Source organism: Halomonas sp. MMH1-48, from assembly GCF_022348105.1.
GTDB lineage: Bacteria > Pseudomonadota > Gammaproteobacteria > Pseudomonadales > Halomonadaceae > Vreelandella > Vreelandella piezotolerans.
Genome location: NZ_JAKRFL010000016.1, coordinates 1 through 56718 on the forward strand (window position 1 = coordinate 1; position 56718 = coordinate 56718).

Sequence of the window (56718 nt, forward strand, 5' to 3'; positions counted from 1 at the left end):
CTGTACAATCATCATATCCCGCAGAAAGCGCTGCACCACCAATCGCCGATCACGGTGATGAAGGAGTGGCAGCTCAAGCGACCTGAATTATTTACTAAACGAGTGGTTAATCATCCGGGACCCTACATCTACTGACTAACACTCGCTATCCCTTGGGGCCAAATAAGAACCAAGCGATTAGCCCGACAAGGGGAAAGACCAGTAGTGCGATGATCCAGAGCAGTTTGGCCAACCCACCGGCCGAGCTTTTAGCGACTTTTACGATGGCCCATACGACGATGACGAGCCAGATCAAACCTAATAAACCGCCGACTTCGATACCCATTGTCACTCCTTGCGTTTAAGCGTCCATGAGCCTTCAGCTAAGCACATGAGTGCGCTTAACACAAACCAGCATTAAGGTTCTGGCAGTCTAAGCACCATCTCTCCGCCACGGATCTCGATGGCTAACTGATTCAGAAAACTCATGCCTAACAGCACCGTATCCCGTTCCATGCCTGGACTGATGGAGCCTTGCACGTTGCTCATGCGTATTCCACCGAGCGCGACTTCTTCCAACTGGGTCAGGTTCCCCTCTACGCGCCCGTTGGCCGTATTGAACCAAGCACGCCGCCCTGGCTCCAGACGCAGGCGTTCGGCTAGCTCGCTGGGCACCGCCACATAGGTGGCCCCGGTATCCAACAAAAACGTAACGGGCTCTCCGTTGATACGGCCAGGTGCCTCGAAGTGCCCCGCTCGGTTTCGTTTGAGAGTGACCGGCGCATTGTCGGGAGCGGTATTCATCAGATGTACATTTGGCTGCCACATCTGCTCCAGGCCGCCTTGGATCCACCAAGTGCCCACTGCCATGAGCAGCACCCAGAAGAGCAGCATCATGACGATGCCGCCGCGCTGTGCCCGGCCTGTCATCATCGCTCACCTCGTGGCATTAGACACTTTTCCAGGCCACCGCCGCCTGACGCCCGCGGCGCTCGTTGACGCCTAAGCAGATCAGCATGGCCGCCATGAACAGCCCCACACAAAGAAGAATAGACGCTTGTAGTCCAATTAGCGTTTGCAGTATGCCCAGCATGACGATGCCTAGCACCCCGGCGAGCTTGTTGGCCAACCCCCAGAAGCCGAAAAATTCTGCTGACTTCTCCAGCGGCGAGAAAACACCCACCAGCGCGCGGCTGGCCGACTGGCTGGAGCCCAAGCTCAAACCAGCCAGGCAGCCCACGATTAGAAATACATGCTGCGCTTGCCACTGCCAACCCAACTGCCGATTGAGCCATGCGGTCACTTCGGGGGTCGCCCAGATGGCCACGATAGCAGCCACCCACAGGGCCAGGGTCATTTGGTACGTATGCTTGGCCCCGAGTTTATCCTGCAGAAAGCCAAATCCGATCGCACCAGCAGCAGCGGTGACTTGCACGATGATGAACATGATATTGCGCACGCTCTCATCCCATCCGATGACTTGAGCACCGTAAATGAACGCGAAGGCGATGATGATGTAGACCCCCGCCATGGAAAACAGCAGAGAGACAAGAAAGATGCTCAAATCCTTGAAGGTGCGCAGCTCCTTGAAGGTGCCCACTATTCGCTGCTGAGCGATTTGGCGATAAGAGACACCGTGGGGTTTGGGCACACCGCGCTCTTTTAGCCACAAAAACGTTGGGATGGCAGCCACCAAAAAGAAGCCAGCCGCAAATGGACCCACCCAGCGGATGCGCTCGAAGTTGTCGGCCGTCGCCTCTCCCAGCACGATGAGCGTAAAACCAGCAGCGACTAACCCTCCGATATAGCCCAGTGCCCAGCCAAAGCCAGAAATCTTCCCCAGTGCATCCGGCGGACCCAACTCAGGTAAGAAGGCGGCAATGAACGACTCTCCCATGGAGTAGGCATAGTTGGAGAGCACGATCAATAACAGGCCCAGCACCACGTAGCCAGGCTCGACAAAGTAGAGCATCGCCGTCGTGGCCACCGTTGCCAAATAGCTAAACAGCAGAAAGCGTTTTTTCTCAGCGCGATAATCCATAACGGCACCGCATAGCGGGGCACTGATCACGACCATCAAATAACTGATGGCAAGCGCAAGACTCCATAAAAAGTTGGCGAGCCGATAACCATCGTTGCGTTCGCCCACGATAACCGTGGTAAAGAGTTCGCCAAATACCACGGTAATAATGAGCAGTGTGTAGGCTTGATTAGCAAAATCAAACATGGCCCAGCCGAAAATTTCGCGCCGGGTCGCATAAACAGTGGCATTGGGCATGACGGGGGCAGACGACATATCAGCGCTCTCTTAAAAAGAGCCATAAGAGTATCAGTTCGCCGTATCGCTTCGCTATCCAGTTCGTTAACAGATTAGAGGTGACAGACACACAAAGTTACTCTAACTTTGCTAGATTAAATTAATAACAGGGACGCTATTAGATGGCGCATGGCAACGTTATAAAAAAGCGTTTACTGGCCACCCTTTTTCTACTGCTAGGGTGCGCTGACGTCACCGCCTCTCTTTTTGACGACCGTGTGTTCGCGGACGACTCAACGGTATCCCTGGCATCGCTGACGTTTATCACGGAAGAGTATCCGCCTTACAACTACTTAGACGGGGACCGCTTGATGGGCAGCTCCGTCGAGCTGCTTGAAGCCATGCTGGCCCATGCGGGCTCTCCCCTGGGCAGGGATGACATCCGCTACTACCCTTGGGTACGCGGCTACGAACTCGCCCTGCATCGGCCCAACACCGTCCTGTTTTCCACGACCCGCACGCCGAGCCGAGAATCGCGGTTTCACTGGGTAGGTCCCATCGCGCGAGACCATGTCGTGCTGCTTGCACGTCAGGGAGCGAACATTCGAGTGTCCTCACTGGACGATGCCATCGAACAGGGATTGAGCGTGGCGGTCATACGCGAGGACATTGGTGCCCAAGCCCTAACCGAGGCAGGCTACCCAGAGGCACTGATACGACCAGCCATGGATAATCGCAGCGCCCTGCATATGCTGCTCCACGAGCGCGTCGACCTGTGGGCTTACAGCAGCGATGTCGCCCAGTGGATTGCCGAGCAAGCAGGCTATCCCGCCGAGATCGTGGTACCTCTCTATACCCTGAGCGAATCTTATCTCTACTTCGCGCTCAACGCTGAGACGGACTCACGCCTCGTTGCCCAACTCCAGCAGGCTTTCGAACACGTCACGACTCTCCCGGTGGCCATACAGGCAGGTAGCGATGGTTAATCGAACGCTCTTGTACGTGATGCCCTACGGGGTGATCGTTGCAATCGGCTTGCTGCTCATCGGTATCAGTCTCGCCAGCCGTGCTCAATCACCGCTGCTCACGATCAATACCGAAGAGTATCCACCGTTCAATTATCAGACGCCTCAGGGCGACATCGACGGGATTGCCACACGACAGCTACGCCATGCATTGACGCATGCCGGGATCGACGCTCGCTTTCGCCTCTTACCCTGGGCGCGGGCGTATACCGAAGCACGGCTACGCGAGCACCACTGCGTCTACTCCACCACCCGTACCTCTGAAAGAGAGCCGCTGTTTCACTGGGTTGGACCACTGGTCATCAACGAGTGGTCGGCATTCGGCCTATTGTCGAGACACTGGGAGCTTACAGAGCTTGATCAGTTGGGTAAGTGGCGGGTAGGCAGTTTTCGTGAAGATGCCGTGGGAGATTACGTGGCTAACCAAGGGGTCGAGGTGCTGCGCGCGCCCACCGAGCGTGAAAACATGGTGAGGCTAGGGGCAGGGTTGATCGATGTCATCGTCACTGGACGAGCGACCGCAGAGCGACTGGCAGCAGAAGAAGGCGTTGCCATCGAGCACCTGTTTACCTTCCATTACGCTCCGCTTTATCTCGCCTGTCACCCCAGCGTCGAACGCAGCGTGATCGAGCGACTACAGCGCCACCTAGACACGCCGCCCACCCCGAAAAGGGAGCCACTGTCGTGAGTATCACCAAGCCTTATCTCGCCAGCGGTCGCTTGACGCTCAAGCAAGCCCTGCTAACGCTGTTAATCGCCATTTTGATCAGCTTGGTATCCGGTAGCATCGAGCTACTCGGTCACGCCAGTAGCATGCGCGAAGACGTACAAAAACGCACCTTACAGCAATTGGCCATCGTCAACGGCGCAGCGGCCGAAGCCGCTTTTCAGCTCAATCCCGATTTAGCGCATCAAATCGCGTTTGGCTTGTTCAGTAACAGCGACATTGCTCACGTGGCGATTCGCGACGATTTTGGTCGTGCTCTGGCAGAGTTTTACCCCACTCGACCAGCCGCCGCTAGTTGGCTCAGTCAGCGGTTATTTGGCGACATTGTCAATCATGACATGCCGCTACGCTACTACATCGGCAGTGACATGCCCGACGCGACGGTGGGCGATATCTCGCTCACGCTGGATGCGGACTACCTGACACAAGAGTTTTTAGAGCGTAGCTACGAGGTCGTGGGACGAAGCGTGGTGGAAGCCTTTTTACTGAGCGGCTTAGTCATTGCGCTGTTCCATATTTTCATTACCCGTCCGCTCTTGAAAGTGCACGCCGCAATTACTCAAACCGACCCCGCACGGCCAGGACAGTGGCCCAAACCATCGTTGAAAGGCCATCACGACGACGAGCTGGGCCATTTGGTCGAGAGCTTGGACCACCTCCTCAATGCCTTTCAATCAGGGCTGGAGCAGCGCGATCATCTTCATCAGCTTTCTCAATACGATGGACTGACGGGCGTGGCCAACCGCCGTCACTTCGATATGTTCATCGCTCAACAGTGGCAGTGGGCGCATCGCGCCAAACGGCCCCTGTCGGTGATTTTCATCGATATCGACAATTTCAAAGAGTTCAACGACCACTATGGCCACGCCATGGGAGATGACACGCTGCGGGCGGTCGCAACGGCGCTGAATCAGTGCATCGACCCCAGCCGCGACCTGCTGGCACGTTACGGCGGAGAAGAGTTCATTTGTGTGCTACCAGGCACCGCGAGCGCTGGAGCGCTGGACGTCGCCAACTGTCTTCGCCAAGCAGTGCTCTCACTCGCCATTCCTCACGTTTACTCCAGCACACATTCACATCTGACGGCCAGTATGGGGGTAGCCAGCATGTCCGCCGAGCGGCCGCTGAGTACCGACGACCTGCTGAGCCTTGCCGACCAACAGCTCTATTTGGCCAAACGGCGTGGCCGCAACCGAGTCGAGATACACGAACGCCCGGCATAGCCGGGCGTTATCACACTCTCCTTGGACAACTGCATCATAACAGCCAGTGAGCCATCACCGCCGAGATGCCCACCACCATGGCCGTGATCACCGCCACGGTGACCAAGCGATCCAGCCAGCGGTCGAAAGCAGCGCCTTTGGGCTGTCTTCGCGTGGCTCCGTGGCGTCCTTGTCGAGCCATTAGCACGCTGTTTCCATGAGTGCTTCCTCTATTGAAGCCATTGCTTAGCTATTGATACGCCGGTTGACCACGCTGGGGGCACGACGCAACCGCTCCTCTTCACCCAGCTGCTCGGCCTCGAAGGCGTCGGCCCCTACGGGCGTTTCGCCGTGGCGACGATAGAGCTGGGTCAGCATGGCTTTACGGTCAGCACGCAGCTCACGTACCAGTACGATGACCATCATATACAGAATAAAGGTAAACGGTAGAGCTGACAGCACGGCGGCAGATTGTAATCCAGAAAGACCGCCAGCGACGATCAGCGTCAAGCAGATCGCTGCAATCAGTACACCCCATGCCACGCGCTTGTAGAGCGGCGGATTGATCGAGCCGTTGTCGGTCATCTGCGCGACGATATATGAAGCGGAGTCTGCCGACGTCACCAAGAAAATGAAAATCAGCAGCATGGCCACCACGGACAGTACCCCAGAGAACGGCATGAGATCGAACATCTCGAACAGGGCGACGGTGATGTTGGCTTCCGTTGCAGCCGCGAGGCCCACATCGCTGCCGCTCATTTCCAAATTGAGCGCGGCCCCGCCAAATACGCCGATCCACAGACACGCCAGCAGCGGCGGCACGAACAGTACGCCGAACACGTACTCCTTGATGGTACGACCACGCGAGACGCGGGCAACGAACGTGCCGACGAAGGGCGACCAAGCGATGACCCAGGCCCAGTAGAAAATGGTCCAGCTACTGGCCCACTGATTATCACTGTAGGGCGAAATTCGTAGGCTCATACCAATGAAGTTCTGCAGATAATCGCCGATACCCAGCGTAATGGTTTCGAGAATCGCGATGGTCGGGCCGGTGAACAGCACGTAGAGCATCAAACCGATACACAGCGCCATATTAAGATTCGAGAGCCGTTTAATGCCCTTGTCGAGCCCTGACCAAGTCGAGGCCATGTAAGCACAAAACATCACGAATAGAATGGCAAACTGCCAAAGCCCGTTCTCAGGCAGGCCAAACACCGCATTGAGCCCACCATTCATTTGCAGGACGCCTAGCCCTAACGACGTTGCCACGCCCATGACGGTCGCCACTACCGCAAAAACATCCAGCCAAGACGCATAGGGACGAATACGCGGATGTTTGGCTGTCACCGATGAGAGAACGGACGACACCAGCCCTGCTTGCCCTTTGCGGAATTGAAAGTAAGCGATGATCAGTCCCACCACCGAGAAAGCGGCCCACTGGTGGATCCCCCAGTTGAAGTAGCTGTATTGGATTGCATAGCGCGCGGCAGCCTCGCTTTCGGCAGGCACATCCCCGTAGGGCGGGTTGATGTAGTGCGTCATGGGCTCCGCCATGCCGTAAAACACCAAGCCGACTCCAAACCCCGCGGCCAGCAGCATGCTGATCCAGGAAAAAAAACTATAACTGGGTGTACTGTCCTGAGGCCCAAGGCGCACTTTGCCGTATTTGCTGAGCGCAAGACCGATCAGAAAAACGACAAAACCGAATACCGAGAAGAGATAGAACCAGCCAAACAGTTCGGTAATGGACGTCAGCGCCGTCTCTGCGGCGCTGCCAAACGCATCGGGAAAAGAGGCCCCTACGATTACTAAGCCAAAAATGATCACCGCCGATGCGATAAACACCGACTTACCTCCATGGTTTGTCATAGCACCACCCTGGTTAATGAACGAAATATACGCATGTAGTGCGTTCGTTTATTTAGATCCCTCATTCGCTGTTCTTAAAACATTAGCTCATAAAAACATGACGCATCATGTTAGTGTTTTCATGTAAAGTCTAACATTCAGCGCGTGTCATCGCATGTCGAGCGCTCAAGAGAGCCCATTTAGCCACCTCTGATTGATGACGCTTTAAAAGAAGTCGAGTGGAAAATTCGACCGGCAGTGAACTTGCCTGCCTGAACAAGCTCCAAAGGGGGCAAACGAACGATGGAGGCTTTCATGCCACAGATGAATCGCGAACAACGTAATGCCGCCTGGCAAGCCGCGCACCAGTGGCGTGCCCGGGCTGCCCAAACGCAGCCGACCGGGCTCGTGGGCAGCTTAAAGCTTTTACTGACATGGCTTGCGTTTGGCGTGCTGATGATCGTTGGCGTCGTCTTAGGGCTATTTTTCTTGCTCGTTGGCTGGGCAATGATGCCGTTCGTGCGCCATAAGATGAAAAAACGCATGGAGCAGATGCGCGCCGACCAAGCTCAAGACATCGGCGGTAGCTACGCTGGCAAGGAGTCCACGGGGCAGCGTGATGCGCTCGAAGGCAGTTACGAAGTCAAGGACGAGCCGCGCCACTAATCCGTTTTTCTTACTCCGTACCCTGTTGAGTGTGTCCCCTTGTTTGCACCAGCCGCTGTCAGGGTGGCGGCTGGATCCAGGCAAAGGCCGCCGCCAGGGTCAGCGGCATGACAATCAAGCTCCCCAGGTTACCAATCAACACCAGCGATGCGACCTTGTGCGGTGCAAGTCGATACTGCTCAGCGACCAAGTAATTCAACACGGCTGGTGGCAGCGCTGCGAACACGAGTAATGTGGCGGTTTGCAGCGGCGTCAGCGGCAGCAGCCACATCAGCGGAAGCGCAATGATGACCCCGGAGAGCGGGCAGAGCACTGCCCCCAACAAGCCCGTACGCCAATCGCTAAAGTCGATCTCCAGCAGGCGTACGCCCAGGGCGAAGAGCATCAGCGGGATACATACGCCACCGAGCATATGCATGGCCTCTAGCAGCCACCCCGGCAGCGGCACGCCTCCAACGTTGACCAGTAGTCCCGCCACACTGGCCGCGACGATAGGCATTTTAAGCATCCGCCACAGCGACGTGCGCGGGTCCAGCATATAAAGGCCCACCGAAAAGTGCAGCAGCATCTCCACGATGAAGACCACCACGGCTGCCGGTAGCGCTTCTGGCCCGAAGGCCAACACCAGCAGCGGCACTCCCATGTTGCCAGAGTTATTGAACATCATCGGCGGCAGGAAGACCTTACTTTCCAGCCCAAGCCACTTCACCACGGGCCACAGTACGACTCCTGACCCCAGGACCACCAATGCGGCAGCGCTGGCGAGCCACGCGTACTCTGCCAGCGGCGCTTGGCGGTCAGCCAGAACGGCAAATACTAGCAGTGGAACGAACAGCTCCATATTGAGCGTATTCAAACTGCGGATATCAGGCGATCGGAAACGTCCATAGGCGGCGCCACTTCCAGCAATCAAAAAGACCGGCAGCAGCGTGGCTATAATTTGCCCAATCATTGGCAAGCCGCCTCATGGTGAGGCCGCGCGGATGGGTGAGTGCGCATACGTTCATCCTTGTTTTTATTGGAATAGCCGCTCTGGAGCAGTCGTTAACAGGCTAGCTTTTTACCGATGCTACTGAAAAATGCTTGGCGCGCCAATCAAGGCTCCAAAAAACGCTGCCACAGCGCCGTCACCACTTGGCGATGCTCTGCAAACTCGCTGACTTGGCCCAACGCCTTCTCTCCCGTCAACGCCGCGCGGTGCGTTCGGCTGCGGTAGGCCAAATACGCCTCGCGCAGCTGCTCGGCCTCCTCTGGTGTGATATGCCCACTTTCCGCCAGGGTTTCCAGAATACGAATGTTATCGCTATAGGTGATCAGCGCTGGCGTTTGGTGGGAAAGCGCCAGCACGGCGTACTGACACAGGAACTCGATGTCCACCATGCCACCGGTGTCATGCTTCAAGTTAAAGGTGGCGTCGGGACCACTCTCCAGCGGCCCTTTGGTCCCCAAGTGGTCACGCATCTTATGGCGCATGCTGACCACATCGTCGCGCAGTGCGTCGGGATCGCGCTCATTGCGTAAAATATCGCCGCGCAGGGCGTCGAATTTCTTGGCCAGCGCCTCGTTACCTGCCACGACGCGCGCACGCACCAGCGCCTGATGCTCCCAGGTCCAGGCGTTTTGGTGCTGATAATCGGCGAAGGCATCCAGCGAGGTGACCAATAGCCCCGCATTGCCTGACGGTCGTAGACGCATGTCCACCTCGTACAGGCTTCCCGCGGGGGTCACGGCGGTGAGCAGGTGGATGATGCGTTGGCCCAGACGAGTGAAGAACACCGGTGTATCCAGGGGACGTGGACCGTCGGTACTGCCTTTGCCGTCACTGTCGTGCAGGAAGACCAAGTCCAGATCCGAGCCGTAGCCCAGCTCGATACCGCCGAGCTTCCCATAACCGATCATCAAAAAAGCAGGCTCACGGCTATTACATCCGGCAGGGGCGCCGTGCTTGCGCGTCACGTGTTTCCACGCCATGGCCAGCACCGCCTCCAAGATCACTTCGGCGATGTAGGTCAAGTAATCGCTGACTTTCATCAAGTGGCGGGTACCGGCGATATCGGAGGCGGCGACGTGGAGCATCTGGGCATGCTTGAAGACCCGCAGCGCCTCTAGCTGTGCCTCTTCGTCATCTTCGGGTATCCGGTTGAGTGTCTGGCGTAGCTCGTCGCCCAAACGCGCCTTGTGGGCGGGCGTGTAGAGCGTGTCGGGGGTCAATAGCTCGTCCAGCAGGATCGGGTAGCGCGCAAGCTGCTCGGCTATCCAAGGGCTCGCCGAGCAGAGCCGCATGAGATGCTCCAGCGCCTGAGGGTTTTCCCGCAGTAGCGCCAAGTAAGCGGTACGCCGCAGTACGGCCTCGATGAGGGGTTGCACCCGCGCCAGCGCGGTATCCGGCATATCGCTCTCGGCAACGGCACTCAGTAGAAGTGGCATGAGCGCATCCAAACGCTCGAAGCCGATGCGCTGCATGCTCTGCACGGCCCGGGAGCTGTAGAGGCTCTGCACACGCTTGAGCGCCCGCTCGGACGTCTGAAACCCCGCGTCACTAAGCAGAGCCAGCGCTTCGCCCTCTTCCAGCTCGCCGCGCCAAAGCAGCCGCCACTGGGCAAGGCCGGCCTCGCTCTGCTGCTCCTCTGCGTCCTCCTCCGGGTCGGCAATCACTGCATCGAAATGCTGACGAACGCGCTCGCGCACCTCGTCGAGCTGGGCGATGAGACTAGGCCAATCCTCGTGCCCCATGGCCAACGCCACGCGCTCGCGATCTTCGTCATCGCTGGGCAGGGTTTGGGTTTGGCGATCTTCGAGTGCCTGCAGAACGTGCTCCACGTCGCGCAGAAAGGCGTAATCCGGCAGCAGCTCGTCCACCACGGCTTGGGGCAATAACCCAAGCTCCGGTAAGCGCTCGAGCGCCGTATGCAGCGAGGTGACCTGCAGCTCGGTATCGCGGCCGCCACGAATCAGTTGGAACGCCTGCACCACGAACTCCACCTCGCGAATGCCTCCCGGCCCCAGCTTGATGTTGCTCTGCATGCCTTTGCGCTTCACTTCGCGGTTGATCATTGCCTTCAGCTCGCGCAGCGATTCGATGGCGCCAAAATCGAGGTAGCGGCGATAGACGAACGGCCGCAGGCTGGCCAGCAGCTCATGCCCGGCGTCGAGGTCCCCGGCAATGGGCCGCGCCTTGAGCATCGCGTAGCGCTCCCACTCTCGGCCCTGGTCCTGATAGTAGCTGGAGAGCATCGAAAAACTGCCCACCAGCGGGCCGCCGTCGCCCAGCGGACGCAGGCGCATATCCACGCGGAACACGAAGCCATCCGCCGTCATGGCATCCAGTGCAGCGATCAAACGCTGGCCCAACTTGGTGAAGTACTCTTGATGTTCCAAAGGCTTACGGCCGCCTTCGGTCTCGCCCTTTTCAGGGAAGGCAAAAATCAGGTCGATGTCCGAGGAGAGGTTGAGCTCGCCAGCCCCTAGCTTGCCCATCCCCAACACGACGAGGCGCTGGGGCGAGCCGTCGCGGCGCGGAGCAGGCGTGCCCCAGCGGGTGGCGTAGAAACGCTCCAGCCAACACAGCGCTGCGTCGGTGCATACTTCTGCCAGCCAAGAGACCGACCGGGCGGTGTCCCACATGGAGGCGCCGTCGGGGCGTTCAAGATCGCGCCAAACGATACCCAGCATGCGCGCACGGCGAAAACGGCGCAGGACCCGGTGCAGCGCCTCTTCGTCCTCGGCGCTCTCTAGGGCTTCATCCAACCACTGGGTCAGCGCTTCCTTACTGGGGGCGCTATCCAACTCTCCGGCAGCATCCAACTCGGCCAGCCAGTGGGGAAACCGCGCGAGCGTATCGAGAGCAAAGGTGGAAATCGTCACCACCCGCGCCAACGCCTTGCGGCGAGCAGGGGCTAGAGCGTCCCAATGACGGGAGGGTAGCGACTGTTTGGCCATCGAGGCGATGTTATCCGCTTGGCTCAGTGCCTCACTCAGGCGCTGGTGGGCCTGGGCGGCCGCCGGTGCGAGCGACTTGGGGAGCGTATCCGTGGGAAATAACGCATCGTGGGACTGCATAAGCACCTCTTTGCCAAGCGATTGTTATGATTCTTAACGACATTCTAGGCCAACTAGCCCATCCATTTTTCCCAGCCTAACAGCCCCCAGGTCAGCCCCGCCATCATCAGCGACAGCATCACCGCGGCCGAGCCGATGTCCTTGGCACGCCCTGACAGCTCATGGTGTTCGGTGCCGATACGGTCGACCACGTTTTCGATGGCGCTGTTGAGCAGCTCGACAATCAGCACGAGAAACAGACTGCCGACCAGCAGCAGCCAACTGATCGGGCCTTCGCCAATCCACCAGGCAAATGGCAGCAGCACGGCAGTAATCGCCAGCTCCTGGCGAAAGGCAGACTCATTACGAAACGCTGCTTTCAGGCCTTTCCAGGAGTAGCGTGTGGAGTGCAATAAATGGGTTAACCCCGTGTGACGTGGTTTCATGCCCGTTGTGCCTCAGCTAAGCGTTTCATTAATTGGCCAGTATCATTGCATCGAGATCTAACGACAGTGGGTCGAGCACCTCGGGCCAGCTGAGATAAGGCGTGCTGCCGCTACCATTCACCAGCACGCTGAACACGCCCCAGCGCCCTTGGGCCGTGAGGAAATAGCCTGCCGCAGCGCGCACGGCAAACGGTTGGTTGAGCGTGCCAGTTTTCAGCATGACGTTATGTTGGAACGTGGATGTGCCGCGACGAATGAAGCGCATCACCCCATTGGCGGGCGACTGGAACGCGGCTACGAAGCTCGGGAACAGTGCGCTTTGACGGAACATGTCCTCCAGCATCACGTTGACACCATGAGCCGAGGTGCGATTGTCAGTGGTCAGCCCACTGCCGCTGTGTAACGTGATCGGGCCATGCCCGGGCAGGCTCTGCACATAGGTTTCGATGGCCTGCCCTGCTTGACGAAGCTGCGCTTGGGGTGTTTCCACCAAGTTCAGCGCCAGCACGTCGGCCATGTAATTGTTGGAGTAGTTCATGGTGCGTAGCAGCAGCTCCTGCAGCGGCTGGCTATCCACGGCGGCTAGGCGCTGGGCGCTACTCGGCGGCTGGCTGGCGCTGACGCGCCACGGATCGCGCACACTGATACCGGACTGGTTGAGCATACTGAGCAGTACCTGGGCCGTCTTCTCTGCGGCATCGCCCGCACCACGGTAGACATCCCGCGCCACCGCGTTGGTGGAAATCTGCCCCGTCAAGCGCATGACATCACCGCGTTCGTCGGTTAGGCGCTCTGCGCTGATCTCGGTGCCGCTATTGGCCGGACGCGTGACGACCTGATTATCGATGACGATCAGCGGATCTTGGCTGTCGCACAGACCCACCCGCGCAGGCGTCCCCGGCTGGGCCGCCGGGGCGACGTTGACGCACCAGGTGCCAAAGTTGACACCCGCCGAGGAGAGCGGCGCACTATAAGCGTTGGTCACTCGGGTACGGGCATTGCAGCGGTCCGTGGTGATGCACTCCACCGGGCCAAAGCGCCACTGGCTGACGATGAGTGCCCCGTCGACATGGGCAACACCTGCCAGCCGCAGCCGATGAACGAGCCGCCACAGGTCTTCGGTCGTCAATCCAGGGTCGCCGCCGCCCTCGAACACGAGATCGCCACTCAACACGCCGTCCTGTACCTGCCCAGTACTGACGAGCTGGCTGGTGAAACGATGCTGGGGGCCAAAGCGGTTCAGCAGGGCCGCCGACATATACGCTTTCGTGACCGAGGCGGGCGAGAGCTGACGCTCCGGATTCAGGCTACCCAACAGCGGGTTACTGCCGCTATCGGCATCCAACAAGCGCGCCTCGGCGCTGATGGCAAAGCCTTTTGCTTCGAGTTGGCTCAGCCGAGTGAAATCGGCCCAAAGCGCTGAACTGGCGCAGAGCGCAGCGGTCGTCACCCCGGCAACGACGCCGTTACGTAGCCAGCGTGTGGAGAAAGTCAGAAAACTCGTCACGTCGAGCAACCTCAATGAACGTTCATTTTGGAAAAGACCTGCAGCGTTACCACACCCGCCACGATCAGCGTGATACCCAGCACGGCGGGCAGGTCTGGCGTTTCACCAAACACCACGATGCCAACCAGCGTCACCAGCACGATACCCAAGCCCGCCCAAATGGCGTAGGTAATGCCGACGGGTAGCGTGCGCAGTACCAAACTCAGTAAATAGAACGCGACCCCGTAGCCCCCTACCACCAGCAGACTCGGCAGTGGGCGGGTAAACCCCGCCGAGGCTTTCAAGGCACTAGTGGCGATTACTTCCGCCACGATCGCGAGAATCAGATAGATAAATGTCATGGGCGCTCCAACTCGATGCACAAACGCCAGAGCGTTTGGCCACTTTGGTCATATTTGGCTTCGAACGGAGTGAGATAATCACCGTTAGGTTGCAGCGCGGTGACGCTAGCTGCTTGGCCTGTGACGATGTTCACGGCCTGGGCAAACTCTTCCACATAAAGCTGCCAATTCGAGCGCAGCTCCAGCCGTCCTCCCAAGGCTAATAGTGTGGGGAAAACAGGATGGCCATGCCAGCGCATTTTCAAGTGGGCCGACTTAGGGTACGGGTTGGGATACAGCAAATAGTGGCGCTCGGGCGCCCAGCCTGCTTCCAGTGCTAGCCGCCAAAAATCGACCAAATCGGCACGCACCAGTAACGCATTGTCCGGCAACTCGCCGTGCTCGCGCCCCAGCCGATCTTCGCTACGATCGACGCCGATGACACTGCACTCAGGGAACCTTAGTGCCAATCGTCGGGTCGATAGGCCCACCCCGCAGCCCGCGTCGAGGATCAAAGGCGCACCGCGCTGCTGTCGCCACGCGTTAGCCCGTTCGAACGCTCGCCGCGTGTGATCGGCAACGGGTTTGCGCAGCGGATGTGCGAGCGCGCGGGTGACTCGCCGGGCCACATCGTGATGCGGCCCGGGCTGATTGGACGTCACTGGCCGTGAGGTGTGCTGCATGCCATCCCCTGGGTTAAAAAAAGCGTGATTCTATCAGTCTCCCGCGCGCTCGGCATGACGCCGTTGCACGCCCGGTGCTATGATCACGCCCGAGCCATACGTTCAGCTCACTGATTAAGCTCGGATCGGTCGCCATTATCGACTCGGTCTGACAATAACTGTTATTAAAAACCACCGCACCACGAGGAACCCGGCTTGTCACACTTACCGGTGATTGTCGGCATGGGCGGCATCAATCCCGCCGGCAGAACCTCGGGCCATCAGGCCTTCCGCCGCACCGTGCTTGATGCTTTACCTGCTGACCAGCAGCGCCAGACCCTGGAAGGCTTGGCGGCGCTCATGCGTCTTGCCGAGCACTCCGACAACGGATGGCACGACAGCGCAGGACAGCCCATCGACGCCCCTGCCCTACGGCTGCGTAATCAGGTACTTAATCACACGCTGATTCGCCGCAACGAAGACCCGCGCTTTCTGGCCCCGGGCCTGCCAGCGAATCGACGCGCCGACATGACCCTAGCCGAGCCGATGTGCGTCACGCTGCGCCGCCGCCAGCTTCCCGATCAGTTGCCCGACGGATGGCAAGTGCGCGAGATCGACGCGCGGCAGGTCGAAGTCACCCTCCCTGCCGGTGCTTTCGACGTGCTGTTGCCTGACGCGCAAGAGCCCAAAGTCAGGGCGGCGGCCCAGTTGCCCAGCGGCTTCGATCCCGCCAGTCTGTACCGCAGTGTTCACCACCCGCGCGGGCTCTCCATGGCGGTCTTCGGTGCCAGTGATTGCCTGGGGGCCAGCGGCCTCTCTTGGGAAACACTGCGCCAGCAGCTCAACCCCGACCACATTGCCGTCTATGCGGGCAACTCCATTGGTCAGCTCGATGACCAGGGGTGGGGAGGGCTGCTGAAAAGCTTGGTAACCGGTCAACGAGCCACCTCCAAGCAGATGCCGCTGGGTTATGGGCAAATGCCCGCTGACTTTCTCAATGCCTACGTGTTGGGTAGTGTCGGCGGCACCGGCGCGGCGCTGGGGGCGTGCGCGAGCTTCCTCTACAACCTGCGTCTGGGCATCGAGGATATCCGCGCGGGTCGCCGCCGGGTGGTGATGGTGGGCACCGCCGACGCGCCGATCACGCCGGAGATCATCGAAGGGTTCCGCGCCATGGGCGCGCTGGCCGATGACGCCAGCCTGAAAGCGCTGGATGCCTTGGAGCTGCTTACCGACACCGACTACCAGCGCGCGTGCCGCCCGTTCGCTCGCAACTGCGGTTTCACCATGGCCGAAGCCAGCCAGTTTGTGCTGCTGATGGACGACAGCCTCGCCCTAGAGCTAGGGGCCGATATCCTCGGCGCGGTGCCCGAGGTCTTCGTCAACGCCGACGGCTACAAGCGCTCTATCTCTGCGCCCGGCATCGGCAACTACATCACCTTGGGTAAGGCAGCCGCACTGGTCAAAGACATGCTGGGGGAGACCGCGCTAAAAGAGCGCACCTTCCTGCATGCCCACGGCACCAGCACGCCGAAAAACCGCACCACCGAATCACACGTGTTCGATGAAATCGCCCGCGCGAACGGCATTGAGCAGTGGCCGGTGGTGGCGATCAAAGCCTTCATTGGCCACTCGCAAGGCTCGGCGGCGGGCGACCAGCTGGCCAGCGCTTTGGGCAGCTTCGCCCACGGCCTGCTGCCAGGCATCCCAACGCTGGATGCGGTGGCCGATGACGTATATGCCGAGCGGCTGCGCTTTTTCACCACACCGCAAGCGTTTACCGCCGATGCCGCCTTCGTCAACGCCAAAGGCTTTGGTGGCAATAACGCCACGGGTGTCGTGCTCTCGCCCGACGTCACCGAGCGCCTGCTGGTCAAGCGCCACGGCCGCGCGGCCATCGATGCATGGAAAGGCCGCCGTGAAACCGTCCGCGCCAACGCCGCAGCGTATCTGGCCGACGCCGACCGGGGGCACTACGCCCCTCGCTACCAGTTTGGCGACGCGGTACTCGAAGGCCCGGAACTCGAGATACACGCTGACCGTATTCACATACCTGGCTACGATCAGGCGGTGTCGCTGGCCCCCAACAATCCGTTTGGTTCGCTAGACGAGGAGACGCCGACATGAGCCTGCGCCGCGAGAATATCGCCGTCTATCCCGGCACGTTCGACCCGATCACCAACGGTCATTTCGACCTGATCGAGCGCGGCGCGCGCATGTTCGACAAAGTGGTGATTGCCGTAGCGGCTAGCCCCGGCAAACGTCCCAGCCTGGATTTAGAACAGCGAATCGCGCTGGCGGAAGCGGTATGCGCGTCGCTGCCCAACGTCAGCGTCATTGGTTTCTCGACGCTACTAACAACCATGATGCACGAGCAGGGCGCTACGATCATTTTACGTGGTCTGCGCGCCGTCTCCGATTTCGAGTACGAGCTGCAGCTGGCCAACATGAACCGCGCTCAAAATCCCGAACTCGAGAGCGTGTTTCTCACCCCCGCCGTGGAAAACTCTTATATCTCCTCGACCATCGTGCGGGAAATCGCCAAGCTGGGCGGCGATATTTCACCGCTCGTGCATCCACAGGTCGCAGAGACGCTGCGTAAGCACTACACTACCTAGCTATCGATAATTGTTGAGTAAAACACTCGGGTATCTCACTGCTCGGGTGATACGCCATTCGTGAGGTATGCCCATGGCCCTGATGATCACCGACGAATGCATTAACTGCGACGTCTGCGAACCGGAATGCCCCAATGACGCGATCTCTCCCGGTGAGGAGATTTACGTGATCGACCCCAATCTGTGCACCGAGTGCGTCGGTCACTTCGACGAGCCGCAGTGCCAGCAGGTATGTCCGGTGGATTGTATCCCCCTCGACCCAGAGCGCCCCGAGACCCAAGCGCAGTTGATGGAGAAGTACCGCATCATTACTGCCGCTTGAACCGCCTACTCAAGGTGCGCCTCGACCGCTGCAAGCGAAGGTCACTCTGAATGCGTATTTGGACCCTCGCTTGGCCCATCATTCTCTCCAATATCACCGTACCGCTACTCGGTTTGGTGGATACCGCCGTGGTCGGGCACTTACCCGACTCTCGCTACCTGGCCGGCGTGACCCTTGGCGCAACGCTATTTAGCTTTCTCTACTGGGGCTTTGGCTTTTTACGCATGGGCACCACCGGACTGGTCGCCCAGGCCATCGGGCGTGATGCGCCGAGCGACGTGCGCAACCTGCTTGGCCAATCGTTGATCATGGCGGGCGTTATCGGGACGCTTTTGATCGTGTTGGGCTCGCCGCTGATCTCGCTTGGCCTGTGGTTACTGGATGGCAGCGCCGACGCGACACCGCTGGCGCGGGAATACGCCGAGATTCGTCTTTGGTCGGCCCCTGCCGTACTGGCCAACTACGCCATTTTAGGGTGGTTTTTAGGGCAGCAGAACGCCCGCGTTACGTTGATGATTCTGCTGCTGACCAATAGCGTGAACATCCTGCTCGACCTGGGGTTCGTGGTGGGCTTGGGGATGACCAGTAACGGCGTGGCGCTAGCCAGCGTGTTCGCAGACTACAGCGCGCTGGCCTTCGGCGGCTACTTGGTGCTGCGCCAGCTAGGGTATGTGGAAGGCCACTTTCAGCGCCAGCGACTGCTAGCACTTAAGGCATACTCGGCGCTGTTCAACGTCAACGCCAACCTGTTCGTGCGTACCCTGGGGCTGCTGTTTGCCATGGCGTTTTTTACCGCGCAAGGTGCCCGTCAGGGCGATACCGTGCTCGCTGCCAATGCCGTGCTGCTGCAATTCATCATGCTCACCAGCTACGCGTTGGATGGCTTTGCCCATGCCGCCGAATCGCTGGTGGGGCGCGCTTACGGCCGCCAAGACTGGCGCGAGTTTACCGCCACGGTACGCGCGACGGCCCACTTTTCGTTCTGGACCTCTGCCGCTGCGGCACTGCTATTTGCCTTAGGGGGAAATCAGCTGATCGCCCTGCTTACCGGGCTCAGCGACGTGCGCGCTACCGCAGCGACCTATCTGCCATGGATGGTCGTCATGCCACTGATTGCCGTGTGGAGCTACCTGTTGGATGGGGTCTTCATCGGTACCACGGCAGTGCGAGAGATGCGTAACAGCATCTTTGCGGGCCTTGCCGTCTACCTGCCGGCCTGGTGGTTCTGTCAGGGTCTGGGCAATCACGGCCTTTGGCTAGCCTTCACACTTTTTATGCTCACCCGCTCGGCCGTGCTCATTGGCTATTATCGGCACTACCGGCTGACCCGCTGGCGGCCGTCATCCGGCGTTTCTCACCTTTGATCAGCAGCGTTGAACGCCACAACGGGCAGGGCGAGCGAACTGCGCTAACGTAAGGTGATGTGACAATGTTAAGCACCCCACGCATTGGCCGTGGAGGGATGAAAATTGTACCGCACCACCGTATATTAGCCGCGCACTTCCTAATAACGAATAAAGTGAGCACTCCATGCTAAAACTCATATCAAAACCAGCGGTCAAGCTGGTCGAGCGTTATTTGCCAGACCCGTATATCTTCGTTCTCCTGCTAACCCTGATTGCTGCCGTCGCCGCCATCGCGGTAGAGCGCCAAACGCCCTTGGCCGTGCTGCGTATGTGGGGCGACGGTTTCTGGGGCTTACTGACCTTCTCGATGCAGATGCTGCTCGTGCTGGTTACCGGCTTCATGCTGGCAAGCTCTCCGCCCGTGAAACGCATTCTGCAAAAAATTGCCGGTACGGCGAAATCACCCGGCGGCGCGATCATTCTCGTCACGCTGGTCTCGCTGGCGGCTAGCTGGATCAACTGGGGCTTTGGCTTGGTGGTCGGCGCACTGTTCGCCAAAGAGCTGGCCCGTCTGATCAAGGTCGACTACCGCTTGCTGGTGGCCAGCGCCTACTCCGGCTTCGTGGTGTGGCACGGTGGCCTGGCCGGTTCCGTGCCGCTGACGATCGCCACCGAAGGCCACTTCTCTGCGGACCAGATCGGCGTCATCGGCACCGGTTCGACCATTTTCGCCTTCTTCAACCTGGCTATCGTCATCTGCCTGTTCATCGCCGTACCGCTGGTCAACCGCATGATGCTGCCGGATGAGAAAGACAGCGTCTACGTCGACCCCAAACTGCTCGACGACGAACCAGAGCCCGTGGGCCGTCTCACGCGCCCTGCCGAAAAGCTCGAAAACAGCATGCCGCTGGCGCTGCTGGTGGGCGTACCGGGCCTGCTGTTCTTGCTCGACCACTTCCTTCTGCGCGGCGGCGGCCTGAACCTGAACGTGGTGAATTTCATGTTCCTGTTCTTGGCGATCGTGCTGCACCGCACGCCCCGTAACCTGCTCACTAGCCTGAACGAAGCCATTAAAGGCGGCGCAGGCATCGTCATTCAGTTCCCCTTCTATGCAGGCATCATGGCGATCATGGTGCAGTCAGGCTTGGCCCAGAGCATGTCCGAATGGCTAGTCTCGTTTGCCACCGCTAACTCGCTGCCGTTCTGGTCGTTCCTCAGCGCCGGTATCGTCAACCTGTTCGTGCCCTCCGGCGGCGGCCAGTGGGCGGTACAAGCGCCGGTCATGCTACCTGCCGCAGAAGCGCTGGGTGCCGACATTGCCCGCGTGGCCATGGCGGTGGCCTGGGGCGACGCCTGGACCAACCTGCTACAGCCCTTCTGGGCCCTGCCGGTGTTGGCGATTGCCGGCTTGAAAGCCAAGGACATCATGGGATTCTGTCTGATCCAGCTATTCATTACCGGTATTATCATTTCCGTAGGCTTGGTCTGGTTCTAAGCAGCTAAGCACGACGTCAACGCCCGCCCCTATCGCCTGGGGGGCGGGCATTTTTAATCGTAGGGTAACTTTTATGTCCAACGCCTCTGATGTACCCAACGCCTCAGACCAGAGCCTTGAACACAGCGCCTTACCGGGCCAGCACGAGCTTTCCATGACGGTCTTGATGACGCCGGACATGGCGAACTTCAGCGGTAAAGTGCATGGCGGTGCTATTCTGAAGAAACTCGATGAAGTCGCCTACGCCTGCGCCAGCCGCTACTCCGGCCACTACGTGGTGACGCTATCGGTGGATCAAGTGCTGTTCAAACAGCCAATCCATGTCGGCGAGTTGGTGACGTTTCTCGCCAGCGTGAACCATGTGGGGCGCTCCTCCATGGAAATTGGCATCAAAGTGGTGGCCGAGGATATTCGCCAGAAGCTGATTCGTCATACCAATAGCTGCTACCTCACCATGGTAGCCGTGGATGCCAACGGCAAGCCCGCCCGGGTGCCGCCGCTGGCGTTGGAGACCCCGCTACAGAAGCTGCGCTTCGAAAAGGCGGCGCTGCGCAAGAAGCTGCGTAAGCAGGCCGAGCGCGAAGAGGAGCTGACTCAACAGCATCACCAGCAGCGCTAAGCGCTACCCTACCCGCGACGACAAGGAGTCATCATGCCCATCAGGCAGCGCTACCCCCACCTGCCCAAGGCCGTCGAGTATGCGCACATCGGCTGGGATCTCTTGATCCTTGCCGCCGTTGTCCTCAACCTAAGCCTGCTGCTGTTTGACTCGCTGTTCCTTATCGGTCCAATCAACCAGTCGCTGGCCACCATCGCACCTGGCTTTCACGAGTTTTACGATACGACGATTCACAGCCGCTTCATCACCATCGACTTGGTTTTCGTCAGCGTCTTCATTGCCGATGTACTCCTGGGCTGGGCCGTCGCGATTGCCGAGCGGCGCTATCACCGCTGGTTTTTCTATCCCTTCGTACACTGGTACGACGTGCTGGGCTGCATCCCCCTCAGTGGGTTTCGTTGGCTACGCGCCTTACGCGTCATTTCGCTCCTACACCGGTTACATCGACTGCGCTTGATCGACGTGACCCGTTGGTCGGTCTATCGATTTTTTGCCAAGTATTACGATATTTTGCTGGAGGAGCTCTCAGACCGTATAGCGCTGCGTTTGCTAGGCAACGCTCAGGAGCAGATCATGTCCAGCGACTCGCTCACCGAACGCGTCATCGAGCGGGTGATCATGCCGCGCAAAACCCAGTTGATCCATGAAATTGCCGAGCGCCTCGAGGCGACGGCCGGACGGGCGTATCAGCAAAATCGCACCGCCATCATGATGGCCATCGACGATCTGGTGAGCCGCACGCTGCGAGAGAGCCCGGAAATTCAACGACTACACCGCTTACCCATGGGAAAAACCGCATCAAGCGCGATGCAAGCTTCTATCAGCAGCGTCGCCCAGCGGCTGGTGGATGAAATGGCGCAAGGCATGCACTCCCCAGCCTTTCGTCAACTCGTCGAGCGCACCGCCGACACCAGCTTTGACAGTTGGTTGACCGTCGACGACACCAGCGCCAAAGTGACCGAACAGGTGCTTTACGACGTGCTCGACATGCTCAAAGAGCAGGTGCGCCAGCAGGGTTGGAAAGATCGCTATGACTAGCTAGACCGTTGCGGTCGCAAGGGGCGTCTGCTCTAGGCTTGCGCGCACAATGGACAGCGCACGCGTAAGCGCCGCCTGATCAACGGCCGCTCCGATGCAAATCCGCACCGCCTGGGGGGCCGGTGCGCTGCCTACGCAGAAGGGTTCCGCGCTGGTCACTTTGACACCCTGCTGGTTGAGCCGCTCGCACAGCTCGAGCGCCCGTAAGCCATCGGGCAGCGTTAGCCATACGTTGCTGCCGTTTGGCCGACGGCTCAGCGAGTAGCCCGCCAGGTGGTCCGTGACGAGCTGCTGCCGTGCCGCCAGCTCCTGGGTTTGCCACGTCAGCAGCTCGTGTGACGCGCTTTGGCTCACCCAGTGGCAGACCACATCCACCAGGAGCGGTGGCACCATCCAGCTTTGTGCTCTCAAGGCCGCCGCCAGCCGCTCCAGCAGCGCAGGTGGCGCGCGCAGCACGCCCATACGCAGCCCGCCCGCCAGCACTTTTGCCGTGCTAAAGACGAACAGCGTGCGCTCTGGCGCTAACCGATAGAGCGGCGTGCTACGCTGCTCGACGGGTAGGTACTGCACGCCATCCTCTAGCAGCCATATATCGTAGCGCCTTGCGAGCGCCACGAGCTGCTCTCGGCGCGCTTCGCTCAGGCAGATGCCGGTGGGATTGTTTTGATCAGGCGTAAGGTATATCAATCGCGGCGGCTGACGCGCGCACTGGGCCGCCAGCGCCTCCATACACATCCCCTCCTGGTCGAAAGGGATGGCGACCATCTTGAGATGCGCCTGTTGGGCTGCGCTGATCGCCCCTGGGTACGTCAAGGCATCGGCGGCGATCAGCTCTCCGGGGCGTAACAACGTGCCGATGGCCAGACTGATGCCGTGCTGCCCGCCTTGAGTGATCAGCAGTTCCTCAGCGTCGAGGGCCATGCCTAACTGGGTGAGCCATTGAGAGAGAGCGGCGCGGTGGTGGTCGCTACCCTGGGAGCTTGAGTAAGCCACGCTGCGCCTGAGCGCATCCGCCGAAGTACTGAGTGTGGTCAGAGCCGCACTCAGCGCCTGCTCTCTTAAAAGATGCGGTGGCGGCAGGCTGAGGCTCAAATCGATCGTATCGTCACCGGCTTGCGTACTGGGCTGACTGCCAAAGACGTGGCTTGGTCTGCGCTCTTTCACATAGGTGCCGCTGCCTACCCGGGCGCTCACCCATCCGCGATGCTCTGCTTCGGCATAGCCCCGGGTGACGGTGCCCACGGTGACGCCTAACGCATCCGCTAACCGGCGTTGGGGCGGCAGTTTCTCTCCTGGCGCCAAACCACCCCTGGCAATGGCATCGCCAATGGCCTGGGCAATCGCCCGATAGCGTGGGCCGGTCATGTGTTCAATGGAAGGCACCCAAATTGTCATGGCGACAATAAAACCTTTGACGTAAAAAATAGCCACATTATGCTAACAAAAACGCCCACCAACAACCCAATTCATCCAAATTGTATGGATACAAAATGAATAGCGAATGGCTCATCCTTGGCCCCGCAGCGCTCTATATGATGTCGATGACGCTCACACCTGGGCCCAATAACATCATGCTCACCGCCTCGGGGGCCAACTTTGGCTTTCGGCGCACCATGCCGCATATGTGGGGCATTTTAGGAGGTTGTTTCTTACTGTTTGCCAGCATTGCGCTGGGGCTAGGCGTGCTGTTCGAACGCTTCCCGGTGGTGCAAACCACGCTGCGCTGGGTAGGGAGTGCGTATTTGCTCTACCTTGCCTGGAAAATCGCCACCGCCCCGCCGCCCAACTTACACGCCAGCCAGCACGGGGTGCCGCTGACGTTTTGGCAGGCAGCCATGTTTCAGTTCGCCAACCCCAAAGCGTGGGTGATGGGGTTGGCGCTGATGGCGGGGTTTCTACCGGAGAGCGGCCAGCCGATCGTCAATGCCCTGGTACTGGCCGGGTTTGCGGAAGTGGTGGCGCTGCCCTGCATTGCGCTGTGGGCCGCATTTGGTAGCGCCATTGGGCAGTGGATCAAAAGCGACCGGGCGTGGCGTGGGTTCAACATCACGATGGGCGTTCTCACCGCCGCCTGCGTATGGCTGATTTTGCGTTAGCCGCAGCGCAGCGCCTCGATCATGTCGTTGCTTTCCAGATGAATATTGAGTCGATCGTCACGGTAATCCATGGTGGCGGCGCTGCCCGGGCGCAGCACCCGCACTTGGTTGGCGCCACTTTGCGCTTCAAGTGTTTCGACGTTGGCTTCATCGAAGGGCGCACCGATGGCGTACTGCACGGCGCTAGCATCGCATGTTGGTCGAGCCGGTGCCGTTTGATCGACCGTTGGCGGTGTCGGCGCGGCCGTTTCACTGGGTGCGCTGCTGCACCCTGCAAGCAGCAGCACGGCCAGCGCGCTGCTCAAGCGTTTCATATGGCCCTTTGCGATCATCATCCCCGTGCTTCCTGGCGTCATGATTGATGTTCCTCGATGAAGTTTGTTCTGACTCACACGTGTCACTGGCTCACTAAGCAGTGCGGGCTAGGCATTGCTGCCTAGCCCGCACGTAAACACGACAAGCCGTTGAGGCCGAGCCTTAGCTTGCGGCGTCTTGAACGGCTTGGCCGCCTTCTTCCACGTCTTGTCCTGCTCCTGCAATGGTGTTGCAGCCCGCGAGTGCGCCTGCCGTCATGAGCAGAATAAAGCTAGTCACCAGTAATTTTTTCATGGTGTTCTCCTTAACAGGTCATTCGACATCGGGAAGCTCCGGCGGCAGCCTTACCGCCTGGGAGTGTTTTCAGCGTAACAGATTTTAATCATTTCGCCTGTTTTCCCTGACATAATCACTGCCTGCTATGATGCTAGTCCAACCGTTTGGCTTAGGAGCACTCCGCTTGGCAACCTTCGAACTCGATTCACGCTTAGAGGCCGATACCTTTCCCCTCGCTGACCTACCGCTTTGCCGCGCTCTGCTGATGAACGATGCTCGCTACCCTTGGGTGGTGCTCGTGCCCCGAGTGGCCTCGATCAGTGAGGTATTCGAGCTGAGCCAGGCCGAGCAGGCCCAACTTTGGCAGGAGGCGACGCAGCTGGGCGCCGCCATGAAAGAGGGCTTTCAAGGCGACAAGCTCAATATTGCCACGCTAGGCAACGTGGTTAGCCAGCTACATATCCATCTGGTGGTGCGCTATACCGATGACGCCAGCTGGCCCGCGCCCGTGTGGGGCAACGGCACCGCCACGCCTTACGAGCTCGACCAGCAGGGTGAGCGCCGTGAACAGCTTCTGGCGCACATCGAGAGCCTGACGCTTTAAGCTTAGCCCCCCAGCGGAGAGCTGCGCGCGGGTGGCTCGTTGAGTAATGTGCCGCTGGCGGGCTGCGCCGCACCTGCCAGCGCCAAGGAAATACCCAAGGCAATGATCACGACCCCACCAGTGAGCGCCGCCCAGCCCGCCGCTTTCTCGACCCGCTGCTGGCTCTGCTTGTGTAGCCGCTTGGTCGCCCATCCTCTAGCCACGATGCTGGCCAGTGCCAATATCGATACAGTGATACCCGTGCCCAGCGACATTGCCACCACCGATGCAACCCCCACATAAAACTGCCCCAAGAGACTTGCGGCCCCCAGCATCAGAATGGCGCCACTGCAGGGGCGCATACCGATCGCCCCAACGGTCATCAACGCCGTACGCCAATCCAGCGCCTGCGCGGGTTCGACATGATGAGCCCCGCCACAGCAGTGGGTATGATCGTGGCTGTGGCTATGGCTGTGGCTGTGGCTGTGGTCATGAGAATGCGTATGTTCCATCACGGGCTCATGGCGAGCCGCATAGGCGTGGCGCAGCTGCTGCACCGCCCGCCAACAGAGCCAAGCGCCCAATAGCGCTACCAGAAGAAAGCTGGCCTGTTCAACCCAAGCCACACTGCCCATGGCTTGTCGCGTCACCCAGCCTAGCCCGTGTACCAACACCGCCACCATCGCGATAGCCGTGAGGCCCTGCAGTAACGAGGCAGCAAACGAGAGCCCCAGCGCCCGGCGAGTCGCACCGCCATGGGACGCCAAATAGGTCGCCAATACCGCTTTACCATGCCCCGGCCCTGCGGCATGAAAGACGCCGTACGCAAAGCTCACGCCGAGCAGCGTGACCCACGTGGCGGTGGTGGGCGTCCGCGACAGCTCGGTAATCGCCAGGGTCAGACTACGGTGTAGCTCCCGCTGCCACGCCAACAGCTGAAGGCTAACGCTCTGTAAATTCACCTGTATGGCCCATACCAGCAGCACCACGCCCACTATCGCCACAGCGCCGATGGTAAGTTGTCGTCGGCTTAACGGCATGCCCCCTCCGCATAAAAGATATAAAGTAACACTTTATACACGACTCGCCCGATGGGCGGCTAGCGACAATCCACGCGGCCCGTTTCCGCAAAGTGGCGGCCTAACCCTGGCTCGCCCTCTTCGTCTACATCCAACAGCGCCGCCTGCATGACCCGCTCAGGGTCGGGATCGGCAGGCAAAACGCTGAGCGCGCAGTCAGGGTCGCCGTTGAGAATCAGCGCCCGAGGAGAGGGCTCGTTGTCCTCTTCCTCATGTACCATCTCGATGTAGTACGTGGGGTCGAAGACTTGGTACTCCAGCACCTGCCCGCTGAGGGGTTGGGGCGTGGCCAGCGGCAGGATGAACATGAACGTCAAACGCCCGTCTCGCGCCAGCGCGGTGTACTCGGTGACCTCGCCAAACGTCTGTGGCTCTTCGCCGATCCGCACCTCGGTAAAGTAGTGCTGAGGAGTCAAGTTATCGCGAATCTCACTGCCCAACTGATCCAGCCCCTGCTCCAGGCTCGTGCCTGGTACCTGCTGCAACTCCTCCATGACGACCAAGCTATAAAAGGGGTCCATTCGCCACGTTTGATGAAGCCCGGTGACGGCACCGTCGTCGTTGGTAATGACACGCACGCTCATGTCGATCCAGCCGTGAGGGTGGGCCTGTGCCATCGAACTGACCAACAGGCTGCCCACCAGCAGCGCTTGGCCAGTACGACGCAGCGTGGCAGGTGACCATGCATTCATCACGGCAATTCTCCTAAATTGCGCTGTAACGCCACGAGCCAGGGGTCTAGCACATAAGGCGGTATCGGCTGGCTACCGCGCAGTGCTGACACGCTGACCAGACTCCCCCCTTGAGCTTCGCTTACTTGAAGCTGAACCCGATATCCGGGCCAGCGTGCCAGGCTTGCCTCGGCGCGCCCTAAGGTCAAATCGGCGTGGCGTATCACATAGCCCTGCTCCATCATCAGTGCCACCGCCTCGCGGAAGGCTTGCTCCATTGGGGCGTTGTAGCGCAGCTCTCTGGGTTCTAACGGCTGCGTCGTGGCGCAGCCTGCCAGCCACAACATGGTGCATAGCGTGAGGGCTGCCAATACGGTGGGACGGGACGGTGTCATGATGCCCCCTGAGGCGTGGAGGATGAATAAAAGGCTTCCTGGAAACGGCCACAAAAATCATCGTTACTGGCGCTGTAAGACTCGCGCAGCTCGCCCAGATGGTCGAAACGACGAATGTCACGAGAGATGCGCATGTGGCCATCGCGGGCCAGCAGCGATACCCGTTCCACCTCGACCGGCTGCTGACCAAACGCAGGCCCGAAGGAGCCACCCACGCCGACGCCTATCCCACGGCCAATGCCAAACCCACCAAACAGGCGGAAGCCGCTGCCGTAGCCATAGTCGTAGTCATAGCGGTCGTAGTAGCCGATTAGCTCGCGCTCCCGCGAAGCGCTGACCAGTCCAAGCTCGGTATCGGTGGTTTCCAACGAAAATCCCCAGGCTTCCAGGACGTCGATGCTTTGCGTCAAAACGTGCAGCGTTTCATCAGGCGCAGGCTGGCCGGTGGGAAGGTCGGTGGGAAAGAAGCACGCCGCCGCTGGCGCAGGCTCTGCTTGGGGCAGACGGTCGGGAACCGTTTGGCAACCTGCCAGTGCCAATAGGCAGATGATGCTAAGGGGTATGGCCTTCATGAAAAATCCTCTCGCTACCGTCATGGCTGGTGTGTCGCCAAGCAGCGCGCTAAGCTCGCCAACAGACATTAAAAGAACGACAACACGCTGAGACAACGTTTTAAGGAGGTCGTGCGATGAATGTACTGCTTTGCCCTGACAGTTTTAAGGACGCCCTAAGTGCCGACGAGGCCGCCAAAGCCATGGCAAAGGGCATCAAACGGGCAGTTCCCAGTGCCATCACACAGCTTTGCCCCCTGGCCGATGGCGGCGAAGGCAGCCTGGACGCCTTGATTGCCACCACGCGCGCCGAACGCCGCACCCTTACCGTCAAGGACGCCCTGGGACGGCCCCGCCAAGCCGCCTGGGGCTGGCTCGATGAGCAGCGTACCGCGTTTATCGAGCTGGCAGAAGCCAGCGGCTTACAGCACCTGACCCGCGAAGAGCGCAACGCACTGAACACCACCACCTACGGCGTAGGTGAGCTGTTTCTCGCTGCCTTGGAGGCAGGCGCCACGCATGCCCTGTTGCTGCTCGGCGGAAGTGCTACCAACGATGCTGGCGCGGGCATGCTCCAGGCCCTGGGCGCCACGCTGTTGGATGCCCAAGGCCAGCCGTTGCCCCGCGGCGGCGCGGCGCTCCAGCAGCTGGCCACCTTGGATCTGTCGACGCTGGATCCACGCCTCGCCGACTTGCACGTTGAAGCCGCCGTGGACGTGGATAATCCGCTGCTGGGCGAACGCGGCGCCAGCGCCGTCTTCGGCCCGCAAAAAGGCGCGACGGAAGGCGATGTCGCCATACTCGACCGCGCGCTTGGCCACTTTGCCGACCTGACGGCCAAAGCGCTGGGGCGTGATGACCGAGAGTTCCCAGGGGCAGGGGCGGCAGGCGGCATGGGCTTTGCGGCGCACTGCTTTCTGAACGCCACGCTGACGCCGGGCATCGAGATGATCATGCAGCAGGCGAACGTTGACCGGTTGCTGAACGACGCCGACGTGGTCATCACCGGTGAAGGCCGTTTGGATGGCCAGAGCCTAGCGGGCAAGACGCCGATTGGCGTCGCCCGCGCCGCTAAGCGCCAAGGCAAACCGGTGATCGTGCTGGCGGGCAGCCTGGGCGATGGCTGGCAGGCGTGTACCGACGAGGGGGTAACCGCCGCCTTTGCCCTCGCCGATGGATTGATGACGTTAGAGCAGGCGCTGCCACGCACTGCGGAGCTGCTGGCAGACCGCTGCGAAAGCATTGCGCGGCTTTGGCTCGCCTGCCGCTAAGCGCCCCTTGAAATCCTGTGATGGTGCCTGCACGTATACCTTATCCGCTATGACGGCGATGCAAAAAATCTGTTTCACCTCGCCGTTGCAGCACTCTAAGCTGAACTCGACACGAAATAGACACACGTTGAAATGCAACGCCCACCAAGGAGGAGCAGACAATGGACGATACCAATAGCATTGGTTTACACGAAGGCAGCGCCAGCCAGCTCGCCGAGAAACTCAACCACCTGCTGGCCAACTATCAGATTTTTTACATGAACGTGCGTGGCTATCACTGGAACGTGAAAGGCAACGACTTTTTCGAACTGCACGCCAAATTCGAAGAGTTCTACACCGACCTGCTGACCAAGGTCGACGAGGTCGCTGAGCGTATTTTGACCTTGGGCCACAAACCGGTTCACGCGTACAGCGATTACACCAAGCTGTCGCGCATCCAAGAAGACAAAGACGTCCACGATGGCAAGACCTGCGTGCAAGGCGTTCTGGCAGGCTATCAAACGCTGATCGAACTGCAGCGCGAACTGTTGGCGCTAGCGTCCGACGCCGATGACGAGGGCACCGCCGCCCAGGCGGGCGACTACATCCGCGAGCAGGAAAAAACCGTGTGGATGCTCAACGCCTATCTAGGCAAATAAGCGAGGCGATTGGCCGCCATCGATATCGCAGGCGGTCATCACGCTTCATCAAAAACGGCACCTCTAGGGTGCCGTTTTTGATGGTGTTGGGCATGGCGAGAGGACGTTACTTCGCCAGCGCCGCCACCAGATCGCGCAGCATGGCCCAGAACTCCGCCACGGACTCGATCTCCACCCGCTCATCCGGCGAGTGCGCGCCGCGAATCAGCGGGCCGAAGGAAATCATGTCCAAGTGCGGGTATTTGCTGCCCAAAATACCGCACTCTAGCCCCGCATGGATCACTTTCACCTCGGGCTCGTGGCCCATCAGCGACGCGTGTCGCGCCTTGAAGGTGGCCAGTAGCGGGCTATCCGGGTTGGGTGCCCAGCCGGGGTAGCCGTTTTCGACTTTCACCCGTGCGCCCATGAGCCCAAACAGCGCCTGAAAGCGCTCGGCCATCGCTTGGGCAGCGCTATCGTGCAACGAACGCACCAGGGCACAGAGATGAAAGCGACCGGCTTCGACGCTTAACACGCCCAGGTTGTTGGAGGTTTCGACTACGCCTGGCACGTCGGCGCTCATGCGCTCGACGCCGCACGGGGCGGCATGCAGCGCCGCCAGCAGCATCGCGCTGGCATCGAGCGTCAGCGGCTCGGCGTCGGCCTGCTCGGCGCGCTCGGCGGTCAATACCAGGCCGCTATCGCCACTGCCCAGCTCGGCCTTGAGGGTGGCGGCCAGCCTCTCGACGGTGGCCAGGGCGGCCTCCATATCGTCGGCGGGCAGCGCCACCTGGGCAAAGGCTTCACGGGGAATGGCGTTGCGCAGCGTGCCGCCCTGATAGCTCACTAGACGAGCATCGTACTCTTCTAGCGCCCAAAGAACGCGCACCAACAGGCGATTGGCGTTGCCCAGAGGCTGGTGAATGTCCATGCCCGAGTGGCCGCCTTTAAGGCCCGTCAGCGAGAGGGAAAGCAGTCGCTCATCGGCTTGCAGGGCGGTGCAAGGCAGCTGCGCATCGACCACCACATCGGCGCCGCCAGCACAGCCGATATACACCTCGCCACGGTCTTCACTGTCCAAATTGAGCAGCAGCGAGCCTTCCAACCAGTTCTCGGCAAGATTCAGCGCACCGCCCATGGAGGTCTCTTCTTCTAGGGTGAACAGGGCTTCGAGTGGGCCGTGGGTCAGGTCGGGGTCTTCCAGCACGGCCAATATCGCGGCCACGCCCATTCCGTTGTCCGCTCCTAGCGTCGTGCCTTCGGCGTGCAGCCAGCCCTCTTTAACCACGGTGCGAATGGGGTCGCGGGTAAAGTCATGCGCATGCCCCGCATTGGCCTGGGCCACCATATCCAGATGGCCCTGCAGTACGATTCCCGGCGCGCCTTCAAAGCCAGGGGTGGCAGGCTTGCGGATACGCAGGTTGCCGAAGGCATCCTGGTCGTGGGCAAGCCCTTGCGCATCCGCCCAGGCTTCCAAGGTAGCGACCAACGCGGCCTCATGACCGGAGGGGCGCGGCGTGTTACACAGAGTACGAAAGTGCTGCCATACAAGGCGTGGCTCGAGCGCTGCTAGATGTGCGTTCATGGAAACTCTTCATTATCGATAACCGACTTACTTTACCGCTCTGGCTCACTGGGGAAAAGCTCGCACGCGGTGATCACCTGTTGCGCCGACTCGCGCAAGCGCTGCACGGCGAGGTTCTGGGTCTTGTCCAGCGGCTGGTTTTGGTAGGCCCAGGCGGCGAGCTGCTGGTGCGCCTGCTGAGCCTCGCCCAGCGGCTGTCGACTGGCTTCCCGCGCTAGCGCCTGGAGCGCGGGTCGGGCCAGCGCAGGGTCGCGACGGGCATAAGCCACGTCATGAATGGCTTGGCGCTCGGCCGTGCCGAGCGGCTGAGCGGGCAGTGCAGCGAGCAGCAGCGCCACGACCGACGCAGGCAATGCGGCCAGCTCGAAGGCCAGCAGGCTAGGCAGCGAAGCGGCAAAGCCGCTCCTCAAGGTGTCCAGCACCGCGTGCCCCTCGGGGTTGAGCGCCCTGGCGACCATCACAGCATACTCGCCGGTGGCGGCTTCGCGGGTCATGCCCAAACGGACAGGTACGAACCCTAGCGCCAGCCAAAAGCGCAGTAGCGACGCTTCCGCCCCGAAGGTGGCGCCATACAGGGACAGCCCTTGCTGGGTGGCGCTATCGATATCCTCTTCCAGGAGCTGTCGCCCCAGCCCTTCTCGGCGGCGCTGGGGATGCGTGGCAATACGCGCCACCCGCCGCCAGCGGGCGATGAGGGCCGCTCGACTGCCACCATGGGCTGCGAGCGACTGCGCCAGCAAATGCCCCTGGGGCCTGCGTTCGCCCCTGGCCACCTGGTCGGCCAGCTCGGCCGCGAAGCCGCCCTCCTCGCGGGTGACCAGAACGGCTTGCGGGTCGTCCCCGTCGCGGCTGGGTATCATGCGTAGTCCCGTGCCGGGGCCATCCAGCAGTTGGCGTAAATCGCTCGGCGTGGTGCGGTAGTGGGACTGCACCAGCAGACCAAACAGCGTTTCTAATCGTGCATCCTGACTCGCGAGCTGCGCTTGGCTGAGCACGACGCTCGCTGGCAACTCGTCTTGTGAAGGAGTTGCGTTAGGTAGCGGCGCATCCAATAAGAGCAAGCGCTGGATGAGCGCCTCCAGCGGGTCTCCGGTCGACCAGCGTATCGGCGTTTGCAGCGTTAGCTCGCGCCAGTGGGGTGCTTGGCGGTCCAATACATCGCGAAAACGCAGCGCAAAACCGCGCCCAGAGCCTTCGTAGCCATGCACCGTGGTGGCGAAGGCAATGCGCGGAAACGCCGACAGCCAGCGCCCCAACAGCGAGGCGGGAATGGCAGCGGCCTCATCGACCAGCAGCGTACTGCCACTGCCCCCCAACGTACCCTGTTCGACGAGCTCCGTTAGGACATCCGGTGGCAAAAAGCGCAACCGACTGCCGTTGGCCAGCGACACCTCGGCGGGGCCGTGGCGCTGCAGCGCCGGGCACAGCGCCGCCACACGGTTGAAGACGCTTTCCACGGCGCTTAGCCGAGGCGCGGTGAGCAGCCACTCGCCACCGTCGCTTTGCTGCAGTAGCCGTGCGCAGGCGATGCCCAGTGCGGCGCTCTTGCCCCGACCTCGGTCGGCAGTCACGACCAGCGGCCGACGCCGCTTGAGCTTGACCAGCGCGCTCACCGCCAAGGCTTGGTCCGCGGAAAGACAGTCCGCGTCTTCACTGGGCTCAGGGGCGCTTGGCCGTTTGCCCAGGATCGGCAACCGCAGTGCCCCTCCCACAGGCCAGCGCACCACCTGATTCGACGCCCTCAGCAAGCGCGCCAAACGCGCCAAATAGTGGGCACTAAAGTGCTCCCAAGGCCAGGGGTAATCGGCAAAGCGAGCGTAGTTGGGATCGGGCTGTCTACCCCAAGCCGAGGGCGTCATCAGCACCAGAAGACCGCCCGCACTCACCGTCCCCGCCAGCGCGCCCAGCGCATCGGGATCCAGCCCTTCGTGGCCACTGGCATCGAGAATCACGAGCTGGTGCTCGGCCCCCAGCCGGGTACGCGCTTTACGGCTAGATAAACTGGCTGAGACAGGGGCCTGTTGGGCATCGCCTACCCACAGTGGCGTCTGCCAGTCGGCGGCCTGCCACAGCGCCAACGCTTGCTGACGGGCCTGCTCCGGCACACCGCTTAACCACACCAGTCCGCGCCAGCCCCGCTGCTTTAAACGGCGGGCATGGCAGATGAGCGTGGCGGCGTCTCTGTCGATGCGTTCGCGGGATAAGGTGGGCTCGGCGTGGCGTGACCCGCTCATAGCGGCTCCTTAGGCAAGAATTCTCTTACAACTTTGGTTGAACAAACCCGGGCTTTTCAACGTTTTCTCACCCCTCAAGACGGGGTAAAGATCGTAGAAGTACCTTTTAAAGCAATGTTTTAACGGCTTTTTCCACATTATCTCTGCGATGGCTGTCGCGTTAACTTCCTTGATTTACTGATATTGCGCTGCAGCGGGTGGAGTGTGCTAGCTTAGCGATGCAGCGCAGCGTTGTTTTACTTTACGTAAACGTCAGCATGCTGCTGTACTTTCCTGCTTTCAGGTCTCCAACACTAATAACGCTAACCGCCAAAGTACCAGGAAACATACAATGAAAAAGACCACAAAATTCGCACTCACCAGCCTTGCCGCTGGCGTCGCCTTCGCCGCCCTCACGTCTACCGCTCAAGCGCAGGAGCAGTGGACCATGACCACCACGTGGCCGGAGAACCTCGACCTGATCAAGATCGATCAGCACTGGGCCGAGCTGGTCAACCAACTGGCGGGCGATGAAGTCCAAATCAATTTCCGCGCAGGCGGCACCTTGATGCCGGGCACCGAGGTATTCGATGCGACCGAAACCGGTGCGATTCAAGCCGCAGGCGACTGGCCCGGCTACTGGGCGGGTCTGAACCCGGCGTTCTCGCCGCTGGCCACCACCACCAGTTTGTTCAACGGTGTCGATTATCTGAACTGGATCCAACAGTGGGGCGGCTTCGAGCTCTACCAAGAGATCTACGGCCAGTACAACATGGTGTACCTGCCCTACGGCATCACCAACAACGAATCGGGTTTCATGGGCCGCACGCCCATCGAGAGCATCGCCGACCTAGAAGGCAAGCGCCTGCGTCTCTCTGGCCGTGACCAGGGCCGCGTACTCGAAGAGCTGGGCGGTTCCCAAGTCACGCTGGCCGGTGGTGAAGTATACCAAGCCATCGAGCGTGGGGTGATCGACGCAGGTGAGTTTTCCACCCCTGGCGTTGACTTCAATGCAGGCTTTGCCGAAGTCGCCGACTACTGGGCGACCCCCGGCTGGCACCAGTCAGCGAGCGTGTTCGGCGTCATGATCAATAAAGACGCGTGGGATGCCCTCTCCGAAGAGACCCAGGCCAAACTGCGTATTGCCGCCGAAGCCACCATGGCGTGGTCACTCTCCTGGTCCGAGCGCGAGTCCACCGAAGCGACTCAGAAGTTCATCGACGCGGGCGTGACCATCAACCAGTTCTCGGAAGAGGATCTGGCGCGCATCCAGGAGATCACCAACGAGGTCATCGTACGCGGCGCCTGTGAGAATCCAGACCATGCCAAGGTCTACCACTCCATGATCACCTACCTGCAAGAGTACGCCGCATGGCGTGATGTGACGGCCCCCTTCAACATGAGCCGTACCATGGACAACCTCCCCTCACTGGAAGAGATCGAAGCCTGCTTATAAGGCACTCACTATAAAAGCGTAACATGGCCGCCCCTCCCCTTGTCGGGGCGGCCTTAGCTCAGTTGCGGAGATCTTCCATGAATGCGATTGCCAAGGCGATCGATGCGATTAACGAGCTGTTTGGCCGCATCATTGCGCCGTTAATTGCCATCATTACTCTTATCGTGCTTTACGACATCGTGTCGCGCTTTTTCTTTGGTCGCCCCAGCGACTGGGCGTTCGATGTGACGAAGATGCTGTTTGGCGCCCACTTCATGCTCATGGCCGCCTACGGGCTGCGCCATCACGCCCACGTGGAAGTCGACGTGGTGAAACGGCTGCTATCCCGTAAAAAGCAGGCCGTGCTGGATCTCATTGGGTATTTGGTCTTTTTCGTCCCGTTCATTTGGCTGCTGCTGACCTACGGCTGGGCCTTTTTCGAGCGCTCCTTCAGCCGTGGCGAAACGACTTACGGCATGGTCTCGATTCCCGTTTACCCGGTGAAAGGGGTCATCGTCGTGGCCGCTGCGCTGATTTTGCTGCAGGCGATTGCCATCGTCCTACGCGCCATCATGCAACTGCGTGAGGAGACATCCGCATGAGTGCAGAACTACTAACGCTGGTGATGTTTGGCGGACTGCTGGTCGGGCTATTCATGGGGCACCCATTGGCGTTCGTACTGGGCGGTATGGCGGTCATCGGCGCGTATCTAGGCCCCGGTATCAATACCCTGGGCATCATCATCAACAACGTCTATGGCAACGCCATGGACAACTACGTGCTGGTCGCCATTCCACTGTTCATTTTGATGGCGCGCTTTCTCAACGACTCCGGCGTCACGGAGAAGATGTTCGACGCCATGCGCCTACTGTTGGCCAACGTACGCGGTGGCCTGGCGCTAACCGTGGTCGTGGTCTCGGTACTGCTGGCCGCCACCACCGGCATCGTCGGGGCGTCCATCGCCGTCATGGGGATGATCGCGCTGGTGCCGATGCTGAAGTATGGCTACAACAAAGAGCTCAGCGCGGGCGTGATCATGGCGAGCGGCTGTCTAGGCATTTTGATTCCGCCCAGCATCATGCTGATTTTGATGGCCAGCTACTCGCCCGTATCGGTGGGCGCGCTGTTTGCCGGAGCGCTGGTGCCCGGCCTGCTGTTGGGGGTGATGTACGCTCTATACGTGGTGCTGATCTGCTGGCTGAAACCCAGCTACGGCCCCAAAGTGCCGAAAGAAGAGCGCGCCGAGGTCAGCACCAAAGCGCTGCTGATCATGCTGGGTAAATACGTCGTACCGCCGATGTCGCTGATCCTGGGCGTGCTCGGTGCTCTATTTACCGGGATCGCCACCGCGACCGAGGCCTCGGCGATTGGCGTGTTTATCGCCTTCTTGCTGTTCTTGATCTTTGGCGACCGTAAGCTCTCGACTTGCTACAACACGCTGATCGAAGCGGGCAAAACCACCACCATGGTGATGCTGGTACTGGTGGGCGCCACGGCGTTTACCGGCGTGTTCTCGATTGGTGGCGGTATGACGGTGATCAGCGACTTCGTCCTGGCCATGCCGGGTGGCACCTTTGGTGCGCTGCTTCTAATGCTGTTCCTGGTCTTCATTTTGGGTATGTTCCTGGATTGGACCGGCATCGTACTGCTGAGCTTCCCGATCATGCTGCCCATCATCGCCCAAATGGGCGTCGACGTATTGTGGTTCGTGGTGATGGTGGCCGTGGTGCTGCAAACCTCCTTCCTAACCCCGCCATTTGGCTATGCGCTGTTCTATCTAAAAGGAGTGGCGCCGCCTGGGGTCGAGATCGTCGATCTCTATAAAGCGGTGGTGCCGTTCGTCATCATCATCCTTTTGGCGTGTATCTTGATGTCGATCTTCCCCGGCTTGATTACCGGCCTGCCGAGCCTGATGGTCGGTTACTGACCGCGTCATTTTCGGTACCACACATCCCTTCGCGCTGCGGAGGGATTTTTTTTGCCTGTCGATGTGACGGCAGGAATGCTGGCTGCACCCTGTCAGCCCAGGTGATACTATTTGCAGCCGCTATCTTTTCGCATTGACGAGCCACGCTGCCTCTCGTCCTAGGAGTTCACGACGTGTCTACGCCTGCTCGCCGCTCACCCACGGCTCTGCTGTCAGGTTTCGCCTCGCGCTTTACGCTGTCGCTCAGCCCTTGGTCAGTGACGCTGTTCTTGATTGCGCTGATCGTGGCGCTGCCCATCTTAGTCGTACTCGCGCATATCGTGATGCCCACCGAAGGCGTTTGGCAGCACTTGGCCAGTACCGTTTTACCGCGCTATCTTTCCAACACGTTTTGGCTGGTACTGTGGGTCGGGCTAGGCACCTTGGTGATCGGCACCGGCACCGCCTGGCTGGTGGTCATGTGTCGCTTTCCCGGCAAGCGTCTGTTCGAGTGGGCGCTTCTACTGCCGCTGGCCGTGCCGACATACGTGATCGCCTACGCCTACACCGACTTTCTACAGGTGGCCGGGCCGCTACAAAGCCTGCTGCGGGAGTGGTTCGACTGGCAGGTGGGCGACTACTACTTCCCCAACGTGCGCTCGTTGGGCGGTGCCGCCACGTTAATTACCTTCGTGCTCTATCCCTACGTCTACCTGCTGGCCCGTGCCACCTTTTTAGAACAATCGGTGTGTGTGCTGGATGTAGGACGAACATTGGGGCGAGGCCCCTGGCGGCTGTTTGCCAGCGTGGCGCTGCCGTTGGCGCGCCCGGCGCTGGTAGGCGGCGTCTCGCTGGTCTTGATGGAAACCCTCAATGAGTTCGGCGCGGTCCAGTTCTTTGGCGTGGATACCTTCACCACGGGTATTTACCGCACCTGGTTTGGCCTGGGTAAGCCGATTGCTGCGGCCCAGCTTGCCGCCTGCCTGCTGACCTTCGTGATCGCCTTCGTGCTGCTGGAGCGCTGGTCGCGGGGTAAGCGCCGCTACTTCCACACCACCAACCGCTATCAACAGTTGCCTGAGTACCGGTTGCACGGCTGGCACGCCGTCGGGGCGACGCTGGCCTGCCTGTTACCGATCACCGTTGGCTTCTTGCTGCCCAGCGGCATTCTGTTGGAAATGGCGATCACCACCGGGGACCGGCTGTTCGGTACGCGCTTCATCGGCTTTGCCATGAACAGCCTGAGCCTCGCGACGGTTGCAGCGCTGATTGCCGTGGGGCTAGCGGTGCTGCTGAGCTACGGCGTGCGGCTGCACGACTCCCCCAGCGCGCGGCTGTTTACTCGCATCGCGGCCATGGGCTACGCCATTCCGGGGTCGGTGGTGGCCGTGGGGATTTTGATTCCGTTTGCCTGGCTAGATAATGCCATTAACACCTGGCTGCACACCCATTACGACACCATCATCGGGCTAGTCTTCAGCGGCACGGCGTTCATATTGATTTACGCTTACGTCGTGCGCTTTCTGGCCGTCTCGTTCAACGCGGTCGAGGCAAGCTTGGGCAAGGTCACCCCGAGCATGGACGCCGCCTCACGTACACTGGGACAAACCGCTGGAGGGACGCTCCGGCGCATTCATACGCCGCTGATGCGCAGCAGCCTGCTGGCGGCCGGCATTCTGGTGTTCGTGGATGTGATGAAGGAGCTGCCCGCCACGATCATTCTCCGCCCGTTCAACTTCGATACTCTGGCGGTGCGCGCCCATAGCTTGGCGTCCGACGAACGCTTGGCGGAGGCCTCCACGGCCTCGTTGACCATCGTGTTGGTGGGTATTTTGCCAGTGATCCTTCTTAGCTTGGCGATGCGCCGGGCGCGCCCGGGCAGCCAAGCCGCGTAAGCGGACGCCTTACAAAACAAGGCGCTTAACGCGGAAAGATAAACACCTGGGAGTGGTCGAGGTCGATATCGATCGGCTGTCCCTCTTGGGGGAGGAAAACACCCGGCACACGGGCGTGGAGGTGTGCCTCCTGGCCCTTTGCGCCGTGGGCGCAGAGGTGAATCAAACTCGTGCGGCCGAGCAGCTTTGCCATCACCACATGGCTGTGGCTATGAGCGTCGGCCGGCAGATCGCGCTCTTTGATGCGCAGCGCCTCAGGGCGAATCATCACCTGCGCGGCACTGCCTTCGGGCAGCCAGCTTGCGTCCACGGGCCCCACCGGCGTTTGCACGACACCGCCTTTTACCACGCCCTCGAGCTCGTTGACTTCACCGAAAAACGTCACGACGAACGGGTCGACCGGGGCGCAGTACAGCTCCCGCGGCGTGCCCGTCTGCACGATCCTACCATCGCGCATCAGGGCGATGCGGTCGGCCATGAACATCGCCTCTTCCGGGTCGTGGGTAACCAGCAGCGTCGCAGACCCCAGCTTTTTCAACACGTGCAGCGTATCGTCGCGAATCCGATCACGTAGCCGGGCATCCAGGCTAGAGAAGGGCTCATCCAATAACATCAATTTTGGGGTGGGCGCCAGGGCGCGAGCCAGCGCCACCCGCTGCTGCTGGCCACCCGAGAGCATATGGGGGTAAGTCTCGGCGTAATCGGCCATGCCCAGCTGTGCCAATAGCTCCAGCGCTCGGGCGCGGCGCTGGCCAGAGGGCAGATGCTTCAAACCAAAAGTGACGTTTTCCAGCACGCTCAAGTGCGGAAAAAGGGCAGAGTCTTGAAACGCCAGCCCGACATTGCGCTTCTCCGGCGGCACATGACGTCTACCGGGAGCAGCGATGGCCTGCCCTTCTAGACTGACGGTGCCCTCTTGAACCACTTCGAGCCCTGCGGCGATGCGCAGTAGCGTGGTTTTACCGCAGCCAGACGGGCCAAGCAAACAGACCACCTCGCCCTGGGCGATATCGAGATCGATGCCCTTAACGACGTGATTGGCTGCAAACGTATGCTGCACACCGCGCAGCGATAGCGCCGATGCGGGCGCAGCCACCTCAGAAAGGGACACTGTTGCCGTCATTCGTTCACCCATGAGTTGTTCGCAACATAGCGCTGAGCATATGGATATTGCAAACACGGTTGAAAGGTATTTGCATTCTATTTTCTATCAACGAGAGATGCACGTCTTGCGCGGACCCGCCTGACATAAAAAGGGATGCGTGTCATTACCATTTCACTTGACGTGTGTCGAACAAGACGTTTCAATAGCCTACGGCGCTAATGCAACTTATTATCATAAACATTCAGGATGCTATTTATGAAAAAGGCACGTCTCTCGGCTTCCGTTGCCGCCATCATGGCCGGCTCCGCGTTTGCCAGCAGCGCACTCGCTAACGAAGTCAACATCTACTCTGCTCGTCATTACGACTCTGATGAAATTCTCTACCAAGCGTTCACCGACGAAACGGGTATTGAAGTCAACGTGCTGGAAGGCGACGCCAACCAGCTAATGGAGCGTATGCAGCGTGAGGGCGTGGCCAGTCCTGCTGACGTCATGTTGACCGTCGATGCGGGCAACCTGTGGCGTGCCGAGCAAGATGGCCTGTTCCAGAGCGTCGAATCCGAGGTACTCAACGAGCGCCTGCCGGCCTCCATGCGTCATCCGGAAGGCATGTGGTTTGGCTTTAGCCAGCGTGCGCGGGTCATTTTCTACAACCGCGAAAACTTCGACCCGAGCCAGATCGCCACGTACGAAGACCTGGCCGATCCACAGTTCGAAGGCCAAGTGTGCATTCGCTCGTCCAATAACATTTACAACCAGTCTCTGCTGGCGTCGATGATCGAGCACCACGGCGAAGAGGGCGCGCAAGAGTGGGCCCAGGGCGTCGTGAATAACATGGCTCGCGACCCAGAAGGCGGTGACACGGATCAGATTCTCGGCGTTGCCAGCGGTGAGTGTAACCTCGCCGTCGCCAACCACTACTACTACGTGCGTCTGCTGCACTCTGACGATGCCGCCGAGCGTGAAGCCGCACGCAAAGTAGGCGTGATCTTCCCCAACCAGGATGACCGTGGCACCCACGTGAACGTGGGCGGTGCAGGCTTGGTTGCCAACGCTCAAAACCCAGAAAACGGTATTCGCTTCCTGGAGTTCCTGGCCTCCGACGAAGCGCAGGAAGTGCTGGCCGAGCGTAACTACGAGTTCCCGGTGGTCGAGGGCGTGAAGAAAAACCCGGTGCTGGAGTCTTGGGGCGATTTCGCCAAAGACGACATCAACATCAGCATCCTGGGTGAGAACAACCCGGAAGCGGTACGTATCTTCGACCGCGTTAGCTGGCGTTAAGCGCGGCCTGGGCACACGCTTTTGAAGCCGGTGCTTAAGTAACGCACTCAACACAACCCCCACAGCGACCGCTGTGGGGGTTGTGTGTTATTGGCGAGTGCTCTCTCGTTCGTTAGTGAGCTTCATCCCAATTCGCGCCCCTTTGCGCTTCTACAATCAGCGGGACGTTGAGCGATGCCGCCGCCTGCATGCGCGCCTGCACCTGCTCGATAAAGCGATCTACCTGGGCCTCGGCCACTTCGAACACCAGTTCATCGTGTACCTGCATGACCATCAGTGCATCGAACTCTCCCTCCGCTAGCAACGTATCTACGTCGATCATCGCCTGCTTGATGATATCCGCCGCCGTGCCCTGCATGGGCGCGTTGATCGCCGTACGCTCGGCGCCTTGTCGTCGGCTGCGGTTTTGTGAGTGGATCTCTGGCAGGTAAAGCCGCCGTCCCATCACGGTTTCGACGAAGCCATCTTCCGCCGCCTGGGTACGAATACGGTCCATATAGCGGGCCACACCGGGGTAGCGGTCGAAGTAACGGTCGATGTAGGTTTGCGCCTGGTTACGGTCAATGTGCAGCTGGCGAGAGAGCCCCCAGGCACTCATGCCGTAGATCAAGCCAAAGTTGATGGCTTTCGCACTGCGCCGCTGGTCGGCGGAGACCTTGTCCAGCGAGGTGCCGAAGACTTCCGCCGCCGTCGCGGTGTGGATATCGCGCCCTTCGGCAAACGCCTCTAGCAGCCCTTTGTCTTCAGATAGATGCGCCATGATGCGCAGCTCGATCTGCGAGTAGTCCGCTGCGACGATGCGGTAGCCAGGGCGCGCCACGAACGCCTGGCGAATCTTGCGCCCCTCCTCGGTGCGGATGGGAATGTTCTGCAGGTTGGGGTCCGACGACGACAGCCGCCCGGTCGCCGTGACCGCCTGGTGATAGCTGGTGTGAACCCGCCCCGTCGTCTTGTTGAGCAGGCGCGGTAGCTTATCGGTGTAGGTGGATTTCAGCTTGGCCAGGCCACGGTGCTGCATGATGACTTTAGGCAGCGGGTAGTCTAGCGCCAGCTCTTCGAGTACCGCTTCCGCCGTGGAGGGCGCGCCTTTGGGCGTTTTCTTGATCACCGGGATTTTCTGCTCGTCGAACAGAATCTGCCCTAACTGCTTGGGCGAGCCCAGATTGAACTCGCGGCCCGCCAGCTCGAAGGCCTCGCTCTCTAACTCACGGATACGCTGTTCGAGCTGCTGGCTCTGTTCGTGAAGGCGCTCTGCATCGAGGGCAACGCCATTGCGCTCGATGCGCGACAGCACGTTGATCAGCGGCAGTTCGAGGTGGTCGAGCACCTCGGCCAAACGCCCTTCCCGTTCGACCTGCGGGCGCAACGACTCTTGTAGGCGCAGGGTGATGTCGACGTCCTCACAGGCGTAAGGCGCCGCCTGCTCCAGGGCGATCTGGTTGAAGGTGAGCTGCTTGGCCCCTTTGCCTGCGATCTCTTCGAAGGAAATGGTTTTCTCACCCAGGTACTTCAACGCCAGCGAGTCCATATCGTGACGCGTGGCGGTGGAGTTGAGCACGTAGGAGGCCAGCATGGTGTCCGCCAGCGGCCCCACGACATGAATGTCCACGTTGGCGAGCACGGAGATATCGTACTTCAGGTTCTGGCCAATCTTGGTCTTGGCAGGATCTTCCAGTAGCGGCTTCAACGCCTGGAGAACCGTGTGGCGGTCCAACTGGGCCGGGGCGTCCAGATAATCATGAGCCAACGGAATATAGGCGGCCTCGCCTGCCTTCAATGCAATCCCCACGCCGACGATATCGGCATCCATATAGTTCAGGCTGGTGGTTTCCAGATCGAAGCAGAAGCGTTCGGCTTCGTTGAGCCGTTCGAGCCACGCCTCCAGCTCGGCCTGCTCGGTAATCACATGGTCGTGGCGCTCGGTCGGCGCCGTCTCCGTCGCGCTGTCGGCTGCTTCCGAGACGGGCTCGCCGCCTGCCACATCGTCCACGCCTTCGTCGTTACCTTCCAGCAGCTCGGCGAGCCACTGTTTGAACTCCATCTGTTTGTACAGCTCGACCAGCGCTTCGCGGTCCGGGTGGGCAATGTCCAAATCATCCAATCCCACGGGCAAGTCGCAGTCGGTTTTGATGGTGGCCAGCTGATAAGAGAGAAAGGCCTGCTCCCGATGCTCTTCCAGTTTTTTGGGTAACGTTTTCGCGCCACGGAAACCGAGGGTGGTCACGCGTTCTAAATCGCCATAAATCGTGTCCAAACCGCCGCCCATACCTTGCAGCAGACCGATGGCGGTTTTTTCGCCCACCCCAGGCACGCCGGGGATGTTATCCACCTTGTCGCCCATCAGCGCGAGGAAGTCGATGATCAGTGCGGGAGGAAGGCCAAACTTCTCCTCCACGCCCGCTTCATCGAGGGTTTCCTCTTTCATGGTGTTGACCAGCGTGATGTGACCGTTCACCAGTTGGGCCATGTCCTTATCGCCGGTGGAGATCACCGCGTCGCGGCCAGCCTGAGTGGCGTGGTGCGCCAACGTGCCGATCACGTCATCCGCCTCGACCCCTTCGATGCACAGCAGCGGCAGGCCGAGTGCTTTGACACAGGCGTGCAGCGGTTCGATTTGGCTGCGCAGGTCGTCCGGCATGGGCGGACGATGGGCCTTGTAATCGCTGTACAGCTCATCGCGGAAGGTTTTACCCGGCGCGTCGAACACCACCGCCATGGGGCTATCGGGGTAGTCTTTCATCAGCCGTTTGAGCATGTTCAGTACGCCCTTCACGGCCCCGGTCGGCTGACCGTTAGAGGTCGTTAGCGGCGGCAGCGCATGAAACGCGCGGTAGAGGTACGAAGAGCCATCGACGAGCACGATTGGGGCACGGGCCATAACCAAATTCCATAGTCAGCAAAACGGTAAGGATGTCTGCTCTCTATGATACGCGTTCAACGCCGGGCCTGCAGAAAAGAGCCGTAAAACACGAGGCGCATCGCCACACAACGCTGCCAACTCGTGCGGCAAGCCGCTACAATAATGGGCTTAGCAACCTGGGCGAGATCCTCATGGCAGTATTCACCCCGCTTAGCGACGCACAGGTCGCCGCGTTTTTGGAAAAATTCGATGTTGGCAGCTTTGTCGCACTTCAGGGTGTGGCCGGCGGCACGGAGAATTCGACGTTTTTCGTGACCACCGACCGCCGCGAGCTGGTGCTCACCCTGTTCGAACAGGGCGAGCACGAAGAGCTGCCGTTTTTCGTGGAACTGCTCGATTACCTAGACGAGCACCGCCTGCCGGTACCGGGCACCATTCACGACCGTGAGGGCGTTGCCCTACATAGCTTGGCGGGCAAGCCCGCGCTACTGTTCCCGCGCCTACCGGGCAAACACCCCAGCGCCCCCAACTTGGCGCAGTGTCATGCGCTGGGCACTGCTCTTGGTCAACTGCATAAAGTGTCGCAACGGTTTCCTGGGCACCGCCCCAACCCCCGCGACCTGCACTGGCTGCGAGCGGTCCACCATAAGGTGCTCACCTACATCAGCCCCGACGATCAGACGCTGATGAAAAACGAAGTCGACGATGTCGAGAGCGAGTTCCATCAGCACGGCGCGCTGCCCCAGGGGGCGCTGCACGGCGACCTGTTCCGCGACAATACGCTGTACGAAGGCGACAGCCTCGGCGGCATCATCGATTTCTACAACGGCTGCACTGGCGACCTGCTGTTCGATCTCGCCATCGTAATCAACGACTGGGCCTCCAATGAGGATGGCTCGCTGAATGCCGAGCGCTACCATGCGATTTTGAGCGCCTACCAAGCACGTCGTCCGCTTACCGAGACCGAGCGCACCCTGTGGCCGACCATGCTGCGGATGACGGCTCTGCGCTACTGGCTGTCGCGGCTTCTGGTGGTGTATGTCGACCCGCCGGCCCACGACTTGACTCCCCATGACCCCGAACGCTTCCGCGTGATTCTCAAGGCACGCATCGCGTGGGGCGCACTTCCCATTCCAGAGGCATCTTCATGAGTGACATGGCAACGAGCAGTAGCCCCGCCGTGCGTGCCCGCCGCACGTGGAACATGGACCAGTGGGGCAGCGGTTACTTCGACGTCGACGACCACGGCCAAGCCCTGGTGCGCCCACTCGGCAGCGATGCGGAAGGCCCTGCGCTGCCCATCAGCGCGCTGGTCCGCCAGCTGCAAAGCGCCGGGCTGCGCCTGCCGGTACTGGTGCGCTTTAGCGACATTCTCCACGACCGCGTCGAGCAGCTCTGCGGTGCCTTCGATGCCGCCATGCGGGACGTGGACTACCAAGGCGGCTATACCGCCGTTTACCCCATCAAAGTGAACCAGCAGCGCCGCGTCGTGGAGGAGATTTTGGCGACCTCCGAGCGCGGTAACGGCCGCGTCGGCCTGGAAGCCGGAAGCAAGCCGGAGCTGCTGGCAGTGTTGGCGCTGTCGGATGGCGGCTCGTCACTGATCGTGTGCAATGGTTATAAAGACCGCGAGTACGTGCGCCTGGCGCTGCTGGGCGAGAAGCTCGGCCACAAAGTGTACCTAGTGGTGGAGAAACTCTCCGAGCTGGCGCTGATTCTCGAGGAGGCCCGCGAGCTGGACGTGACGCCGCGCATTGGCCTGCGAGCACGCCTGTCCTCGGTGGGTAAAGGGAAGTGGCAGAACACGGGCGGCGAGAAATCGAAGTTCGGCCTCACCGCCAGCCAGATTTTGGAAGTGGTCGACACCCTGCGCGCCGAAGATGCCTTGGCGAGCCTGCAGCTCGTGCACTTCCATCTAGGCTCGCAGATCGCCAACATTCGCGACATTCAGCGCGGCCTGCGCGAATGCGCCCGCTTTTATCAGAATCTAATGAGTCTGGGCGCGCCCATCGACACCGTCGACGTCGGTGGCGGCTTGGGCATCGACTACGAAGGCACCCGCTCGCGCAGCTACTGCTCGGCGAACTACTCCATGCAGGAGTACGCCCGCAACGTGGTCAGCGCGTTCTCCCAGCTCTGCCAGGAGGCTGATCTGCCCCAGCCGCACTTGATCAGCGAATCGGGCCGCTCGCTCACCGCCCACCACGCAGTGCTGATCACCAACGTGATCGGCGAAGAGCGTGTCAACGACACGCCGCCAGAGCGGGCAACGCAAGAGCAGGACCCGCAAGTCGAAGAGCTGTGGCGAGTGTTCGACCAGTTGGCCGAGACCCAAGAACCGCGGGTGCTGGTCGAGGCGTGGCACGACCTGTTGCAGGCAGTCAGCGAGTTACACGACCGTTTCGTTCTGGGTCTGAGCAGCATCAACGCCCGTGCCGAGGGCGAACGCCTTTACATGGCCGCATGCACGCGCCTGCGCGGTAAGCTGGATACGCGCAATCGCGCTCACCGCGAGATCATGGACGAGCTGGCCGAAAAGCTCGCCGACAAGCTGTTCGTCAACTTCTCGCTGTTCCAGTCGGTGCCGGACGTATGGGGCATCGAGCAGATCTTCCCCGTGCTGCCTCTCACCGGTTTGGACAAAGCGCCGACTCGCCGTGCGGTGATTCAGGACATCACCTGCGATTCCGATGGGCGTATCGATAGTTACGTGGATGGACAAGGGGTAGAAAGCACTCTGCCGCTACCCGAGTGGGCCAACGATGACGAGCGCTGGCTGGGCTTCTTCCTAGTAGGAGCGTACCAAGAGATTCTCGGAGACCTACATAACTTGTTCGGCGACACCGACTCCGTCGATGCGGCGCTCAGCGCTGACGGCGAGTGGGTGCTCTCTAACCCCCAGGCGGGCGACACAGTGGCCAACGTACTGGCTTACGTCAATTTCGATGCCCGCGTACTGAAACAGAAGCTCACCGAGCAGCTGGTCACGAGCGGTTTCTCTCAGGAGGAGCAGGCGCACTTTGCCGCTAGCCTGACCGAAGGCCTCGAGGGCTACACCTACCTGGAGTAGCCCCTCTGGTTCAATGTGTATAAGAAAGGCCACCGAGACACTCGGTGGCCTTTGCGTTACAAGCGAGCAGGTAGACGACGTTATTCGACGACGCTGGTGGTGATCTCCAAACCGCCAGTGAGCGTCAGACGTAGCGATGCGCCACGCGGCAGCTCGCCCACGCCCGCAGGCGTGCCGGTCAAAATCACATCGCCCGGTTCAAGGGTGAAATGGCGGCTCATTTCTGCCACCAGCGTGGGAATGGCAAAAATCATATCGGCCCCTTCGCCGTGCTGGCGTTCTTCCCCGTCGATTTCCAGGGTAAAGGCCAGCGCGTTCCAGTTAGGCACGCGGCTCAGTGGCAAAAAGGGCGATAGCGGGCAGGCACCATCGAACGCCTTGGCGATCTCCCAAGGGTGGCCTTTCTCTTTCAGCTTGGTTTGCACATCGCGCAGCGTCAGATCCATCGCCAAACCAATGCCCGCAATGGCACGCTCGGCTTCATCCTGAGTGGCGTGGGTCAGACGTTCGCCTACTAGTAGCGCCAGCTCGACTTCGTAGTGTACGTCACCACGTGAAAATGGCGGATCGAGCGGTTTGGTTAAATCTACCACGCTGGTGGCGGGCTTGATGAACAGAAGCGGTTCGCTAGGAACCGGGTTATCCAACTCTTTGGCATGGTCGGCATAGTTGCGGCCGACACAGATGACCTTGCCCAGCGCGTGGGGAAACTCCTGACCATCGGTAAACTGTGGAACAAAACGCATGGCGGGTCTTCTCCTTCTCGTTATGCGTGCCGTATTCGCAACGACAGGCGCATTAGTCTACCCCAGCCATGCCCATGTTCCACAGTATCGACCGCGTATTTCCGAATTGCAGGAGTATCTGGATCGCTTATGCCTCGGGATACCCGCTCTCCTCAGGCCCATGCGCCAAGAATGAAGGACGCTGTTTAGGCGCGGCAAACGGGGCAACGCAGCGGTTATCGGGCCGATTGAACACGAAGAACACGTTGCTGCGCGGATCCGGCGAGAGGTTGGCGTTGGACGCATGCAGCGTGTTGCAATCGAACAACAGCAGCCCGCCAGCTTTCCCTTTAGGGGCATCGATGCCGTATTTATCGACCAAGTGTGTCAACGCCTCTGGGCTCGGCACGCCCACTTCCTGCGCTTTCAACGAGCGCTTGTGGTTGTCTTCCGGCGTTTCTCCCAGGCAAGGCACGAATTCCATATGCGAGCCCGGAATCAACATCAGCGGGCCATTGAACTCGTGGTTGTCGGTCAAAATCAGCGAGGCGCTGACCGCGTGCATGTTAGGCATACCATCTTCAGCGTGCCAGGTCTCGAAGTCCGAGTGCCAATTGAAGCCTTTACCGGCAAAGCCCGGCTTGTAGTTGATACGCGACTGATGCACGTAGGGGTCGTCACCGATGATCTGACGAGCCGCCCCGGCCACGCGCTCGTCGCTGGCAAGCGCCCCTAATCGCTCAGAAAGGCGATGCACGGCAAACAGTGAGCGAATCTCATGGCTTTCTGGCTCGGTGATGCTGAACGCCTTATCGCGATAGGCGTCGTTGCTCAGCAGGGCGTTCATCTCTTGGCGCAGCGCCTCCAGCTCTTCGCCATCGATCAAATTGGGAATGAACAAATATCCCTTGCGTTCGAACTCATCGAGCTGAGCCTCACTCAGCGGTCCCGGTAGCGCACGCCCTTTTACGACGCCATCCTGGCGGGGTTGCGTGAGTGATGCAGGCGCTTGGGCCAAGCGTGTGGGATAAGCGTCTACCACCCTAGCATTGCCCGCCGTGGGCACGTCGGCCATCTCGCTATACTGTTTGTGGGCGGTCACATGGTTAAGCGGTGTATTGCTGACTGTCATCTAATCCACTCCTTGTATGATTAAACTTCAGTTAAAACGTGTCTCATTTAGAAACACAGCGCAGTAGATAGGGTAGCTAACCTTTCTGCGCTTGCAACCTAGGATGGCTCCTTTCATAACGTGGGTTATGACATTCACCTCCTCATCTCTGACTATCGCAAAAAAACGCCTTAAGAAAAATCCTTATTATTTATCGATATACCTTATAACTTTAACGCCCGATAATAGTGACCTCTTGTTTCGCCCTGATCGATAGACCTAAAAAAACCAGAGAAGCCTTTACAAGCGCCGCTCTGGTTATTCTAGCTCTCGGAAACGCTAACCAAGGCATAAATGGCCATAAATAAAATCGCGATCAAACCCGGTATTTCGCGCCATTTCTTCGGGCTTCAACAGTTTGATACTGCTACGTGTTTTACGGATTAGCTTTTTCTGCTCTAGTGCTGTCATACACCGGCTCACATGCACGCTCGTCATTCCCAGCAGTTCACCCACGACATCTTGAGTGACCGGGAACGAGAACACATTGCCTGTTAGCAATCCTTTAAAATTAAAGCGAGCATACACTTCTAAAAGAAAGTGTGCCACGCGTTCTTCCGAGCGATGATGCGTACAGCTTCTTAATCGCTCGATCGTAATATTGTCATTGACCATGACATAAGAAGTGATGGCCTTTCTTATTTCCTCATTGGTTTTAAGCAACTCGTGCAAGTCATCGACCGATACTTTTTCGAGTTTGCAATTAGTTAAAGAGAGAATCACGATATCATGGCTTTCAAAAAAACTTTCACGCATGCCAATGATATCGCCCGGCATAAAGACATTACATATGTCCTGCCCTCGTGTGCTGGTCGCGTGCGAAAGGCTCGCCCACCCCTCCTTGACCACAAAAATGTCGGCGCGACCCTCGCATAGCGAAAACACTTTTTGGTTACGCCGTAGCTCGACGGGTTTTTGTCGAATATTCGCCAATGCCTCTCGGGCATCGCCCCCCAGTTCACCGTAGAGGCCAAGTACCTCACCCAACCCTATACAAGAACTGTCACCACTCAAGCCGCCATGTACACTTTTGCGATTTCTATCTTCCACTTGCTGATACTCTTCTTCAGTAACCTTATCCATCTCTACACTCCTTTGTAGTTAGACAAAAGCTATACTCACCAGGAATTATTTATAATGCCGATATATAGAAAGGAAGATAACGCGACAAAAATATAGACAAATATAAATGACTAAACAAGACGGTTTTATAATCCATGCTAGCAAATGTCAAAAAACATCCGATTATTAACATTTGTTAAAATTTTCTCTACTACGCGTATTCGACAATAGTCAATTAATCCTATCGCACCCCGCAGCATAACAAAATCAAAAACAAACACACCGGCTGAAACATTCACCCTCGTACATAACTCATTAAAAGTGCCACATACATTAATTTTTAAGCTTTAAAACTTACGTACCCTGGAAAATAAAAAAGGTCTTTCATACGCTCAGTGCGGGGCAATAGGGATCGTTCGCCCACTTACCGACTAATGGAGTAGCGCATGAAACGTCACGTTTTCGTCATTGCTTTAGAAGACAAGCAAAAAAAAATCCATGCAAACACTAAGAGAGCAAAAGAACTTAGATATACATGGAGTATTAGATGTAAAGAGCGCCGTGGAAGCAGAGAAAATCTCTTTTAATCATCTACTTTCATTAGCCAAAGAGCACCTAGATGCGTATCCCGGCACGGTCGATGCGATTATTGCACAATGGGACTTTCCCACGAGTGTGATCGTGCCTATTTTATGCCAACAGTACCAAATTCCCTCACCCTCAATTACGAGCGTTTTAAAATGTGAGCATAAGTATTGGAGCCGCATAGAGCAGCAAAAAGTCGTGCCCGAGGTGGTACCTAAGTTTTGCGGGATCGATCCTTTCGCCGATGATCCGCTCTCCCAAGTGACGCTCGACTACCCGTTTTGGTTGAAGCCAGTGAAAGCGTTCTCTTCCCATCTAGGCTTCAAGATCGAAACGTCGGCTCAATTCGAAGAGGCTATCAAAGAGATTCGCGCGGGCATCCGCCAACTCGGTGACGCTTTTAATGAAGCACTTTCTTATGTAAACGTACCCGATGAGATAGCGCATTTAGACGGCAATGCCTGTATCGCTGAAGAGATCATCAGCGGTGTTCAAGGTGCCCCTGAAGGTTCTGTCTTCAACGGGGAGTTCAATGTTCACGGCATCATCTCTCAACCTAAAGCCAAGAACTCCATGTCACTGTTCGATCGCTTGGAGTACCCCAGCAATCTTCCTGAGCACGTTCACCATAAAATGGTGGAAACCGCCAAAACCTTTCTTACCCATATCGGCTATAACAACGGTTGTTTCAACGTCGAGTTCATGTGGGACGAGGCACGAGAAAAACTATGGTTAATCGAAGTGAATACGCGCATCTCGCAATCTCATAGCGAGATTTTCGTCATGGTCGATGGCATGTCGAATCATGAAATCGCCCTGGATATCGCCCTCGGCCAACGCCCATCGCTGCTGAACCGTCAGGGCGTTGCCCCGATTGCCGCCAAATGCTTCATTCCCTTTGCCCACCAAGATGGCGTGGTCAAGCGCATCCCCAGTGACGCAGAGATCGCCGCGCTGAGAAAACGGCTGCCGCATACAGAGGTCGTGATCGATGTCGCGCCAGGCCAACAACTTAGCCATCTGATGCATCAGGACAGTTTCTGTTACCGCCTGGGCACGCTTTACGTGACTGGCAACACTCATGAGGAGATCGAGCAGAATTATCAGTTCTGCCTGGATGTTCTCAATTTCGATATCGAGCCCATCGATACGTAAGGAGGCCCCTATGGAAATCGTTCGCGATTTTCCCTACCCCATCCGCGAGATTGAAAACCTCTTCATCCCCATGCGCGATGGACAACAGCTAGCCGCCAAGGTATGGCTCCCCGACACGCCCGACGCCACACCGTTTCCTGCCATCATGGAGTATATTCCCTACCGCAAACGCGACGTGACGCGAGGCCGCGATGCCAGCAACCACCCTTACCTGGCGGGCCACGGCTACGTTTGTGTGCGAGTGGATATGCGCGGAAGCGGCGACTCCGACGGCGTACTTATTGACGAGTACACTCAGCAAGAGCAGCAAGACGCGGTCGATGCTATCGCCTGGTTGGCCGAACAGCAGTGGTGCGATGGCAACGTCGGTATGATGGGTATCTCCTGGGGTGGTTTCAATAGTCTGCAAGTGGCGGCCAAACAGCCGCCCGCCCTCAAGGCGATCATCAGCCTGTGTTCTAGCGACGACCTTTATGCCGACAACATGCACTACATGGGTGGCTGTCTGTTGGGCGATAACCTTTCCGAGGCGACGGTGATGTTCGCCTTCAATGCACTGCCTCCCGATCCAGAGATCGTCGGCGACCGCTGGCGAACCATGTGGTTCGATCGCATGGAGCACAGCGGGCTATGGCTCGATCAGTGGCTGCGCCATCAGCGTCGAGACGCCTACTGGTCGACCAGCTCGGTGGGCGAACATTACGAGGCGATACAGTGCCCCGTTTACGCCGTGGGCGGCTGGGCCGATGGATTTACCAACACCGTCTTGCGGTTGATGGAGCATTTGGAAGTACCCCGGAAAGGGCTCATTGGTCCCTGGGGGCATAAATACCCTCACCAAGGCATTCCCGGCCCGGCCATTGGGTTCCTCCAGGAAGCGCTGCGCTGGTGGGACTACTGGTTGAAAGGTAAACAGAACGGCATCATGGAAGAACCCATGTTGCGTGTCTGGCAACAAGACAGTGTACCGCCGGATAATAGCTACGCCGAGCGGCCTGGGCGCTGGCTAAGCGAAGCGCAATGGCCCTCCCCCAACCTCCACATGCAGCGCTACTACCTACAGCCCAACCGCCTGACGACCGAGCCGATGCCAGCACACCTCGTGCCGTCCACACTGGGTTTACAGTCGCCTGTTAGCGTAGGGATGTCGGCGGGAAAATGGTGCTCCTATGCCGCCACGCCAGACCTTCCCGGTGACCAGCGTGAAGAGGACGGAGGATCGTTAGTGTTCAGCAGCGAGCCGCTAGAGGAAGCGCTGGATATGTTCGGCGTCGCCACATTGTCACTGACGGTTTCCTGCGATCAACCCCAGGCCATGCTGGCCGCGCGCCTGTCCGACGTCGCTCCCGATGGCAAGGCGACCCGCGTGACCTACGGGCTGCTCAACCTGACCCACCGGGAGAGCGATGAGCACCCGAGCGAGCTGGTGCCCGGCAGAGAGTACCGAGTACAGTTGGCCATGAACGGTATTGCTCAGCGCTTCCCTAAAGGACACCAGCTTCGCCTGTCGATCTCGACCACTTACTGGCCGTTGGCGTGGCTATCTCCTGCGCCTGCTCAGGTCGACATCACACTAAAAGAGTGCCAATTGCATCTCCCCGTACGCACGGTGTCTCACGCAGAGACGCCCTTTGCCTTTGCCGCTCCCGAAGCAGCGCCACCGCTGGCCACCACCACGCTTGATCCCAGTCAACATAACTGGCTATTACACCGAGACCTGGCCACCAAACGATCGACGCTGGAAGTCATCAACGACCAAGGACGTTTTCGCATCGACGATACGGGCACCGAGATTCACCGGAGCGCGCGGGAGTACTACAGTACCGTGACCGATGACTTCACATCTGCCCAAGGCGAAACCCTCACCGAAAGCCACTTCAAACGCGGCGACTGGGATACCGAGGTGTATACCCGCACGGTACTTACCTGCACCGACACACACTTTTTGGTTCACGCCCAGCTAGATGCCTATGAAAACGCCTATCGTGTCTTTTCCAAGAATTGGTCGTCCAAGATTCCTCGAGACCACCTGTAACCTGTCAGGCTCTCAGTGATCGTCAGACCGCCCTTCGTTATTAGCGGGGCGGTCGTGGCTCAATGTGCATGGATACATGCATAAAAAACCCCGGTCAGGGCTACCGGGGAAAAGGGCGTTGCCAAGTAAGCTACTGGACGTGCAAGTAAGCTACTGGGCTTGACAGCGTTGCTTCGCGCTATTTTTTAGCCTGCACGTCGTTGTCATCCGCGCGCGCCAGGAACGTGCGCGTGGTATCGTCCAGATGCTGGTCCAACCAATCGGCCATGGCCTGTTCTTCTTCAAGGATCTCACGGCATACACGCACTACCTCCGGTTGATTGGCCTGCTCTGCAGCGGCAATCAATGCCTTATAATTGGCAATTTCGAAACACTCGAAGGCGTAGCTCGCAATCCCGCCTTTGACCACTTCGTCCCCGGCCATCATACCGCCTAGCGATTGGCCGAAAGCGGTTAGTTTACCGCCCATATCTTTGACGGCGGACGTATCGATACCCAGCTCGTTCATTACCCGCTCTAGCTTTTCTGCCTGATGCTCGGTTTCGTGCAAATGCTGATCGATGCGGGCGCTCAGCGCCGGGTAGTGCTCTATCCGCTTGGCCTGTGCTTTCAACATCTCTTCCGCTTGCTTTTCCATAGCATGCGCATCGCGTAACCAATCTTCCAAATACTTGGCTTCCATCGTGTGCTCTCCTTGTTCATTCGCGGCGTAGGATACTTTCCCTTATTTATTGGGGTCGATTTGCTCCTTCTGTGCCCCGGACTTTTCCTTGGCACTCCCCAGACTAGGCTCTTGGCCTTCGGGGGCGGGCTGATTACGTACGCTGTACTGGCTCCGGCCATCCAACGAGGGGCCTTCGGACCAACGACCCTTCGGCGCCTCCTTGTCCATCAAGGTGTTGAGGTAGTAATAAGAGTGCTGCATCGCCTCATGATCTTCCGGCGTGGCATTGGGGATTGGCAGCTGTTTTTCGAAGCCGCCCAACTCTTCGATGACTGCGAGCCATTGCTGCTGATGGTAGGTGTCACGAGCAATCAAAAAGGATAGAAAATCCTTCATGCCGTGATCATCGGTCCAATTGTAGAGACGCGATGCCAAGACACGACCGCCAGCTTCGGCCGTAGCGTTGGCCAGCATATCAGCAGCGATATTGCCCGTGGCGTAAACGTGGCTCATATCAAAAGGGACGCCATTGGCATTCACTGGCATCGCCGACAAGCCCGATGAAAGCAGATGACGTGGATTGGCACCGCCCAAAATGGCGTTCATAACCGGGTCTTTAGCTGTCGCCTCTTGATAGGAAACCGGCGCCCCTTCCAAATTGAGCGCCACTGCATGACCCAACATCTCGATGTGGGACAACTCCTCGGTGGCCGTGGACATCAACATATCGCGGATACGGTCATCACCACGAGCCCCCATTGCTTGAAAGAAGTACTGCATGGCCACTCGGATTTCACCCTCAATACCGCCAATAGCCTGCTGCAGCAGCATGGCAAATTCTGGGTTCGGAGTGTCGACTTTAACGGGATACTGCAACTTTCCAGAGTGGTGGAACATAGCGCTACTCTCCTTCGTGAATTGCCAGGGAGCGCACTCCCTGGCAACGTATTTAAAGCGTTTGCTTTAATAGCTTCCGTGCTTCGTCTGCAATGTCCTCATAATGCTGCGTGACGCGATCAAAAAACGCTTGCGCCTCTTGATCCGACTTTTCTTTGGCATCTTGAGAAAACTGCTGGCTTAGCTGAACGCCTTGAGAGGCATGATATAGCGTGCTCACCATATCGAAGTTCTTATCGTTCACAGGATGATTCATCCTTGACTCCTTGTGCCTTTTACCTAAAGGCAAAAGGCACTCTTGAACGTGTAAAGAGAACGCGGCAGCTACCTAGTTAGCGGTTGTTACCACCACCACTGTGGCTATTCTCACCGTCTTTCTTACCGGCTTCTGAAGCGCGCTTGGGATCATTGGCAAAGTTGCCTCCGCTGTTTTCACCGCCTTTTTGGCCAATATCTTCGTAAAACTCTTTGCCATGGCTATCAGCGGTGGCTTCGCCACCCTTTTGGCCGATATCCTGATAAAACTCTTTATCGTGGGTTTTGGAGGTAGTTTCACCCCCCTTTTGTCCTGCCTCTTCGCGACTCATTCCATTATCGTTGCGGTTATTCGCCATGATAAATCTCCTTTTCATGAATTCGGCAAAACCAACTCATTGACTCGCACTCGGTGTGTCACTCGAGTAATTTGAGACTAGCCAACCTCACTCTCTTATCAAGCGAATGGCGGCTTAAACGACAACGTTTAACCTTTATGATCACAGCCAACCATTTCCATCAAATAACTTTTTAACCATCTCCCCGTAACCAAAGATAAAAAGATTGACTAAATTCCTAAACTGACAACACACTTTCTGGGCATACCGACATCAAGGAACCGGCCATCCCATGCGCTCACGATTCGCCCTCGCCACCACGCTCGGCCTTTGGCTGACCGGATGCCAAAACCATGCGGCTTTGCAAGCCTCCATGGCAGCCGATGAATCGCTCATCAATACCTACTGGAAGCTACTGACCGTAAACGACGACCCCGTGGTGGCCGCAGACAATGTTCGCGAAGCACATATAGTGCTGCACATCGACAACAGCGCTCGCTTGGCAGGCG

General features: G+C 59.1%; 54 protein-coding genes and 1 pseudogene (1 of these 55 only partly in view). 26 read left to right on the top strand and 29 right to left on the bottom strand.

Features of this window, described 5'->3' with window-relative positions:
- Positions 1 to 135: pseudogene (locus MHM37_RS13270) on the top strand (IS481 family transposase); the annotation flags it as partial.
- Positions 136 to 145: 10 nt separating this feature from the next.
- Here MHM37_RS13270 and MHM37_RS13275 read toward each other — a convergent pair.
- The 3 genes from MHM37_RS13275 to MHM37_RS13285 all read right to left on the bottom strand — a co-directional run bounded on the left by MHM37_RS13275 (position 146) and on the right by MHM37_RS13285 (position 2275).
- Positions 146 to 325 carry a PLDc N-terminal domain-containing protein gene (locus MHM37_RS13275; protein ID WP_139526324.1) on the bottom strand — a complete coding sequence of 60 codons (180 nt, stop codon included), beginning with the start codon at positions 323 to 325 and terminating at the stop codon, positions 146 to 148.
- Between the two features lie 71 nt (positions 326 to 396).
- Entirely contained in the window at positions 397 to 912 is a 516-nt protein-coding gene (locus MHM37_RS13280; RefSeq protein WP_139526323.1) for a TIGR02281 family clan AA aspartic protease, read from the bottom strand.
- A 16-nt stretch (positions 913 to 928) separates the two neighbouring features.
- Positions 929 to 2275, bottom strand: coding sequence for an MFS transporter (locus MHM37_RS13285; protein WP_231125549.1), 1347 nt, complete (start codon positions 2273 to 2275; stop codon positions 929 to 931).
- A 143-nt stretch (positions 2276 to 2418) separates the two neighbouring features.
- Between MHM37_RS13285 and MHM37_RS13290 the strand changes: the two genes are divergently transcribed.
- Genes MHM37_RS13290 through MHM37_RS13300 form a run of 3 tightly spaced genes read left to right on the top strand, consistent with a single transcriptional unit; the run spans position 2419 to position 5211 of the window.
- Positions 2419 to 3222: a transporter substrate-binding domain-containing protein gene (locus MHM37_RS13290; protein WP_139526322.1), complete on the top strand. Its 804-nt coding sequence runs from the start codon at positions 2419 to 2421 to the stop codon at positions 3220 to 3222.
- On the top strand, positions 3215 to 3949 hold the full coding sequence (locus MHM37_RS13295; RefSeq protein WP_231125548.1) for a transporter substrate-binding domain-containing protein: 735 nt from the start codon (positions 3215 to 3217) through the stop codon (positions 3947 to 3949). Before MHM37_RS13290 ends, MHM37_RS13295 begins: the two co-directional genes overlap by 8 nt.
- Positions 3946 to 5211, top strand: coding sequence for a GGDEF domain-containing protein (locus MHM37_RS13300; RefSeq protein ID WP_139526321.1), 1266 nt, complete (start codon positions 3946 to 3948; stop codon positions 5209 to 5211). The genes MHM37_RS13295 and MHM37_RS13300 overlap by 4 nt, the downstream gene beginning before the upstream one ends.
- A 34-nt stretch (positions 5212 to 5245) precedes the next feature.
- Here the strand turns inward: MHM37_RS13300 and MHM37_RS13305 are convergent, their stop codons facing one another.
- On the bottom strand, positions 5246 to 5392 hold the full coding sequence (locus MHM37_RS13305; RefSeq protein WP_168444471.1) for a hypothetical protein: 147 nt from the start codon (positions 5390 to 5392) through the stop codon (positions 5246 to 5248).
- A gap of 44 nt (positions 5393 to 5436) precedes the next feature.
- Positions 5437 to 7062, bottom strand: coding sequence for a BCCT family transporter (locus tag MHM37_RS13310; protein ID WP_139526320.1), 1626 nt, complete (start codon positions 7060 to 7062; stop codon positions 5437 to 5439).
- 294 nt (positions 7063 to 7356) lie between these two features.
- On the opposite strand from MHM37_RS13310, the gene MHM37_RS13315 reads away from it, so the two are divergent.
- The gene (locus tag MHM37_RS13315) at positions 7357 to 7707 is read left to right on the top strand and encodes a hypothetical protein (RefSeq protein WP_139526319.1); all 351 of its coding nucleotides are present in this window, start codon (positions 7357 to 7359) and stop codon (positions 7705 to 7707) included.
- A gap of 58 nt (positions 7708 to 7765) precedes the next feature.
- Here MHM37_RS13315 and MHM37_RS13320 read toward each other — a convergent pair whose 3' ends face one another.
- The 6 genes from MHM37_RS13320 to MHM37_RS13345 form a co-directional block, all read right to left on the bottom strand.
- Entirely contained in the window at positions 7766 to 8659 is an 894-nt protein-coding gene (locus MHM37_RS13320) for an AEC family transporter (protein ID WP_153842487.1), read from the bottom strand.
- A gap of 143 nt (positions 8660 to 8802) precedes the next feature.
- A complete protein-coding gene (gene glnE, locus MHM37_RS13325) occupies positions 8803 to 11766 on the bottom strand; it encodes a bifunctional [glutamate--ammonia ligase]-adenylyl-L-tyrosine phosphorylase/[glutamate--ammonia-ligase] adenylyltransferase (protein ID WP_239296996.1) in 2964 nt (987 codons plus the stop codon).
- Positions 11767 to 11819: 53 nt separating this feature from the next.
- Positions 11820 to 12191 carry a diacylglycerol kinase gene (locus tag MHM37_RS13330; protein WP_062362369.1) on the bottom strand — a complete coding sequence of 124 codons (372 nt, stop codon included), beginning with the start codon at positions 12189 to 12191 and terminating at the stop codon, positions 11820 to 11822.
- 28 nt (positions 12192 to 12219) lie between these two features.
- Positions 12220 to 13641 carry a D-alanyl-D-alanine carboxypeptidase/D-alanyl-D-alanine-endopeptidase gene (gene dacB / locus MHM37_RS13335; protein WP_239297023.1) on the bottom strand — a complete coding sequence of 474 codons (1422 nt, stop codon included), beginning with the start codon at positions 13639 to 13641 and terminating at the stop codon, positions 12220 to 12222.
- A gap of 68 nt (positions 13642 to 13709) precedes the next feature.
- A complete protein-coding gene (locus MHM37_RS13340) occupies positions 13710 to 14039 on the bottom strand; it encodes a multidrug efflux SMR transporter (RefSeq protein ID WP_139526316.1) in 330 nt (109 codons plus the stop codon).
- Positions 14036 to 14701 (bottom strand): methyltransferase domain-containing protein, encoded by a 666-nt coding sequence (locus tag MHM37_RS13345; protein WP_139526315.1) that lies wholly within the window; start codon positions 14699 to 14701, stop codon positions 14036 to 14038. Before MHM37_RS13345 ends, MHM37_RS13340 begins: the two co-directional genes overlap by 4 nt.
- A gap of 222 nt (positions 14702 to 14923) precedes the next feature.
- Here MHM37_RS13345 and MHM37_RS13350 point away from each other — a divergent pair, with 222 nt between their 5' ends.
- From MHM37_RS13350 to MHM37_RS13380, 7 genes are all read left to right on the top strand, one after another.
- Positions 14924 to 16807: a beta-ketoacyl synthase gene (locus MHM37_RS13350; RefSeq protein ID WP_139526874.1), complete on the top strand. Its 1884-nt coding sequence runs from the start codon at positions 14924 to 14926 to the stop codon at positions 16805 to 16807.
- Positions 16804 to 17298, top strand: a complete 495-nt coding sequence (coaD, locus tag MHM37_RS13355; RefSeq protein WP_139526314.1) for a pantetheine-phosphate adenylyltransferase — start codon at positions 16804 to 16806, stop codon at positions 17296 to 17298. Before MHM37_RS13350 ends, coaD begins: the two co-directional genes overlap by 4 nt.
- A gap of 73 nt (positions 17299 to 17371) precedes the next feature.
- Complete coding sequence (locus tag MHM37_RS13360; RefSeq protein WP_016916102.1) at positions 17372 to 17620, top strand: YfhL family 4Fe-4S dicluster ferredoxin; 249 nt, start codon at positions 17372 to 17374, stop codon at positions 17618 to 17620.
- A gap of 50 nt (positions 17621 to 17670) precedes the next feature.
- Positions 17671 to 18984, top strand: coding sequence for an MATE family efflux transporter (locus tag MHM37_RS13365; protein ID WP_239296998.1), 1314 nt, complete (start codon positions 17671 to 17673; stop codon positions 18982 to 18984).
- Between the two features lie 166 nt (positions 18985 to 19150).
- Entirely contained in the window at positions 19151 to 20461 is a 1311-nt protein-coding gene (locus MHM37_RS13370) for a short-chain fatty acid transporter (RefSeq protein ID WP_139526311.1), read from the top strand.
- Positions 20462 to 20534: 73 nt separating this feature from the next.
- A complete protein-coding gene (locus MHM37_RS13375) occupies positions 20535 to 21080 on the top strand; it encodes an acyl-CoA thioesterase (protein WP_153842483.1) in 546 nt (181 codons plus the stop codon).
- Between the two features lie 33 nt (positions 21081 to 21113).
- Complete coding sequence (locus MHM37_RS13380) at positions 21114 to 22118, top strand: ion transporter (RefSeq protein ID WP_239297000.1); 1005 nt, start codon at positions 21114 to 21116, stop codon at positions 22116 to 22118.
- Here the strand turns inward: MHM37_RS13380 and MHM37_RS13385 are convergent, their stop codons facing one another.
- On the bottom strand, positions 22119 to 23513 hold the full coding sequence (locus MHM37_RS13385) for a PLP-dependent aminotransferase family protein (RefSeq protein ID WP_239297001.1): 1395 nt from the start codon (positions 23511 to 23513) through the stop codon (positions 22119 to 22121).
- 95 nt (positions 23514 to 23608) lie between these two features.
- On the opposite strand from MHM37_RS13385, the gene MHM37_RS13390 reads away from it, so the two are divergent.
- Positions 23609 to 24214, top strand: coding sequence for a LysE family translocator (locus MHM37_RS13390; protein ID WP_153842481.1), 606 nt, complete (start codon positions 23609 to 23611; stop codon positions 24212 to 24214).
- Here MHM37_RS13390 and MHM37_RS13395 read toward each other — a convergent pair.
- Together MHM37_RS13395 and MHM37_RS13400 are read right to left on the bottom strand one after the other, a co-directional pair.
- Entirely contained in the window at positions 24211 to 24570 is a 360-nt protein-coding gene (locus tag MHM37_RS13395) for an I78 family peptidase inhibitor (protein ID WP_231125547.1), read from the bottom strand. The genes MHM37_RS13390 and MHM37_RS13395 overlap by 4 nt on opposite strands.
- 121 nt (positions 24571 to 24691) lie before the next feature.
- Positions 24692 to 24823, bottom strand: a complete 132-nt coding sequence (locus MHM37_RS13400; RefSeq protein ID WP_239297002.1) for an entericidin A/B family lipoprotein — start codon at positions 24821 to 24823, stop codon at positions 24692 to 24694.
- Between the two features lie 166 nt (positions 24824 to 24989).
- On the opposite strand from MHM37_RS13400, the gene MHM37_RS13405 reads away from it, so the two are divergent.
- Positions 24990 to 25409, top strand: coding sequence for an HIT domain-containing protein (locus MHM37_RS13405; RefSeq protein WP_153842480.1), 420 nt, complete (start codon positions 24990 to 24992; stop codon positions 25407 to 25409).
- 2 nt (positions 25410 to 25411) lie between these two features.
- Here MHM37_RS13405 and MHM37_RS13410 read toward each other — a convergent pair whose 3' ends face one another.
- The 4 genes from MHM37_RS13410 to MHM37_RS13425 are packed head-to-tail and all read right to left on the bottom strand — an operon-like array spanning position 25412 to position 28105.
- Complete coding sequence (locus MHM37_RS13410; protein ID WP_239297003.1) at positions 25412 to 26428, bottom strand: nickel/cobalt transporter; 1017 nt, start codon at positions 26426 to 26428, stop codon at positions 25412 to 25414.
- A gap of 59 nt (positions 26429 to 26487) precedes the next feature.
- Entirely contained in the window at positions 26488 to 27159 is a 672-nt protein-coding gene (locus tag MHM37_RS13415) for a DUF1007 family protein (RefSeq protein WP_275437500.1), read from the bottom strand.
- Positions 27159 to 27533, bottom strand: a complete 375-nt coding sequence (locus tag MHM37_RS13420; RefSeq protein ID WP_153842478.1) for a hypothetical protein — start codon at positions 27531 to 27533, stop codon at positions 27159 to 27161. Before MHM37_RS13420 ends, MHM37_RS13415 begins: the two co-directional genes overlap by 1 nt.
- A complete protein-coding gene (locus MHM37_RS13425; RefSeq protein WP_239297004.1) occupies positions 27530 to 28105 on the bottom strand; it encodes a hypothetical protein in 576 nt (191 codons plus the stop codon). Before MHM37_RS13425 ends, MHM37_RS13420 begins: the two co-directional genes overlap by 4 nt.
- Before the next feature lie 116 nt (positions 28106 to 28221).
- Here MHM37_RS13425 and MHM37_RS13430 point away from each other — a divergent pair, with 116 nt between their 5' ends.
- A complete protein-coding gene (locus tag MHM37_RS13430; RefSeq protein WP_239297005.1) occupies positions 28222 to 29355 on the top strand; it encodes a glycerate kinase in 1134 nt (377 codons plus the stop codon).
- 161 nt (positions 29356 to 29516) lie between these two features.
- Positions 29517 to 29993, top strand: a complete 477-nt coding sequence (locus tag MHM37_RS13435; RefSeq protein ID WP_139526300.1) for a Dps family protein — start codon at positions 29517 to 29519, stop codon at positions 29991 to 29993.
- Positions 29994 to 30099: 106 nt separating this feature from the next.
- Here MHM37_RS13435 and MHM37_RS13440 read toward each other — a convergent pair whose 3' ends face one another.
- Both MHM37_RS13440 and MHM37_RS13445 read right to left on the bottom strand, forming a co-directional pair.
- Complete coding sequence (locus MHM37_RS13440; RefSeq protein ID WP_239297006.1) at positions 30100 to 31557, bottom strand: aminoacyl-histidine dipeptidase; 1458 nt, start codon at positions 31555 to 31557, stop codon at positions 30100 to 30102.
- A 32-nt stretch (positions 31558 to 31589) separates the two neighbouring features.
- Positions 31590 to 33791, bottom strand: a complete 2202-nt coding sequence (locus MHM37_RS13445) for a GNAT family N-acetyltransferase (protein WP_139526298.1) — start codon at positions 33789 to 33791, stop codon at positions 31590 to 31592.
- Positions 33792 to 34122: 331 nt separating this feature from the next.
- On the opposite strand from MHM37_RS13445, the gene dctP reads away from it, so the two are divergent.
- The 4 genes from dctP (at position 34123) to MHM37_RS13465 (ending at position 39006) form a co-directional block, all read left to right on the top strand.
- Positions 34123 to 35226, top strand: coding sequence for a TRAP transporter substrate-binding protein DctP (dctP, locus tag MHM37_RS13450; RefSeq protein WP_139526297.1), 1104 nt, complete (start codon positions 34123 to 34125; stop codon positions 35224 to 35226).
- A 77-nt stretch (positions 35227 to 35303) separates the two neighbouring features.
- Entirely contained in the window at positions 35304 to 35807 is a 504-nt protein-coding gene (locus tag MHM37_RS13455; protein ID WP_139526296.1) for a TRAP transporter small permease subunit, read from the top strand.
- Positions 35804 to 37132: a TRAP transporter large permease subunit gene (locus MHM37_RS13460; protein ID WP_196781559.1), complete on the top strand. Its 1329-nt coding sequence runs from the start codon at positions 35804 to 35806 to the stop codon at positions 37130 to 37132. Before MHM37_RS13455 ends, MHM37_RS13460 begins: the two co-directional genes overlap by 4 nt.
- 173 nt (positions 37133 to 37305) lie before the next feature.
- Positions 37306 to 39006 carry an iron ABC transporter permease gene (locus tag MHM37_RS13465; protein ID WP_239297007.1) on the top strand — a complete coding sequence of 567 codons (1701 nt, stop codon included), beginning with the start codon at positions 37306 to 37308 and terminating at the stop codon, positions 39004 to 39006.
- A gap of 25 nt (positions 39007 to 39031) precedes the next feature.
- On the opposite strand, the gene MHM37_RS13470 is transcribed toward MHM37_RS13465, so the two are convergent.
- The gene (locus MHM37_RS13470) at positions 39032 to 40129 is read right to left on the bottom strand and encodes an ABC transporter ATP-binding protein (protein ID WP_139526293.1); all 1098 of its coding nucleotides are present in this window, start codon (positions 40127 to 40129) and stop codon (positions 39032 to 39034) included.
- Between the two features lie 237 nt (positions 40130 to 40366).
- Here MHM37_RS13470 and MHM37_RS13475 point away from each other — a divergent pair, with 237 nt between their 5' ends.
- Entirely contained in the window at positions 40367 to 41392 is a 1026-nt protein-coding gene (locus tag MHM37_RS13475; protein ID WP_139526292.1) for a Fe(3+) ABC transporter substrate-binding protein, read from the top strand.
- Positions 41393 to 41504: 112 nt separating this feature from the next.
- Here MHM37_RS13475 and polA read toward each other — a convergent pair whose 3' ends face one another.
- On the bottom strand, positions 41505 to 44270 hold the full coding sequence (gene polA, locus MHM37_RS13480) for a DNA polymerase I (RefSeq protein WP_239297008.1): 2766 nt from the start codon (positions 44268 to 44270) through the stop codon (positions 41505 to 41507).
- Between the two features lie 173 nt (positions 44271 to 44443).
- On the opposite strand from polA, the gene MHM37_RS13485 reads away from it, so the two are divergent.
- Positions 44444 to 45403, top strand: coding sequence for a homoserine kinase (locus MHM37_RS13485; RefSeq protein ID WP_153842471.1), 960 nt, complete (start codon positions 44444 to 44446; stop codon positions 45401 to 45403).
- Complete coding sequence (gene speA, locus MHM37_RS13490; RefSeq protein ID WP_239286097.1) at positions 45400 to 47322, top strand: biosynthetic arginine decarboxylase; 1923 nt, start codon at positions 45400 to 45402, stop codon at positions 47320 to 47322. The genes MHM37_RS13485 and speA overlap by 4 nt, the downstream gene beginning before the upstream one ends.
- An 80-nt stretch (positions 47323 to 47402) precedes the next feature.
- On the opposite strand, the gene MHM37_RS13495 is transcribed toward speA, so the two are convergent.
- The 3 genes from MHM37_RS13495 to MHM37_RS13505 form a co-directional block, all read right to left on the bottom strand.
- Positions 47403 to 48068, bottom strand: coding sequence for a fumarylacetoacetate hydrolase family protein (locus tag MHM37_RS13495; protein ID WP_139526288.1), 666 nt, complete (start codon positions 48066 to 48068; stop codon positions 47403 to 47405).
- Between the two features lie 127 nt (positions 48069 to 48195).
- On the bottom strand, positions 48196 to 49179 hold the full coding sequence (thpD, locus tag MHM37_RS13500) for an ectoine hydroxylase (protein WP_239286095.1): 984 nt from the start codon (positions 49177 to 49179) through the stop codon (positions 48196 to 48198).
- 318 nt (positions 49180 to 49497) lie between these two features.
- Entirely contained in the window at positions 49498 to 50301 is an 804-nt protein-coding gene (locus tag MHM37_RS13505) for a Crp/Fnr family transcriptional regulator (RefSeq protein WP_239297009.1), read from the bottom strand.
- A 540-nt stretch (positions 50302 to 50841) separates the two neighbouring features.
- Here MHM37_RS13505 and MHM37_RS13510 point away from each other — a divergent pair.
- Both MHM37_RS13510 and MHM37_RS13515 read left to right on the top strand, forming a co-directional pair.
- A complete protein-coding gene (locus tag MHM37_RS13510; protein ID WP_239297011.1) occupies positions 50842 to 52020 on the top strand; it encodes an ATP-grasp domain-containing protein in 1179 nt (392 codons plus the stop codon).
- 10 nt (positions 52021 to 52030) lie between these two features.
- Complete coding sequence (locus tag MHM37_RS13515; RefSeq protein ID WP_239297012.1) at positions 52031 to 54055, top strand: CocE/NonD family hydrolase; 2025 nt, start codon at positions 52031 to 52033, stop codon at positions 54053 to 54055.
- A gap of 178 nt (positions 54056 to 54233) precedes the next feature.
- On the opposite strand, the gene MHM37_RS13520 is transcribed toward MHM37_RS13515, so the two are convergent.
- From MHM37_RS13520 to MHM37_RS17195, 4 genes are all read right to left on the bottom strand, one after another.
- The gene (locus MHM37_RS13520; RefSeq protein ID WP_139526283.1) at positions 54234 to 54737 is read right to left on the bottom strand and encodes a DUF892 family protein; all 504 of its coding nucleotides are present in this window, start codon (positions 54735 to 54737) and stop codon (positions 54234 to 54236) included.
- 42 nt (positions 54738 to 54779) lie between these two features.
- Positions 54780 to 55616, bottom strand: coding sequence for a manganese catalase family protein (locus MHM37_RS13525; protein ID WP_153844174.1), 837 nt, complete (start codon positions 55614 to 55616; stop codon positions 54780 to 54782).
- A 52-nt stretch (positions 55617 to 55668) separates the two neighbouring features.
- Positions 55669 to 55872 carry a hypothetical protein gene (locus MHM37_RS13530; protein ID WP_153844175.1) on the bottom strand — a complete coding sequence of 68 codons (204 nt, stop codon included), beginning with the start codon at positions 55870 to 55872 and terminating at the stop codon, positions 55669 to 55671.
- 76 nt (positions 55873 to 55948) lie between these two features.
- Complete coding sequence (locus MHM37_RS17195) at positions 55949 to 56230, bottom strand: general stress protein (RefSeq protein ID WP_343218255.1); 282 nt, start codon at positions 56228 to 56230, stop codon at positions 55949 to 55951.
- Positions 56231 to 56501: 271 nt separating this feature from the next.
- On the opposite strand from MHM37_RS17195, the gene MHM37_RS13545 reads away from it, so the two are divergent.
- On the top strand, positions 56502 to 56718 hold the 5' portion of the coding sequence (locus tag MHM37_RS13545; protein WP_239286087.1) for an META domain-containing protein. 233 nt of this gene lie beyond the right edge of the window; only the first 217 of its 450 coding nucleotides appear in the window; the start codon lies at positions 56502 to 56504; its stop codon lies beyond the right edge, outside the window.

Excerpts from the sequence above, each read along its gene's own strand:
- dctP (WP_139526297.1), top strand. The coding sequence starts at position 34,123 with ATGAAAAAGACCACAAAATTCGCACTCACCAGCCTTGCCGCTGGCGTC.
- MHM37_RS13420 (WP_153842478.1), bottom strand. The coding sequence starts at position 27,533 with ATGACACCGTCCCGTCCCACCGTATTGGCAGCCCTCACGCTATGCACC.
- MHM37_RS13460 (WP_196781559.1), top strand. The coding sequence starts at position 35,804 with ATGAGTGCAGAACTACTAACGCTGGTGATGTTTGGCGGACTGCTGGTC.
- MHM37_RS13445 (WP_139526298.1), bottom strand. The coding sequence starts at position 33,791 with ATGAGCGGGTCACGCCACGCCGAGCCCACCTTATCCCGCGAACGCATC.
- MHM37_RS13520 (WP_139526283.1), bottom strand. The coding sequence starts at position 54,737 with ATGGAAGCCAAGTATTTGGAAGATTGGTTACGCGATGCGCATGCTATG.
- MHM37_RS13280 (WP_139526323.1), bottom strand. The coding sequence starts at position 912 with ATGATGACAGGCCGGGCACAGCGCGGCGGCATCGTCATGATGCTGCTC.
- MHM37_RS13365 (WP_239296998.1), top strand. The coding sequence starts at position 17,671 with ATGCGTATTTGGACCCTCGCTTGGCCCATCATTCTCTCCAATATCACC.
- MHM37_RS13525 (WP_153844174.1), bottom strand. The coding sequence starts at position 55,616 with ATGTTCCACCACTCTGGAAAGTTGCAGTATCCCGTTAAAGTCGACACT.
- MHM37_RS13320 (WP_153842487.1), bottom strand. The coding sequence starts at position 8,659 with ATGATTGGGCAAATTATAGCCACGCTGCTGCCGGTCTTTTTGATTGCT.
- MHM37_RS13415 (WP_275437500.1), bottom strand. The coding sequence starts at position 27,159 with ATGAATGCATGGTCACCTGCCACGCTGCGTCGTACTGGCCAAGCGCTG.
- MHM37_RS13530 (WP_153844175.1), bottom strand. The coding sequence starts at position 55,872 with ATGAATCATCCTGTGAACGATAAGAACTTCGATATGGTGAGCACGCTA.
- speA (WP_239286097.1), top strand. The coding sequence starts at position 45,400 with ATGAGTGACATGGCAACGAGCAGTAGCCCCGCCGTGCGTGCCCGCCGC.
- MHM37_RS13315 (WP_139526319.1), top strand. The coding sequence starts at position 7,357 with ATGCCACAGATGAATCGCGAACAACGTAATGCCGCCTGGCAAGCCGCG.
- MHM37_RS13430 (WP_239297005.1), top strand. The coding sequence starts at position 28,222 with ATGAATGTACTGCTTTGCCCTGACAGTTTTAAGGACGCCCTAAGTGCC.
- MHM37_RS13360 (WP_016916102.1), top strand. The coding sequence starts at position 17,372 with ATGGCCCTGATGATCACCGACGAATGCATTAACTGCGACGTCTGCGAA.
- MHM37_RS13390 (WP_153842481.1), top strand. The coding sequence starts at position 23,609 with ATGAATAGCGAATGGCTCATCCTTGGCCCCGCAGCGCTCTATATGATG.
- MHM37_RS13485 (WP_153842471.1), top strand. The coding sequence starts at position 44,444 with ATGGCAGTATTCACCCCGCTTAGCGACGCACAGGTCGCCGCGTTTTTG.
- MHM37_RS13380 (WP_239297000.1), top strand. The coding sequence starts at position 21,114 with ATGCCCATCAGGCAGCGCTACCCCCACCTGCCCAAGGCCGTCGAGTAT.
- glnE (WP_239296996.1), bottom strand. The coding sequence starts at position 11,766 with ATGCAGTCCCACGATGCGTTATTTCCCACGGATACGCTCCCCAAGTCG.
- MHM37_RS13385 (WP_239297001.1), bottom strand. The coding sequence starts at position 23,513 with ATGACAATTTGGGTGCCTTCCATTGAACACATGACCGGCCCACGCTAT.
- MHM37_RS13290 (WP_139526322.1), top strand. The coding sequence starts at position 2,419 with ATGGCGCATGGCAACGTTATAAAAAAGCGTTTACTGGCCACCCTTTTT.
- MHM37_RS13305 (WP_168444471.1), bottom strand. The coding sequence starts at position 5,392 with ATGGCTCGACAAGGACGCCACGGAGCCACGCGAAGACAGCCCAAAGGC.
- MHM37_RS13285 (WP_231125549.1), bottom strand. The coding sequence starts at position 2,275 with ATGTCGTCTGCCCCCGTCATGCCCAATGCCACTGTTTATGCGACCCGG.
- MHM37_RS13475 (WP_139526292.1), top strand. The coding sequence starts at position 40,367 with ATGAAAAAGGCACGTCTCTCGGCTTCCGTTGCCGCCATCATGGCCGGC.
- MHM37_RS13295 (WP_231125548.1), top strand. The coding sequence starts at position 3,215 with ATGGTTAATCGAACGCTCTTGTACGTGATGCCCTACGGGGTGATCGTT.
- MHM37_RS13470 (WP_139526293.1), bottom strand. The coding sequence starts at position 40,129 with ATGACGGCAACAGTGTCCCTTTCTGAGGTGGCTGCGCCCGCATCGGCG.
- coaD (WP_139526314.1), top strand. The coding sequence starts at position 16,804 with ATGAGCCTGCGCCGCGAGAATATCGCCGTCTATCCCGGCACGTTCGAC.
- MHM37_RS13440 (WP_239297006.1), bottom strand. The coding sequence starts at position 31,557 with ATGAACGCACATCTAGCAGCGCTCGAGCCACGCCTTGTATGGCAGCAC.
- MHM37_RS17195 (WP_343218255.1), bottom strand. The coding sequence starts at position 56,230 with ATGGCGAATAACCGCAACGATAATGGAATGAGTCGCGAAGAGGCAGGA.
- MHM37_RS13330 (WP_062362369.1), bottom strand. The coding sequence starts at position 12,191 with ATGAAACCACGTCACACGGGGTTAACCCATTTATTGCACTCCACACGC.
- thpD (WP_239286095.1), bottom strand. The coding sequence starts at position 49,179 with ATGACAGTCAGCAATACACCGCTTAACCATGTGACCGCCCACAAACAG.
- MHM37_RS13345 (WP_139526315.1), bottom strand. The coding sequence starts at position 14,701 with ATGCAGCACACCTCACGGCCAGTGACGTCCAATCAGCCCGGGCCGCAT.
- MHM37_RS13400 (WP_239297002.1), bottom strand. The coding sequence starts at position 24,823 with ATGAAAAAATTACTGGTGACTAGCTTTATTCTGCTCATGACGGCAGGC.
- MHM37_RS13370 (WP_139526311.1), top strand. The coding sequence starts at position 19,151 with ATGCTAAAACTCATATCAAAACCAGCGGTCAAGCTGGTCGAGCGTTAT.
- MHM37_RS13425 (WP_239297004.1), bottom strand. The coding sequence starts at position 28,105 with ATGAAGGCCATACCCCTTAGCATCATCTGCCTATTGGCACTGGCAGGT.
- MHM37_RS13395 (WP_231125547.1), bottom strand. The coding sequence starts at position 24,570 with ATGACGCCAGGAAGCACGGGGATGATGATCGCAAAGGGCCATATGAAA.
- MHM37_RS13505 (WP_239297009.1), bottom strand. The coding sequence starts at position 50,301 with ATGGATAAGGTTACTGAAGAAGAGTATCAGCAAGTGGAAGATAGAAAT.
- MHM37_RS13455 (WP_139526296.1), top strand. The coding sequence starts at position 35,304 with ATGAATGCGATTGCCAAGGCGATCGATGCGATTAACGAGCTGTTTGGC.
- MHM37_RS13350 (WP_139526874.1), top strand. The coding sequence starts at position 14,924 with ATGGGCGGCATCAATCCCGCCGGCAGAACCTCGGGCCATCAGGCCTTC.
- MHM37_RS13495 (WP_139526288.1), bottom strand. The coding sequence starts at position 48,068 with ATGCGTTTTGTTCCACAGTTTACCGATGGTCAGGAGTTTCCCCACGCG.
- MHM37_RS13410 (WP_239297003.1), bottom strand. The coding sequence starts at position 26,428 with ATGCCGTTAAGCCGACGACAACTTACCATCGGCGCTGTGGCGATAGTG.
- MHM37_RS13375 (WP_153842483.1), top strand. The coding sequence starts at position 20,535 with ATGTCCAACGCCTCTGATGTACCCAACGCCTCAGACCAGAGCCTTGAA.
- polA (WP_239297008.1), bottom strand. The coding sequence starts at position 44,270 with ATGGCCCGTGCCCCAATCGTGCTCGTCGATGGCTCTTCGTACCTCTAC.
- MHM37_RS13275 (WP_139526324.1), bottom strand. The coding sequence starts at position 325 with ATGGGTATCGAAGTCGGCGGTTTATTAGGTTTGATCTGGCTCGTCATC.
- MHM37_RS13340 (WP_139526316.1), bottom strand. The coding sequence starts at position 14,039 with ATGACATTTATCTATCTGATTCTCGCGATCGTGGCGGAAGTAATCGCC.
- MHM37_RS13515 (WP_239297012.1), top strand. The coding sequence starts at position 52,031 with ATGGAAATCGTTCGCGATTTTCCCTACCCCATCCGCGAGATTGAAAAC.
- MHM37_RS13435 (WP_139526300.1), top strand. The coding sequence starts at position 29,517 with ATGGACGATACCAATAGCATTGGTTTACACGAAGGCAGCGCCAGCCAG.
- MHM37_RS13310 (WP_139526320.1), bottom strand. The coding sequence starts at position 7,062 with ATGACAAACCATGGAGGTAAGTCGGTGTTTATCGCATCGGCGGTGATC.